The organism is Bacteroidota bacterium (assembly GCA_039111535.1).
Taxonomy (GTDB): Bacteria; Bacteroidota; Rhodothermia; order Rhodothermales; family JAHQVL01; genus JBCCIM01.
In genome coordinates this window covers 1-45205 of the sequence record JBCCIM010000023.1, presented here as the reverse complement: position 1 = coordinate 45205, position 45205 = coordinate 1, and the positions used below count along the sequence as shown (strand labels likewise).

Here is a 45205-nt window from a genome sequence, read left to right as displayed (position 1 = left end):
TCAAACAGTTTGTAGCTGACATCGGGCTTGACGCAACCATGCTTGTCTTTTTGGACGGCGCAGAAAATGTTGCTGAAGCTCCCAATGAGAATTATGCGCGCGAGTTATGCGAGCTATTTACGATAGGGCTGACAAATCAGAGTGGCCAGCCCAACTACACAGAACAGGATGTCAGTGAAATTGCACGTGCGCTGACCGGCTATTATTTGGACGAGGATGATTGGGAAGTTGCATTTGAAGCTGAAATGCACGACGCCGGCACTAAAACGATATTTGGCCAAACAGGCGCGTGGGGCTACAATGATGTGGTAAATCTGCTTTTCTCCCAGCGGTCTAATCAGATTGCCTTCCACATTTGTCAGAAGCTCTACCAGGAGTTTGTCTACGAGGCACCGCAGCCGGAAATCGTGCAAGGGTTGGCACAGGTCTTTGAAGCCAATAACTTTGACATTGGCGCAGTCCTGTCAACGTTGCTCAAAAGCAAGCATTTCTTTGACCCGGCGTTTAACATTGCGCGCATCAAAAGTCCCTTCGAGTGTTTTGCCGGCTTGATAATGGATACCGGGTTATCGGATAACGACTCGGAAGATCTTTACCAGGAAATGGCCGGCGCCTGTGAGTATGCAGGACAACTCTTGCTGCATCCACCAAACGTAGGCGGCTACCCCGGTTATCGAATCTGGCTTTCTACGTCATCGGTACCCGCCAGATGGGATAGTACCCGTTTTGTGATGCTCGATTTGATTGCAAGAGAGACACTGATGGCTTTTGTCAATGCGCTGCAAGACAATGACAATGTACTCGCGGTTTTCTCTCTTCCTGTAGCTATCGTTACGCATTTTATTGGCGCACCCGTTGAGGCACTGGCGATTCAGCCCATCAGTGCACCCTGGTCGGGGGGACAGCCTATCCCGGTGGAAATAGAGCAGGGGCCGCAATACGTGCATCACCTCACCAAACAGATGCTGGCGGGTATTCCCTGGTACGAATGGGACCTCAATACAGAAGAAGCAGAATACGCTTTACGCGAATTCATCGCTTTTGTCTGTGAACTCCCTGAATACCAGCTGGCCTGATACAGCCAACAACTGCTCATGGTCTGGCCTGCACGCTCATATTAGCAGCACTGCGCCGGCATCTCACATCCAAATTTTGATCTATCATGTATAAAGGATTTAACAAAAAAAACCGAAAGGGAGGCCGGCTTCAAGATGGTGCTGCGCATTCCCATGATCACGAAGCCTGGACACGTCGATCGTTCCTCAAAACCCTTGGCCTGGGCGCTACCGCCAGCAGTTTTATGATGGGTGGCACCCCGGTGAATGCGATCGCCAATTCAGCCTTGCTTGCCCCATTGCTCAACGCAGATACCGACCGGATTCTAGTGCTTATCCAATTGGATGGCGGCAATGATGGTCTGAATACGGTGGTCCCACTGACCAACGATGAGTATTACAACACACGCCCCAGTTTAGCCATTCCAGAACGTGAAACTTACCGCTTGTCAAGCGACCTTGGACTGACCCAAAACCTCACAGGTTGGGATGCCTATTTTGGAGAGGGGCAACTCGCTATCGTACAGGAAGTAGGGTATCCAAGTCCTAACCTGTCGCATTTCCGGTCGATGGACATCTGGCTGTCTGGTTCAGACCCAACCAGGCACGATCCCTCGGGCTGGACCGGTCGGTATCTGGAGCAAATGACGCCTAACTATCTAACACAGCCACCGGCGCACCCCCTGGCTGTACAGATGGGCGGGACAAGTTTTGTATTCAAAGGCACGCAAAACGACATGGGCATGACCATACAAAGCCCGGAAGTTTTTGAACAGCTTGCCAACGGAGGCGCCCTGTATGAAACCACGGGCTTACCGGGCACGCCGTCGGGTACAGAGATGAGTTTTGCGCGGACGGTGGTAAATAACTCGTACCGGTACGCAAGCGCGATTCAGGAGGCTACGCAGAACACCTCGAACGCAGTAACATATCCGGACAACGAGTTGGGAGAAAACCTGGCCAACGTAGCGCAACTGATCCGGGGTGGGTTGAATACACGGATCTACATGGTGAGCCTGGGCGGATTTGACACGCACGTAGCGCAGGCTGAAGAGCATGCATACTTGATGCAATCGCTGGCCGCTTCCGTTAAAGCTTTTCAAGACGACCTGCAGGCAGCTGGACTACAGGATCGCGTACTGACCATGACCTTCTCTGAATTTGGCCGTACATCATGGGAGAATGGCTCCGCCGGCACGGACCATGGTACAACCGCGCCGCTTTTCCTGATCGGCCCCAATGTGAATGGGGGGATCTATGGCACGCTACCTGACCTCGTGAATACGGATGAGTTCGGCGACCGCCGCTTTACCACAGATTTCAGAGCTGTGTATGCCTCGGTGCTGAGTGGGTGGTTTGGACTGGATAACACGGGCATTGAAGCGGTGCTCGGGGGATCGTTTACACCGTTGCCACTTGTGCGCGGTGGTGCCCCTGTCGCCAATGAGCCGGCGCAAACGCCAGTTTCGTTTGCACTCGACGGCAATTATCCAAACCCATTCCAGGGTACAACAACCATCGAATTTACACTTGGACGTTCGTCGCAAACCAAGCTGGAAGTATTTGATGTGGTTGGGCGCAAAATCAGTACGGTTGTGGATGGCCAGTTGCCTGCAGGCCGGCAGCAGGTTCGTTTCGATGGAGGCAATCTGCCTGCAGCCACATATTACTATCGCCTGCTAGTTGATGGGAAGGTCCAGTCAGGCACTATGGTTAAATTGTAGCTGAAAGCGAACAGGCGGGCACAGTGTTGTGTCCGCCTGTCATTCTTGTATTTCTTGCTTTAGATGGGAGGCTAGGCGACTGCGTCGGCGCGGTGCTGTGTAGTTTCCGGGCTATGCAAACTCACAACCGTGAGTACTGCCGCACCGTTCAGCCAGTAGTACCACGCATCGATGCCGCTGAAGCCGAGCACAAGCGGCGCAATCACAAAGACAACCCCCACAAGAAAATCAACGCGCAGGTGAAACGCGTACGATAACACGCGGATCACACCGAGCTTGTGGTCGGTCAGGATGGTGAGCAGAAACGCGGCAACGCCTGTGCCCACAGAGAGCCACAGCGCCAGCGGGTTTGAACTACCGAGGCCCAGTAGAAAAGGGAGGGCCATGAGGCTGATGGCAACCGGGTAATCGAGGTAGGCGTGGATGGTTTTGGTTACAAATCGAAGGTTCATGATAACTGTCCAGTATGTGTAAAACGGTAGTTGGTCGCTTGCTGGTGCTGATTGCAGCAATCCTGGATGCATTATTTTTTGGTGCCTCCCAATCACCCCGTAATATGCGTGATTGGGAGGCCGGCCTGGCTTGCAGTAAATTTTGCGAACCCTATCGGTCTAACCGATCGATCAGGTACGGTTGAAAAGATAGCGGCAGAATATCCTGCGAACCCTACACAAAACGGACACTTGCTTGCACTTTTTGAGGACGTCTTCTGGTTGGGGAGCGGTGAACGCGGAGCAGGAAAGTTGCGGCGCGCCGGTGTGTGGTTACCTGGTTTTGATGCGAAGAATCAAATTTAGCGCAACTTCCGTAGAGGATTTTTGTCCTCTTCAGGAAAAGCTATAACTGCGTCAGTAAGCTGCAAGTATCACATGTACGAAACACAAAGCCTTCTCTACGTAGCTGCCATTGCACTGTCTTTGTTTTCGATAGGGCTCTTGGCTGGGCATCAGCGTCGATTTTCTCGGTATATCATAGCGCTGCTGGCCGTTGAAGCTGCTTGTTTTTTGCTGGAATGGTTGATGATCCATCCCCATTCGCCAGCGAAGTCCCTGTGGTTAGGATCGCTCATGGTACTATCATTTCTGCCGGCTCCGCTGCTTTGGCTGGCATATCACGAGTTGTTTACGGGTGAGCGGATTCCCTTAAAGTCGCTTCAAAAAGGGCATTATGCAGTGCTTGTTGCAGGATTTGTCTTGTGTCTGCCATTGCTTGCTACAGCACATTGGGGTGTTGGTTATGCAAATCCTGCTATCGAGACAAGCACTGCACAGCGATTATTCATCCACGGAACAATGTTGGCCTGTATTGTGCTCTTCACGCTTCAGGTCCCGTACTATCTGTTGCGCATCTACAGACGATTTGTAAGCCACCTTGACGTACAACAAAAATTCCACCCTGAAAAGGGTAATGCGTCGCTTGGGACAATTCGTTTTTTCATTTTAATACTCTGCTCAGCCTGGCTACTTGGGATCTTGCGTACCGTACATTGTATCGTACCCGGCGCATCGTCTCTACTGCAATTGTTTTTTACCTGTATAGATGTCGGTATTACGATCGGTGTTTTGTATGTGATGGTGCGGCACACTTCAACTTCTTACAACAATCCAGACCCTGCCACTGTCGAGCCGGCGCAGTATGCGAAGTCGCCGCTCACCAAAGAAACCCGTGAACGCATTTTGCAGAAGCTCAGCCATGCAATGGAAGGTGAGCAATTGTATTGCAATAACCTGCTCAGTTTGCGTACGCTGAGCTCTCACATCAAAGAATCCTCGCACTACGTTTCCCAGGTTCTGAGCCAGGAGCTCGATACCAACTTCTACCAATTTATCAATAGGCACCGCATCGAGCATGCCAAACGAGCGTTGCTGGATAATCCGCAACGTAACGTGCTGGAAATTGCGCTGGCTGCGGGATTCAATTCCAAGTCTACATTTAATACTGCATTCAGAAAAATCACCCAAACTACACCGAGTCAATTCCGGACACAAACTACATAGCCATGATCAAATTTCTCCTGAAACTTGTTGGGTCCTGCCTGGTGGTGACGATGTTTACTGGATGTGGGACGTCCCCGAAGTCCGTAGATGAGTACACAGTTTTTGCCGGCACATGGCAAAGTGACCCGGTCCGGTTTGTACGGGGTGATATAGATGAAACGTACAGCTTTGAGCTTCGCACCGATGATAATGTCATGCAAGTGATATACGCCTCAACCGGCAGTGAGGCTGACAAACGGACCATAACGCAAACCCTCACCGTGTCCATCAATGACGAAAGTGGGAAGCTGGTGCTTGCCGGCGCTTCGCCTGAATTGATCAGTGGGCCTGCTTTTGTTGGGCGTTATGGCGCAGATGTGCTGTATTGCGATCTGCCGCAGGGTACAGCAGAGACGCTCGAATGCTTGTGGGGGAGTGATGCACATGGTGAATCCCCCGTTGTTATGCTGCGGCCTGTAGGGCAACCTTGATGCTAATGCTGTTCTCGGCAGGCGTTCCCTACTCTCACCTGCTATTCGATGCCTCGCTGGCCAATCCCACTCCTTATCCGGCATTCCCAACTTGATTGGGAATCGACCCGTCTGGCAGTCAGCCATCCGTGTGGACCTCGGAGCAAGTCCGAGATGACGATGTGTTGATGGTAGATGTTAATCCTTCATGCCACCCCAGCCGTACGCAAACAATAAACATCAATCCCGAGGCCGGCAGAACCCGGCCTCGGGATTGCAATTACTTAACCAGCAACATTTTACTCGTAAGGCTACGTTGCGGGGTGGTGAGCTTGTACAGATACGTACCAGATGGTAAGCCTGATGCATCAAAACGCACTTCGTGCTGGCCGGCGGTCATCGTCTCATCAATAAGCGTGCTGATTTCGCGGCCAAGCATGTCGTATACCACCAGCTTCACTGCATCCAGCTCCGGAATTCTGAAAGGAATTGTTGTGGTCGGGTTGAACGGGTTCGGGTAATTACTGCCCAGTTCGAAAGCATCCGGTATCACATTGGGATCATCCCGATTGGCAATTTCTTCTTCCGTTGTGCCGGCCTGGATTTGTACACTGGTTTTGTTGTTGATGCCAACTACCAAGAAGCTCACCGTCAGCGATTTGCCAGCAATGCTGCCTGTTGCATCTTGGATGTATGGTGTTGCAACCAGCGTGTTTTCACCCGTATCAAAGGTGCCCGGCAGAAAGTTGCCGCCAAGGTCGCCAAACAACGCATAAGGCGCGACGGATTCTCTGCGCTTGATTTCAATGGGCGCTAACTCTAGCCACACGTACTGCACAATATCTTCCTCAAATACGCCGACATCCGCGCGCACATTGACGTGTGGTGGGAGAGTACTCAGGTCAAGTGTCATGCCATTACGCAATACGCCCAACGCTTCGTTGGTATCTGCATCGATCAGCGTGAAGTTGATGACCGTTGTCGAGTCCAGCGGTACATTGTACGGGCCTACATATCCTGAGACAGGCACGCGATATACAGGATTTACAGGATCGTTGCTGTATACGTTCAACGTAGCAAGTACTGAGTCGCTCAGGGTGCTGTCGGGTGCCAGGGAAAGCGCTATTGACTGCAGCGCTCCAGGGTCTATGTCAAGAGCAGATAGCGGTGGCAGCGAGAAAAATGCAGCATGTACACCATCCAGACTGAGCGAGTCGATTACCAGCGGCGCCGTGCCGGCATTGCTGAAATCTACAGCGACACTGAACAACGAGTCCGGGGTTACCGCCCCAAAGTCAACGGGTTCAGGTGTTACTGCCAAAACTGGGTAGGTGACTTCGGCTCCTGTGTTGGTGAGCAACAGGGCCCAGTCGCTGGTAGGGTCTGCCGGCGGCTGGCCAAGGGAGGTCTGGCCGGGGCCGTATACGAAGGTTTGTTCTCCAGATAATAGCTCGCCGCCTGTTCGCGGATTGTACCACTGTGCCGCATATTCTCCTGCCGGTAATGTGATCCGTACAGAATCAGCAGACGGAAGGTACAGGGCGTAGACTTTCCCCGAGTCGGCAAATACATAAGCGGTATCCTTGCTCGTCAGGTTTGCTGTCGGCTGCATTGCGCTGAAAGGGAGATGCTGCTGGAAAAAGTCGAGCGCGTGTCGCGTGTAGTCCCACATGGTGCCGCGTGAACGCCAGTCTTCGTTGTTGAGGTCATGGCTGGCCGTTTCGTAACCAAAATACCACTCTACGCCGGCGCCACCAGCCATCAGATTTGGCCAGAGGCTGAGCTGGCGTACAGCATCATGGTTGCTATCCAAACCTTCTTCGGTTACCCCTACCTGAAAGGGACCAAATTCATCTACCGTTACCACCCAGGGGCGGCCCGATGCTGCGGATGCTTCATACCAGGTCAGCGTTTCGCTGTACGTATTTTCCATCCCATGTAATTGCAACGACGGTCCATCAAAATTCTTAAACCCAAGCAGTGGCTCGTATACGTCGTCATACTGGCCTGGGAAAGTGTGGATGGTGATGGGATGATTGTATACGTCGAGATTTCGGATGTAGTCTGCAAACGCCTTGCGCTGCGCGTCCGAATTTTCATCGTTCTCTTCGCCCAAATTCCAGGTCAGGGCATGGTGATGCCCAAAGCGTGCCACCAATTCACGGAAGTACAGTTTGCGTTGCGTACCGAGGTTGCCACCATCGAGCAGCAACTCGTTTTCTGTTTCCTGAAGAACGACATGGAGCATAAGACCTTTGCGGTCCATATGGTCAAAGACCACGTTCCATTGATCGAGTTTGGAAACGTCGAAGCGCGTACGCTCCGTATGGGCTGTCCACGGCCAGACGTCCTGCCCGTCGCCATTGACGTTCATGGTCAGGAAGTACACGGCGTTCATGCCGGCATCACTCAGGTAATTAAGCGCACCAATTATGCCTTTGCCTTTACCGTCTTGCCAGGTTGGATCATCAGCAGTCCAGTCACCCTCATGGGCCGCGTACTGCTTGATGGGGTGAATCTCTTTGACACTGTAGGTACTATCAAAGTCTGCATAGGCCAGAAAATTTTCCGGACTGTTGGCGCCACCTTTGAGGAAGTACTCGCCATTATCAAATTGCAGGTAGTGTTTATCTACATACCGCAGGATGCCTTTGCCGCGATGGTCGCGGCCGGTTTTGTCTGTGTCAGCAATCTCGAACGTGCCGGAATACCCATCGTGGATGGTAGGCGTGCCCGTTTCCAGTTGCTCAGCTACGGCGATATTTGCGCCAGCGACGAAAGCTATTTCATAGGCCCAGCTACCGGTACTGTCGGGCATGAAGTGGGCGCGCCATTTGTTGCCTGAATGGGCACTTGATTCAGCAGCGTCACCGTCTGCTGCAAAATATCCCGGGACGCGGAAGGAGCGGTCACCCTGCGTGAAAGTGACATCAAAACGGTAGTCGAGGAATGGATTGCCCTCATCCATTTCGCTGGCATCCGGACCGTCGAGTGTAAGGGTAACGGGATGCCATTTTTTGAGTGCACCCTCTATAGAGACCGTTATCTCAGGTGGTTCAACTGGCTCTTCTTCGGGTTCATCTTCTACAGCGAACTCGGATTCCGCCAACGCGAGGTTGAGCGGATTGCCGACGCCGTCTTTGTACATGTGGATCCGGTCAACCCGCGCGTTGCGCGAGCGCCCAGAAATGTAAAAGGTGTGGATGCCGGCAGAGAGCGTGTAACGCATCTGGCTGAACACGCCGCTGGAAGGCTCTGTGGGGGAGTTGAACGTAAAGCCATCGTCTTTGTAGTTCGCGGGGTGTAATACCTTAACCCAGGTCCCCGCGTTCATGCGTGCCCACACATCGTTTTCCTGGTCACCTTTGGGTGCGCCAAGGTGCGACATGCGGAAGCGTACGTTGTAATCGCCGGCATTCTTGATATGTACGCGGTACGCGAGAATACCAACGCCAGGGTTGCCAAAGAGGTCATTGCCGTTCCACCGAATATAGCCGGCGCCAGTATGGTTGGCTTCGGATGATTCGATGACCCAGTTGCTGGTTAAGTCAACAGACTCAGCCTGGATAACAATGAGGCCATCTTTTTCGATAAAAGCCGGCTCCTGGCTGTGTGCAACTTGCACGCTTGCCAGCATAAGCGCAGCAGCAGCCAACAGGCTGGTTGCCGCTTTAGTTCGGAAATGTCGGAGTGAAAAAGTTACGAGGGTTAAACAGAATAAGGAAATGGTGCTAAGCGGGATAAACATATATAAAAAGTACTGCCTACTTGTACGGTCTTACGAAAGTTGACGGCTGTTGTGAAGCATAAAATCACAGCAGAAAGCATCCGTTTATGGATGCTGGGAGGTTATTCTGGCAAATCAACTTTCTTTGCCGCGCGACGCACAAGAAGGAATGTGGGTAGGGGTAGAAGGCCGCAATATAGGGTGGTCTGCTTCTTGATAAAGCATTGCTAATCAAATGAAATGCTTATTCACGGATTCCTGTTTTTTAAGATGTTTTCGGGTGTTGCACAGATTGTCCCTTGTGGTTGAAGTGGCATGTATTAAACGGCATCTCGCAGGTCATTTGCAGAAAAAATAGAATTGGAGTCTCATTTGCTGAAGGACGGTCATAAAATTTCGCATTAAGCAGTAACCACCGTCTAGACCCAATTAATTACGTGAGATTGCTACTATTTCCGCTGTTCTGCTTCGGATTTTGCCTGTTGGGCGCTTCGCCGGGCCATGCGCAGCGTGTAATCCTGGAGGGCATTACTGTCCAGTTTACTAATCATACCGGCAAAATATCGTTGCCGGCCCAGGCGACCTTCATAAACAATACCCGGGTGCCGGCTCTTTTTCGCACGACATCGCTTGCACCGGGAAGTGCTGATGGCAATACAACGTCCACCGGCTTTGCCATCAATTTCGACTTAATACAGCCAGATCTACCGCGGCATGCTTTCAGTGCAGGGTTCAGTCAGTTTCGCCTCGAAACGGCGCTTTACCTTCAAACCGAAGAGGTGCCATTTATGCTGGAAAGTAGCAACGAATACTTTCTGGTCCGAGCTGGCTACAGATACCGTTTACGGTCGCAGCGGAGGCTTTCCATTTCTGCCGGACCGATGATCGAATATGGCTTTCCTGTTTCGGCCATGACCTCTGAAGGCCTCGGCGATGGGTTCGCAGCGGGGGGGACGGAATTCTTCGCACGAGAGGCCGGGCTTTGGATCATCAGCGTACCCTTTGTCCTCCGGCTTAAGCTGGCGCGTTCAGTGGCGCTCAAACTCGATACCCGCCCTTCGTTCTTGTTGACCAAACTGGATGGGACTGCCGTGCAGACTTTTATGCGTGGTGGCTCGTTGGCTTTTCAGTTCAGGCTACGTGGAGGTGCACGATGAAGACAGTCATACGATTTTACGCCGGCTTGGGCTTACTCTGGTGTTTGGGGATCACTTCCGTAGCTGCCCAAACACAGCAGCCAGCACCAACCTTTACCCTCAGCGGTTCGATCACTGACGCTGAAGATGGAGAAGTTTTGATTGGTGCAACAGTGCAGGTTGAAGGCACTACACTCGGGACAACCACAAACGCCTACGGGTTTTACTCCATTACACTGGCACAGCCGCTTGTTACCCTGCGGGTTTCGTACATCGGCTACGAAGCCATTACGCGGGAGATGGACCTTCGCGAAAGGGAGCGTGTCGACTTCCAGCTTGCGCCCGAAGTGCTCGCGTTTGAAGGCGTGGTTGTGACCGCCGACCGATACGAGTTGCAAGAAGAAGTACGCTCAACCAGAATGGGCGCGACGCGTCTTGAGCCCGGAGAAATTACCGCCATACCAACCATTGGTGGTGAGGCAGATTTAATCAAAGTGGCCACGATGCTGCCTGGCGTGACTACAGGCAACGAGGGGACCACCGGTATGTTTGTCAGGGGCGGTGCGGATGATCAAAACCTGGTAATTCTGGATGAAGCTGTGGTGTACAACGTCGGGCATCTGTTTGGCTTCTTTTCTGTATTCAACACCGATGCGATCAACGATGTTGAGGTAACCAAAGGGGCCTTTCCTGTGCAGCAAGGCGGACGTTTGTCGTCTATTCTCGATGTACGGATGAAAGAAGGCAGTTCTGAGCGGATTACTGCCCGCGGTGGCATTGGCCTGTTGACGTCGCGGCTTACGGTTGACGGTCCGATTGGCGACAAGGTGAGTTTCATGGTGGCCGGCCGGCGGACCTACATCGACCAGGTTTTCCGTTGGGCGGGCATACAGATCCCGTATTACTTTTACGATTTGAATGGGAAGCTGAACTACCGCATCTCGCCCAATGATCGCCTGTTTTTTAGTACGTATTTTGGGGATGATGTGCTCTCACTACCCGAGCTTAATGAAGAGGAAGAAGAAGAACTCGAAGGGGATCTGGACTTCGGATTTAACCTCGGCAACTTTACGTCCACGCTCCGCTGGAATCACGTTTATCCAAGTGGCAAGTTGTTTTCCAATCTGACCTTGCATCAAACGCGGTTCAAGTACGATATCTTCGGCGAATTTGTAGACAACTCGCTATTGATCAAATCGCAGATTCAAGACCTTGGCTTCAAAGGCGACTGGGAATATTTTAGTGACCCCGAGAATACGTACGTGTTTGGTGGGCAGACGGTTTATCATCAGTTCAGGCCCAATGTTATCCGAACTGCCGGCGACATCAACGACGTTGTAGCTTCACAGGAAGGAGAGCGACTAAACACCACAGAATGGGCAGTGTATGCCGGCAACGAGCGCGCTTTTGGAGAGGCATTAAAAGTAGACTACGGACTCCGGTATACGGGGGCCTTTGTATCCGGCAGAAGCTTCTCAGGCGCTGAGCCCAGGATTGCGTTGCGCTATTTGCTAAATGAAGACACGTCTGTAAAAGCGAGCTACAGCGTAATGCGACAGTACATGCATCGGGTTTCTTCTTCAAGTATCGCTTTACCAACCGATTTGTGGTATCCGGTAACCCGACGCGTGAAGCCCCAGGTGTCGAATCAAGTGTCGATGGGGGTAACGCAAGCGCTTAATAAGCTCGGTGCCAGTCTGACGCTTGAAGGATACTATAAGTCTTTGGACAACATCACCGAGTTTCGCGAAGGGGCCAGTTTGATTCTCAACGACAACTTTGAAAATGAGCTGCTGCAGGGGAGTGGCCGGTCATACGGGATGGAAGTGTTGTTGCGCCGGCGCACCGGGCGGTGGACTGGTTGGCTGGCATACACCCTGTCGAAAACCGACCGGCAGTTTGACGAACTCAACAACGCGAACCGCTATCCGGCCAAGTTCGACCGCCGGCATGCATTTACCCTTGTTTCTATGGCTGAGTTGACGCCCAAAGTCACGTTTTCAACGGTGTGGAGCTACATGTCTGGAGCGCGATTTACACCGCAAACGGGCCAGTTTCTCATGCCCGATCCGACGCTTACGTCCGTTGAACTAGTCCCTGTGTTTTCTGAACGAAACGGTGTTGCGCTTTCGCCCACGCACCGACTCGACATCAGCTTCATCATTCGCTCTGGAGCCACCCGCTGGTGGGGCGGGGAGTGGCAGATTGGTGCTTACAATTTCTACAACCGGGCCTCACCATTTCGCGTCGCCATCGAAAACAACGGCGTTACCTACCAATACGTCCAGCAAGGACTCTTTGGCTTCATTCCTTTTTTCTCTTATAACTTCAATATCAACCGATGAAACGCATACTCCTCTTCTTAAGCGTACTGGTAACGGGTTGTAGTATCGCTGATCTGCCCGTGGAGGTTGAGCCGGCAGCGTCTGAACTGGTGGTGTCTTCGATTCGTGTTGGAGATGTAGCCATGCTGGTAACCGTCAGCCGTAGTTTTTCTGCATTGTCAGCAACTTCGGTTGATAGCCTGGAGGCCGATTTGATCAACACATTGCTTGTTGCTGACGCCCTGGTGACGGTATCACACCCGATGGGGACAGATACCCTTTTTCAAGTACCGGATACGCCTGGTGTTTACACGCTTATAGCGCCCGATAATCTACAGCCGTACGATTTGCTAACGCTTTCTGTTGTTGATTTTTCATCAGGCCAATCCATTGAAGCGGTAACTGAATGGCTCCCCGTGGCAACCCTGGATACCGTTTCCCTGACTGAGGAAAGTGATGGCGACAGTACGGCGTTCAGCTTGTCTTATGCCTTTGAAGACTTACCCGGAGACAATTATTACGCGCTCTATGGATACAAAATTGCCGAAGGTGATTCTGTTGATATCGAAGATCCTGAAAACCCGCTTGCCAGCCTGAATACGAACGAACTCATTTTCTACCGTGCGCTACTCACCGATCAGGCGGTAGATGGGGCCATGTTAAGCGGATCTGAGTTGATCTTCGATGATGCGTTGGCTTCGGCTGACGTGTTTCTAACCCTGGCGCATATTTCAGAAGGCTATTTTCGCTTTCTGGATGCGAGGCAGCGCACTGGCGGGTTGATTTCCTCGCTGGTTAACGAACCGGTAAACCATCCGACAAATGTACGAGATGGTTTAGGGTATTTTTCAGCACACCTGCCCACGATATTTGAAGTTGAGTGAGAAACAGGAAGTCAGTCGTTGGAAATCTGTTGCACATCTCGCTGAAAATAGCTTTCATACAACTCGCGTAAGCCAAAAAAGCGGCTAAGGGTTAGACTGAAGCATGATCAAAAAACTGTTGCTCGGCGCATGCATCACCACGCCGCTTATCGTACTGAATGCAGCGCTGGCGTTGTATTTTCAGGGAGGGATGAGTGTTGAGGATACGTTTAGGTTTGGTGTAGTTATCAGCTTATATGTGTCCTCCATATGGTTTGTGAACATTGTACTGGTGTCGCGTGTGCGGTTACCCCAGCACTGGCAATTGTACCTGGTGAGCTTTGTACTGATTATTTTTTTAAGTTTTCCTGTTCGTTTGCTTGCTCGCAGTTTACTGGGCGAAGGTTTTGCTTTCGCTGGAGTCCCGGTCTATCCTTTTATTAATGCCCTGGTGGTGAACGGCATCATCTGGGTGATCATTGAACTTGTGCGCTCGGGCGAGCTCAGAAAGGAAGCGCAAACCACCATCGACAAGCTCAAAATCGAAAACCTGGAAGCGCAAAAACAGTCGCTGATCCGGCAAATTCAGCCGCACTTTTTGTTCAATGCGCTCAGTACACTCAAGTCGCTCATAGCTGAGAATGCCAAAGACGCTGAGGCGTATACCGTCAAACTCTCCAGCTTTCTGCGCTACGCATTCACCAACGAATCAGCGGATCTTACAAAGCTTGCGCAGGAATTGGAATACGTGCAGAACTACATCGAACTGCAGGTTATCCGGTTTGAAGATGCCTTTACGTATGAAATAAATATCCCTGAGGAGGCGTTAACTCATCAACTTCCTGTGTTTGCGTTGCAGACGCTCGTAGAGAATATCTTCAAACACAACTATTTCAGTGAAAAGAAGCCGTTGCATTTTACTATCTCGTACACGGCTGAGCAACTGACGGTATGGAATAAAAAGGTTGGATTGAAGCTTACTGAACGCAATGAAACGGGGTTGTTGAACCTGAGAAAACGGTATCAGCTAACCAATGGCTCAGATATTGAGATTGTAGATGGTGAAGATTCTTTTGCTGTAACCATTCCGTTGATTGTCAGCGTTTAGGATTATGAACATACTCATTATCGAAGACGAAAAGCGCACAGCAAACGACCTGAAACGGACCATTTTTGAGGTATTGCCTGCAGCCCAAATTGTAGCCGTGGTTGGATCTGTAGAAGACGGCATTGCTTTCTTGCAGGCCAGGCCGGCTGTTGATCTCATCTTCTCTGATATCCAGCTTTCAGATGGGCTGAGCTTCGATATTTTTCAGGCTGTTGAGAATACGATCCCCGTGGTCTTTTGCACAGCATTTGATCAATTTGCGCTGCAGGCTTTTCAAACCTATGGCATCGATTATATCCTGAAACCGTTTGACCAGGCAGTAGTGCAGCGGGCGATCGATAAATATACCAGCCTGAAAAGACAGACGAGTCCTGCGCCGGCTGTGGATTTTCAGGCCATTACAGAAGCGATTAAACAAGAGCTTTTCCCGGCACGCAAAACCACGTCAATTCTTATCCATCAGGGCGACAAACTTATCCCAATTGCTGTAGATGACGTGGCGGTCTTCTTTATCAAAGATGAAATGCTCTCTGCGCTTACCTTTGATAAGAAACGATATTTTGTAGATCAGAAGCTCGATCAGCTCGAGGCAGACCTTGCGCCGGCCTTCTTTCGCGTGAACCGCCAGCAGCTTGTACACCGGCGGGCTGTGCAAAGCGTTGCCAAAGACTACCACCGTAAATTGCAGGTCAAACTGACCATTCCGTTCGACGAGCGCGTGCTCGTCGGTAAGCTAAAAGTGACAGCGTTTAAAGAATGGCTGAGCACTTCTTGAGTTTAAAATAGGCCGGCTGTCCACTTCACCCGCTACCTTGTCCACTTCAGGTACTTTCGCATAACCCAACGGCTTTTATCTGCGTCTTCTCCCAGGTGTCAATCACCTTGAAAGCCTATTTCTATGAAGACGCTCTTACTGATCATACTTAGCATAACCCTTGCTGCTGGCAACGCCGCAGGGCAGGGCACCGAACATACTTTCCGCAGTCTCGACGAAGTTATCGCATACAGCGAAACAGCGAGCCTGGACCTGATCATCGATAACATCCGCTTCGCGCAAGCCAAAACGGCAAAGAAAGCCGCTGGCTTCGAGATGTTTGACCCGACTGTCAGCCTGCCCGGCACGTTTACCCATTTTAGCGAATTACCAGTGACGCTGCTGCCGGCCGAAATCTTTGGTGGACAACCCGGCTCAACCGTTGAACTGCGCGCCGGCTCGCCCTATACCACAGAGTTTTCCCAAACCCTGGAAGTCAAGCTGCTCAACCCGCTTGGATGGGCCGATTATAAACTCGCCAAAATCAACGAAGACCTGACGCGCTCAAGTGGGGAGCGTACACGTCAGATCTTGCAAGAGAACCTGGCAGACAGTTATTACGCCATTGTCAACCTGGACCGTCAGCGCGCAAGCACAGACGCCTTGTTGGCTTCAGCTGACTCTGTGCTTGAGATCACGCAACGCAAGTTTGAAGAAGGGCAGGTGAGTCAGCAAGACCTGAACAATGCGCAGGTCAGCAAACTGAACACCAAAAAAAGCCTGCGGCAAATCGATTATCTGCTGATCGATGCTTACCTGACGCTTAAAGCGCTGTGCAATATTCCCGAGACGGAAGAGGTGCGTGTTGTGCATGAGGAGCAAGCGGAAGCATTACATGCACAGCCCACGGTGGCGCAAAGCCGGCTGGACCTCAAATTACAGTTGCTGAATCAGGATTATGCGCGGCAGAATTACAAGAAAAGCAAGTCCTTGCTCTGGCCATCGCTTTCCTTTTTTGCCGGCAACACCTACCAGCTAAACAACCAGTCTTTTACGCCGCTTACTGGCGACTGGGTCAACAGCAACTACCTGGGCCTAACGCTCAGTTTCAGATTGCCAACCACAGGCACCGTATCCAGTATGCGGCAGGCGAAACTCGATTACGAGATCGCCTCGCGCGAAGTGGAGAAAGCTGAACTTGCGCTAAGTATCGAGGAGCAGCGGTTGGATAATACCTATAAAGAAGCACAGGACGAGTACACCACATCTGTAGAAATTCAGCGCCTGCAGGAGGATAGCTACAGTAAAAACTTGAACCTGTATGTGCAGGGATTGCTGCCGGTGGACAGGTTGCTGGATAGCTACGACGCCATGCTCAATGCCATTTATGCCGCCAATGCTTCAGCCATCTCACTCGAATTGGCTTACGAGAAAATTTTGATCAACAACAGATTCTAACCGCTATGAAAACCCAACTTTCCATACTCGCTTTATTTGTTTTGTTGACCGGATGTCAGCAAGAATTTGAAGATACGACGCCTATCCGCAAAGACGTAACGGAAACTGTCTTTGCAAGCGGCAAACTGGCTGCGCGGGGTACGTACAACCTGATCGCCAAATCTGATGGTTACCTGGTCGCAATGGATTTTGAAGCCGGCGATATCGTCCAGCAGGGTAAGGTATTGGCCGTCATCGACAACGAAGAAACCCGGGTAAACAACCAGGGCAGCGAAGAGCTTCTGGCCATCGCTGAGTCGAATGCAAGCAAAACGTCGCCGGCTTTACGCCAGGCACAGGTATCCATAGAAATAGCCGAGGCACAGTACGCACAGGATTCTTTGCAGGCGGCGCGTTACACTACCCTTTGGGAGCAGAATAGTGTTGCACGGGTCGACTACGAGCGCGCCCAATTGACGGCGCAAAACGCGAAGAAAAACCTGGAAGCGGCCATTGAAACCCGTAGCCAGCTCGAACGGGATACAGAGCAGCAGTTGATCAATTCACGGATGAGTTTTGAGCTTTCTTCTGAGTCGCTGAAGCAGGTTGCTATTCGCGCTGTTGTCCCCGGTAAAGTGTACCAGAAGTTCAAGGAAGTAGGGGACTACGTTGGGCGCGGTACGGTTATCGCCACCATTGGGCACCCTACTGATATCTATGCCGAGGTACAGATCGATGAGAGCGCCATTGTTGAGGTCAAAGTGGGGCAGCCTGCTATCGTTGAACTTAACACAAATCCCGGTCAGCCGCTGCAGGCTGTAGTGAGCGAAATTCTACCGACATTCAATGAAACCAGTCAGTCCTTTACGTCGCGGCTCACCTTCCTCGATCCGCTTGATTTTCAGATTGTAGGTACGCAGTTACAGAGCAATATCATTGTGGAGCAGGTGGATAACGCGTTACTCATCCCGCGCAAATTCCTGGACTTCAATGGCAATGTCCAGCTTAAAGCCACGGGTGAAAAGGTACCGGTGAAAACCAAAACCGTCAGCAATGAATGGGTACAGGTAATCGACGGTATCGATGAAGAAACGGCCCTGACGGTCGCCATCAATTAGCACGTGATTTCGGGTTTTTGTGCTTCCGTGTTTTCGATTTGAGCATGCTGGAATCACGATAGTCCGAAATCCCCAAAAAACCGAGAACAATGCGTTTACCCGTAAATCTAGAGATTGCCTTAACCCACATCATTACCCGAAAGAAGCAGACCCTTGTTACTGCGCTGGGAATCACGATAGCGGTAGCCATCTACCTGTTCATGAACTCGTTAAGCAGTGGGTTTTCCGACTTTAGCCGGGATAACATTTTCAAGAACAACGCGCACATCGTTATCGACAAAGATGACGAAATGAGTCTGCCGTTGTTTGGCAATGGGGAAGGGATGGTGCTGATCAAGAATCCGCAGATTACCAAAGGATCAAAGAAACTGAGCAACCCGGAAGCCTTGCTGCGCGACATCAAAGAGGAGCCTTACATCACCAATGCATTGTCGCTTGTCGAGTTTTCAGCTACCTATCGGCGCGGCAGTTCGCAAATGCAGGGGCAGGGTATTGGTGTTAATATGCGGGAGTATGCAGCGATGTTTGAAACCGAAGAGGTGATGATTGCAGGCTCGCTTGAGGCGCTGCAGGATAACCTGAATGGTATCATTGTAGGCGCCGGCATCGCCGAAAACCTCAGCCTCTCCATCGGAGATAACATTACGGTTTCTTCAACCGAAGGAGTCAATAAAGTCCTGCGAATTGTCGGGATTTTCGAAACGGGTGCCAGTTCGCTAGACAAAGCGCGGTCGTTTGTCAACACAACCACCGCGCAGCAATTTCTCAAGCAAGGACCGAGCTATGTGACTACCATCTATGCCAATACGGTTGATCCAGATGCGAGCCTCTCTTACGTGGAGCAACTGGCCGACGTGGTGCCCTACAACGTTGACGATTGGACGGTGATCAACAAAGATATCCTCACCCAGGAATCGACCCGCGAGATCATGATGACGGCGATATCGATAGCAATTTTGTTTATGGCCGGCTTTGGTATCTACAACATTCTGAGCACCACAATCTCTCAGAAAATAGACGACATCGCAATCTTGAAAGCAACCGGTTTTAATGGCAAAGACGTCATCCGCATTTTCATCATGGAGGCGCTGTTACTCGGAGTGATCGGGACGATGCTCGGGATTTTAGGAGGCCTGATGCTGATCAATATCATGAGCCACATCTACATCGGACAACCTGTTGGTTATTTCCCGATCAGCATGGAGGCGCCCCTCGTGTTACGGAGCACCTTGTTGGGCCTGGTACTGACCTTCTGTGCCGGCTATTTCCCGGCGCGCAAAGCCGCCGACGTGGACCCTGTAGAAATCTTTAGAAAATAGGTAAGAGCCATGCAAGATTTTGTATTGCAAACCCGCAATCTGAATAAATTTTTCCATACCCCTGTTGAGTTTCACGTGTTGAAAGACATCAACGTGAGCGTGCGCCGCGGCGAGTTTGCGTGTATGATCGGCAAAAGCGGATCTGGTAAATCGACGTTGCTCTACTGCCTCAGTACAATGGACAACGACTATACGGGCGAACTACATTTGCTTGATGAAAACGTCACCGGTCGGCACGATTCGGACATGGCTTCGATCCGCAATAAGAACATCGGATTTGTTTTCCAATTCCACTACCTGTTGCCTGAGTTTACCTGCCTAAAAAACGTCATGCTGCCGGCCCTCAAACTCGGTAAATACAGCTATGAGGAAATTGAGGCGCGGGCTTACCAGAAACTGGATATCCTGGGGTTGCGAGACCAGGCACTGAAGCAGTCAATTAAGTTGAGCGGCGGACAACAGCAACGCGTTTCAATTGCCCGCGCACTCATCAATGAACCCGACATCGTACTCTGCGACGAGCCTACTGGGAATCTCGACTCTAAAAATACCGATATCGTTTTTGATGTCTTCAGGCAACTGGTGGACGAGACCAATACCACCATCCTGGTTGTCACACACGATGTAGACTTTGCCGAGGCCAGTGATCGCACCATCGAAATGGAAGATGGCCGGATTGTGGCCCATTGATACTGGGCCGGCAAGAAGTAATACCAACCACACGCTACAGGGTAGTTTCCTAACAGGGGCCTGTAGTAATGCTATCATAAATAAATAAGGATACAAACCCATGAAGAACAATACACTCGTTAATAACATCAGAATGGCAGCATTCAGTATGCTGCTCCTTCTCTTTGTTTCGCCTGCGATGGCACAAACACTAACGCTTTCTGAAGCGCAAAAGCAACAGTTTGATGCGCAGATGATGGAGAACAAAGAACGGTTATCATTGACCGACGAACAGGCCGTAGCCGTTGGCGAGATTTTGCAAAATACGATGGTCGAACGCCTGATCATCATGGATAAATACGGCATTGATTTCAGCGACCCCAATTTTAAGCGCCCTGCACGTAGCACATTGCAGCAAATGGGCAATGAAATGGAGCGCATTGAGAAGGATACCAACAAGCAGTTGGACGCGCACCTGGACAAGAAGCAAATGAAAACCTGGAAGAAGATGGAGAAAGATCGGAAGAAGCAAATGCGCAAGCGTATGATGTCCGCCGGCTAATTGGAAGCTCTATTCACAGACAAAAAAGGAAGAAGTAGATGCACACGTTCTTTTCAAGTATGCTGACCCATAATAACATTAACCATGGCGATTTTTTGCCCCGGTGTACTGTATGGATGACTGTATGTCTTGTCTTTATGTCGGTTTCAGGATGCGCTAATGTATACTATGTCGGCGATGAATATGCACCAACAGCAGCAGTCGATTTTTACTACACAGAAGCTTCCGTAGATAAACCGTACGACTTAATTGGGCGCGGATTGGGCAGCGGCTTTTTGGCCCGGACCCGAAAGATTAAATCCAAACTGGAAGAGGAGGCAAAGGCGCGAGGTGCTGATGCTATTTTAATCACCGGGTTGGCCAAGACGAAGATAATAATTGGCGGCCAACTCAATGTTGACGAGCGGCATTGGAACGTGGCGTTTCTGCGGTATCGGTAGTATGAATGAGATACAGGAGCCCTCACCGATGAGGGCTCCTGTACAACGCACTTAAACAGAATCCCACTTAGACAGAGATGTCAAATGGGTTGCTTTCCATCAGCGACTTGAGGCGTTGTTTGTCGTCCTCAGACGTCTCGAGCGAGTCGAGCAGGCTGAAGAGATCGTTTTCCTGGCCAGCAGGTCCGCCTGCAGCGGTGAACTTCTGCTGCATCATACCCATCATACTTTTCAGCTTCTGAATATTGGGTTTCTCGCCGGGTTTGAATCCGCCAAACTCGGCCATTTTGGCTTCCATTTGCTGGATCAGTTCGTCCTGCCCGATCAGGCCATCTTCATTCTGGTCTGCGCCGGCAAGCCGTTCAGCGTGTTTGCCCAGCTCAGCTGTATTCAGCTGTCCATCACCGTCTTGATCCATTTTCTGGATCATACGGCTGCTTACTTCCTGTACGTCAGGAAGCTGTCCGGATGCGAGGATTTCCTGACGAAATCCCAATCCTGATATTTCCATGTGTATACCTCGTAAAGAGTTGATTTTTTATGGTATTGCTATGTTCGCGCAAACATGGTGATGGAAAATGCAACCTATATGCCGGCATTCTGCCCTGTTATTGTTGATATGTGGCAGGTCAACATGCGTCTCAGCGGACAAACAGGTGAAATTGGGTGCGTTTTCCATCCTTTCAAGCCAATGAAGTCATCGGTCGGTATGATGGGCTTATAAGCGAAAAAGGGCGATAAGGCTGTCGAATTTACGTTTGTTACATGCTGTTGACATCTGTAACCGCCTTGTTGTGGGAAACAGCGGCAAAAGATGCTAGGCGTAGAAATTTTTTCGCAGGTATAGCGCTGTCAGCCGTCGAACCGATACCCGATATTGTGGACGGTAAGCAGGTAGATGGGTTTGGTCGGATTGGGTTCTATTTTTTGCCGGAGCCTGGCAACGTGGACGTCCACCGTACGGGTATTAGGAACGGTTGGGTATCCCCACACTTCGTTGAGTATTTCAACGCGAGAACGTACTTCGCCCCGGTGTTCGACAAAATAGCGTAGTAGCTGAAACTCTTTGGCGGAGAGGGCAACCAGGGTGTCATCCAGGGATACCTCGGCGCGTTTAAAATCGACGGTCACCTTGCCAAAGACATAGCGGTGTTCGTTGATGGCTTCCTCTTTGGCGGTTGATCGGCGGAGCAGGGCTTTGATGCGGGCGATGAGCTCGGCCATCTGAAATGGCTTGGTGAGGTAGTCGTCTGCGCCAAGTCGGAAGCCGAGCACTTTGTCCATGGTCTGGCTTCGGGCAGTTAGCATCATAATCGGGATGAAGGCTTTGTGCCGGCGCACTTCGCTGCAGACTTCAAACCCATCGCGGCCGGGCATCATCACATCCAACAGCACCAGGTCCACCGATTCATTGATCGCCTGTTCGAGGCCGGCGTCCCCATTATCTGCAACCAACACGTCAAAGCCTTCGGACTCCAGGCGCTTCCGAAGCGTGAGTACGAGGCCTGGTTCATCTTCAATCAACAATATGCGCTTATTCATGCTGGGTTTGCTTGACGATCTGGTTTAGGCAGCAGGGGATACTTTGGGCGGTCTATGCAGGAGGGTTACATAAAAGGCGCTGCCGTTGTTGGGGGTACTGGTGACGGATATGTCACCACCATGCACGTGGAGTATTTGCCGCGCAATGCTGAGTCCGAGTCCATTACCGCGGATTTGCGTTTTGCGTACATCTGCTGTGCGATAAAAGGGTTCAAAAATGTTGGCCTGTTCTGCCAGGTCGATACCAATACCACGGTCCTGTATGACTACTTCTACAGCTTTCTCGTGCGTATCCGAGGGGTGTGAATGGATGGCAATCCATTTCTTGCCGTTGGCATATTTGATGGCATTTTGTACCAGATTTTGCAGTACGGTATGCAACGCTTCCTGGTCACCCTGAACAGGTGGAAGGTCTTCGTCTAGTTGTAGGTGTAGCTCAAAAGACCGCAGTGCTTCGCGGTTTTCATCCAGGATTTGGTGTATAAGGGTGTTTACGTAGACTTCTGTGTCAGGCGGTGGGCCGAGTCCGAAAGAAATGCCGGCATAGGCCAGTACTTGCTCGATGGTATTCAACAGGCTTCTGCTTTCATCAACAATGAGTTTACCATAGTCCCGCGTCTCAGCCATATCGGTAATGAGCCCATCTTGCAGGTTCTCGCCAGCGGCGTGCACAACAGCCAACGGCGTGCGTAATTCGTGTGAGACGCCAGCCACAAACGCCATTTGCTGATCTGCCAACTGCTGCATGCGCCGGGTGTAGATGATGATGATGGCAATGGACAGGCCAAGGATCAGCAGTACAGCAAAGCTTATCCAAAGATTGCGGTTTCTGGTTTGTGCTACGATTTGGTTAAGTGGCCCGGCTTTGTGTTTTATGTGCAACTGCCACGTTCGCACGGGCATGAAGCCGGCTGAACCACCTCCCATGCCGGCCGAAGGTCCACCAGCAGTGAGTCGTGAATACTGAAAGCCTTTGCGGAAGAAGGCCATCACCGTTTCTGGTGTGATCGGTGATTGTGCGCCCAGGAGTTTGGAGAAGGTATGCATGATCTGCGGCTGATCAGGCATGCCGATGTTCATCGAAAAATCCTCCGCTGCAAAAGACGCAGTTGTGAGGGTGGGGTCGGATTGGTATAAAATTGCATTGGGTGCACCGCGCTTTGTAATCAGAAGATCATACGCAGCATCTGCTGTTTCAAGGAAGTATTTGGCCGCGATAGCAGGTATCATCTGGTCAAAAATGTAGGGTGTATCAAAGCCGAGCAACAACTGGTTGAATGCTTCGTTAGCCATCATGCCCGTAGGCCACCCGATGGGAGGACGATTCCCTGGTTGTATTAGGCCTGTTGTCCCTGAGAAGGGAATCGGCGATATCCATTCGTTTGTTTGAGATTCTGCTTGCGGCCGGGGATGTGCCTGGTACACTGGCTGTTGCGCTATCCAGTTGACAACTGCTGCCGGCCAATTCGCCTGTGTCAGATGACCGGTAGCTTTGTCGAATCGATAAAGTGTTGGCGCTCCGCTATCCGATTTTTCGACGAGGTAAATAGATTTGACGATCGAGGCGTAAGGAGACAAGGCTTCCCAACGATTAAACCGCTCTACCAATTCGGTGGTCAACGCCTCGCGGGTCGTGGTGCGCGAACCCACAAACGCAACGTGTGCACCAATCAACTCCTGATCTACATCCTGACTAAATTGCTGGGCAACGCTTTCGATATTGGATTGCATGCGCACATAATCCGCCTGGCTAAGCTGTGAGAGCCAGTTGTACTGGAGGACGGCGAGCAACGGCAGCGAGCCGAGCAGCACAAGCGCCAGTACCAAGACTTTGGGGTATTTTTTGCGTTGCTTCATAAATGACCGTATCAGGAAAAAGCTACGGCTAGATCGGTTGTACGTTTCTGCTGCATATAAAGAATTAACACCGATGATACGCTTCGTTTACATCTGTTACATCCTTTTTAAAACGATGTAACAACATGCCTCCCGCTGCTCCGTTCATACCCTCGCCACCAGATTGCGCCGGCTTGTGCTGGTGCCCTTATGCACATGAGATAGACCCTGAAATACGCATAGGCCATCCAAGTTTAAGAAAAAGGAGACTTGATTTATGAGGGTTCATTTGATGTTTAAACGAAAAGTGTTGCCGGCAACGAACAGAGGTTTGTACCTGGCAGCCATGGTTATATTTTTGGGGTTAGGCCCTTGGGGGCTGGTATCTGAAGCTTACGGACAGAAGACCGTCTCCGGCATTGTACGTGATGCAAATACGGGAGAGACGCTACCCAATGCAAGCGTTCTTGTTGTTGGCACCGCTTTGGGTGCTGCCACCAATGTGGACGGCTTTTTTGTCTTGCTGGGCGTACCCGAAGACAGTGTTGTTATCGGATTCAGATACCTGGGATACAGCCCTGCCGAGTTCAAAATTGACGTGCGCACGCTGAATAGACCCCTTGATGTATTATTGGAGCCGGTGACGGCGTCCTTTGAAGAAGAGGTTGTAGTTACAGCAGAGCGGTACCAGATGATGAAAACCGCTGAAAATGTGAGCCAACTCACCGTTTCACCTAAAGACCTCGCTGTGTTGCCAACGGCCGGCGATGTAGATATCTTCCGCTCTTTGCAGCTCATGCCGGGGATCAGCGGTACGAACGAAGGTTCAGCCGGATTGTTCGTCCGCGGTGGGACACCGGATCAAAATCTGGTCTTACTGGATGGCATGACGGTCTACCACGTGGATCACTTTTATGGTTTCTTCAGTGCCTTTAACGCTGATGCGATCAAAGACGTGCAGGTCTTCAAAGGGGGGTATCCGGCAAAATACGGCGGTCGCACGTCCAGCGTGGTTGATCTTACGGGGCGTACCGGGGCCAATGTGTTTGCCGGCCACGCCAGTGTAAACCTCTTGAGTGCCAATGCTACCATCGAGGCCCCGATTGGGGCAAAAAGTAGCTTGCTGTTGTCAGCGCGCAGGTCGTATACCGATATCCTGGAATCAGGAGTCTACAGCAGTATCTATGAGACCGTAACTGGTGAGGACCTGAATGTCGATCAGACGGGCGGCAACGGACCTTTCGGGCAACAGTCAGCCGCGGTAGAACCCAATTTCTATTTCTACGATGTAAACGCGCGCCTCACGTACCGACCGAGCCGGAAAGATGTATTGGCGCTAAGTTTTTATAACGGAAAAGACCATCTCGATAAGTCACGTGAACTGATTCCGGGAGCCGGCAATTTCGGTGCGGAAGCCAACGTCAGTATCGATAGTGAACTGGCTGATTTCACAGACTGGGGCAACATTGGCGTAAGCACCAAGTGGTCCCGGCAATGGACGCCGCGCTTTTACACCAACGCGCTGGTTGCTTACTCCAACTACTTCAGTGATTATGACCGGAACGGGTTTGTCGAACGGCGTGATGCAGATGCTGATACAGTACTCTTTGCTAACACGTTTAGCACAGTCGAAAACAACGACGTGCAAGACCTGACCTTGAAGCTCGAAAACGAGTGGCGCCTTTCGCAAAACCACAACGTTGAATTTGGCGCGCAGTACACTGCTTCAGATGTGACCTACAACTTCGTCCGGGATGACACGCTCGGCGTATTATCACGCGACCAGCTGGGACGTCAGTTCAGTGCCTATGTGCAAGATACCTGGCGCGTATTCCCCGGTCTCACGGTAACGCCCGGTTTGCGCATGGCCCACTACGATCAGGTAGATCAAACATACCTGGAGCCGCGTCTTGCGATGAAGTTCAATTTGACACCCCGGCTGCATCTCAAAGCAGCGTATGGTGATTATAACCAGTTTGTGGCGCGTGTAGTAAATGAGAACGTGACGGAGGGTGCCCGTGATTTTTGGCTACTCGCTGATGGAGAGGACGTAGGTGTGCAGGGCGCAACCCACTATGTCGCCGGCCTGAGCTACGATGCAGCAAACTGGCTGTTTGATGTCGAAGCCTACTACAAAGACCTATCCGGACTCACCGAGTTTTCCTTGCGATTCCGACCCAGCATACGCGAGATTAGCGCTGATGAGTTGTTCTTTACCGGGGACGGCATTGCGCGCGGGATGGAATTTCTCATTCAAAAGAAAACCGGAAGGTTTACCGGCTGGTTAAGCTATACGCTTGCTGAAGTGGAGCACACCTTTGCTGACCTGAACAACGGCGCGCCTTTTCCCGCCTTGCAAGACCAGGAGCACGAACTCAAACTGGTGAACAGTTTTGAGATTAACGAACAATGGCTTGGTTCGATGACCTGGACCTATGCTTCCGGTAAACCTTACACCGCGCCCGAGTCATTTTATGACATCGAATTGGTAGATGGCTCGGTGCAGAGTTACATCCATGTGAGTGGGAAAAACGATCGCCGGCTGCCGGCCTACCATCGGCTGGACCTGGCTGTGCACTACCTGTTTCCGGTAGGCGAAGCAGCCAAAGGCAAGCTTGGGTTTTCGATTTTCAACCTGTACAACCAGAGCAATACCTGGTACAAAGAATTTGATTTGTCGCAGACTCCTGTAACAGTCACCGATGTCGGATTCCTCGGGTTTACACCCAACCTCTCTTTTCGTGTCGATTTTTGATGGCTTACAATCGTGCAAACCGTTCATCCAAAATTTCTATACCGATGAAAACACTTCGTGTCTTGTGTATTAGCCTGTTTGTATTGGTGGCAATTGGGTGCGACAGTACCGCGCCTGATACAGCGGAAGATTTGCTTGTTGTAGAAGCCTTCCTTTTTGCCGGCGAACCAGTCAACGATGTACGTCTGAAACGCGCCATTCCTTTTGGTAGTGCAGATTCAAGCAGTGTACCGGTAAATGACGCATCGGTTACGCTGATGAAAGCCGGCACAAGCTACCCGCTCACGGCATCCGGTGCAGATGGATTTTATGCCTACGATGGGGAGGATCTGACAATCGAAACAGGGGATACGTTTCTTTTGTCCATCGACTACAATGGCACAACCATCACGGCTACAACGACGGTACCTGGACCACCGCAAAACGTCCAGTTACCCAGTAGTGAAATGCCCGTACCGAATTTTGCCGGCATAGGGTTTGGCGGTGGTGGCGGCAATTTTGATAGCCTGAGTGAGTTCTTCACTGTGACCTGGGATAACCCGGCAGCGAACTATCATTTTGTGGTTGTCACCAGCGACGACCCGGAGGACCCGGACTTTATCCTACCTGATTTTGTGCGCGATTTTATTGGAGATTTTGAAATCATTTCAGAACCTACTACGGCAGATTTCCACGACATCATTCCGGTTACGTTGAGTTGGTTAGGGCCCCATTACGTGACGGTATACCAGATCAACCAGGAGTACGTTGACCTGTATGAAAACCGCGAACAGGACTCACGCGATCTTACTGAGCCTCCATCGAATATTGAAGGCGGCCTGGGTGTATTTACTGCGTTTAATGGGGTAGTTAGCATCTTCGATGTGGTGCGCGAAAGTTTGTAAGCAGATCAGTTATCGGAAGGGGCTTTGATCACGTACCAGCTCATGCCCTGTGCAGGTACAGTCACTTCTAGTTCAATCGAATAGTCGCGCGCCAGGGGTAATACCGATGGACTTGTACCTGCGTGCCCAACAACAGCGCTGTCTGTTAAGCCTGTATAATACAGCGGGACCCTTAGCGTGCGGCTGACTTCTTCTTTGAGTGGGTTAAATACAACGAGCATCCCTTTTTCTTCGAGAAAGGGATTTACGTGCAGCATCCAATCGATATCCCGCCCATCTGCGCGGCGGCCGTGGATGAGATCACTTTCGAGGATGTCACGGTACTGTTTGTACCAGTTCACCCATTTCATTACCATCGCTTTGGTACGCGGGGTGTCGTACAGGCGCGGGCCGCGGTAGGCGGCCTGGACGCCGGCGCCCATGTTGTTGGCTAACATTTGCTCATAATGGGACAGGTGCGTGTCCAGCGGCTCAATCGTAGCAGCCTCGCCGCCGCCGTGGTACTCTGTGAGCGGGACAAACATCCAGCCCATCGAAGGAGTTTTGTCCCATGTCCCATCGTAGATATTCTGTCGCGCGTGAATCACCTGCTGGATGCGGGGGAGGGACCAGTTTGTTTCCCGATAGCCCATTGCCACTTTGGTTGAGCCGACGAGGAAGTACCAGTCGGGCACATTCAGGTAAATACCCTGCGCCCGGCACCACTTGTAGAAATCAGCAATGATCTGCCACTGCACCCAACGCGAGTCGTGTACGCCCTTTTGCAGGGGAGGGCGGGCGGCTGCATCGAGGTCACCCGGGTAAGAGCCGTCGTGTTCGAGGAGGGTGAAGCCGGAGGTGCTGTAAAAGTCATACAGGTTGTCGAAGTATGCTTGTCCCCAGGGGCTCGCGAGCGCCGGGCTGAAGCCATGGGTTTGGCCGCCGGGTTCGCCGGTATCCGGATTGACCGTGTTATCTGAATCTGGTTCAATACGCCGGCTCGATAACAGCGAATACCCACCCAGTTCCACGCCTTTGGATTGGGCATAGCTCGCGTAACGTTTCATTTCTGCCCGATAGGCCGGGTCCTGGTTTTCGATGTCGAACCCGCTGCCAAACGTCAGAATCACCATTTCGAATCCAACTTCAGCTGCCTGGTCAATGGCCTTCTTTACGCTTTCCCAATCTGCAAAACGTACATGCATCATAATCGGGTTTTCGGTAACCCACGGGGCAATGGTCCTGTAGAATTTGCGCTTTGCCAGGCCTTTGCGTTCTCTTTCTGTAGTATCATAAACGAGTATATATGCCCTGAAAGAGGTGAAGGTACTCCCTGCGTTAATGGTTTGATTGGGGCCGTATGTCGGCCGCACTTCTAACAGGGCAGGAGTGGTACGGAGGTAGTTTACCTGGGTGTCGTAGTCTGGATCTTTAACCCAATGCACAGACAGCCGGTTGGCATTCTCCGGACGCATGCCACCAAAGGCGTAATCGGTTTCTACGTGCAGGTTGGGCGTCGGCATGGGCACGCCGCGCGTTTCAACCCAAGATGCCGGCTCCACAGCGGCCAGTATTTCGCTCGTAAACGCGTCGAGGTTGATTGTCGCATCTGCGTTGTTCTGAACCGTGATCCACTTACTGTAGGCCGGGATGCCGTCATATAGCGCGTAGTGCACAGAAACAGTGACCCCTTCCAGCCAAGTTGCGTGCGCTGGCGGTTGATAGTCCATACGCAGCGCCACACCTTTGGGCGGCCACGCAAGATCTTCGTCATGATGCCTGACCCTCTTCCAGCCAAATGGCGCTTCGATGGACCATGTCTCATAGCCTACAAATTGAAATGCAGTGGAATCTGATACCATCGTGTCAATCCAACCAGGCTGAAGGTAAGCATAGTTGGGTTGTCCGGTAAGTCCGCCAATGGCATACCGCACGCTGTCGATCAGGACTACCGCTTCGGGTTTTACGCCCCGCAGGATGGATTCACTGGTAATCAGGTTATCAAACCCAATCGTCGCACCGTTTGGTGCGAGTTTAAAGGTGCGGGCAATGAGTCCGTTTGAGAGGACCACTTTGTCAGCAGATTCATCTGTAGTTATACGTGCCGGGTAAGCGGAATTATCGATGAGCCAATCAGCCGCTGATTGTGCCACTGCTGATTGGTTGATGCACAGGAGCAGGGAAAAACAGCACATCCAGCAATAGCCTGTTAGGATAAGTCTGGATGCGCTGAGTGCTATGGTGTTGGGAGGCAGGTGCGGCAAATTCACGAGCTAAGCTTGCATTTGGGCTAGGTTGTGAGAGGGCAACTTAACCAAATTGCTGCAAAGATCCGATTAGGCCTGATCCCGCTGTGTCGGCATTATCGCCGGTTCCGCAACAGGTAGTCGCGGCCCGACATCACTTTCCGACCAACCCCCAATTGGGTGCGCGTGGTGCGGGGCAAGTCAACACCGTGTTCTCTGAATACGCGTTGCACGAGCCCCGAGCAGTCGAATCGATTGGGGCCAACGGCGCCGTACTTGTAGGCTGCAGGGTCGTATTGCCTGAAGGCGCGCTTCAATGCATCCAGGGATACGTCATGATTTACACGGCGGACGGAGATGAGGCGATAGCGCCAGTAATCAGCATCGAGCCGGCTGATCGTCACGCCTTCTGAAGTAGAGGCGTGAAAGAATTTGCCGTCTTCAAGGTAAATGCCCACGTGCCGGCCTTTGTCGCTGATCCAGAAGAACAGCAAGTCACCCGGCTGGATGTCGTCATCCGGCATTGGAGCTGCAATTAGCGGTTGTGTAAAAAAGAGGAGGGCAAGGGTAAGCGTCGCTTTTATAGTAGCATTCTGCATGGCAGTGTCACGGTTGGCGAGGGGATGAACAAGAAGTGCGCCCTTGTTATGGAAAGGAGAAAGCAGAAATTGCGCCACACCTTAAATACAGTCAAAACAGCCCGTATTGCGATGCTGTGGGCCCCTTTGCTGGACTAATCTTGAGACAGCCTGTATATCGGAGACGCCGGTTTGTGGGATCTGGCTGTTGATTGGCGGCGAAAGCGCCAAAATAAACCAAGCGGCATTTGGCGCTCGAGAATCGACATTCATAAAAAAGGCCAGGCTGACGCATCGTCAGCCTGGCCTTTCGTGTTCCGTTATTACCTGTATTTAGCGCACCAGCGTCATGCGGCGCGTTTGCGCAAACGAGGTGCCAGCGGTTAGGCGGTAGATGTACATGCCTGTTGGCAGGTTGGTGGCATCAAAAGAAACGGTGTGCTGTCCGGACTGCAGCTGTGCCCCGTCGATCAACGTAGCAACACGCTGGCCCAGGAGGTTGAACACGGAGAGATTCACCGTTTCCGCCTGTGGCATATTAAACGTGATGGCAGTTGATGGATTGAAGGGGTTGGGGTAGTTCTGCATGAGCGCGAAGTCCGTTGGGATGCCGGCTTCTTCGATGTCCGTTGACAGCGCACCCTGGGTAAACACCCAGTAATCTGTCAGGAAGTTGGCATCCGTACCGGTGCCAATAATTGCGATCACAACGTTGACCAGTTGCCCGTTGCCGCCCGCAGAGGTTGGCGTTGGATCGAAGGCCGCGTTGCCCCCGGTATGAAACGAATTGTCATCAAACAACTCCGAAAACGGGATTTCAACCAACTGCCAGCCACCACCACTCACAGCACAAGGGCCGTTAGGGCCAACGACGCAGTTGAACTGGTATTCATCGTCATCGGCAGACGGGTTGGGGATGTCGTCATCGCCGTTGTCATCATCCTGGAAGTTGATTTCGAGCGTATAGCTTTGGTCGGCTGCCGGGTTGATCCAGAAATTGAAATGGTCCACATTGCTAAGGTCCACCGGGTTGGTACGTCCAAACCCGCCAATGAAGCCGGCTGCACCGCCAAAGCCAACGCTAAGCGCAGCTGCGCCACCGTTGTCAGCAGGGAGGTCCATGTCTTCGATGGCATACCCGCCACCGCCAATGTCACTGCCAAAGGCAAACCAGCCATTGTTGTCTGGATCTGCATGCTCCATGTCATCAAAGACTACATCCTGTGCGGTGGCTAATTGAGAAACCAGCCCCGGCATCAAAAGCAGTGAAAGTGCAAAACATAGTAGCTTGTTCAAACGCATAATGTTTAATCGTTTTTAGGAGGGAGATTAAATGTCAGCAGGCATGGATGAGGTGGTGTAGCCATTCCTTTTTTTGAAAACCTTTTCAGGAATTTATGAAACCGTTTTCAAAAATCAAAAAATCAGTTGCCCAAATTGCTTGCAGTAGGGGCAGGAGCGAATGCGATCTGCACGGAGACCGGTATTAAAACCCACTTTGTTGAGGTTTTTTCTTCTGTTGCTGATAGGTCGATTTTGGTGAGTTATCCCCTCAATTTGTAGTATTTCTGTTTATATTGGCGTGCCTGGCACAATCAGCCACATACCACAACTTGATGTCCACCGCATTTGGGAAATTTTGATTGAGGAATCATTATGCACAGCAACAAAAATGTGTCGCGTAGGGAATTTTTGGCAACAAGTAGCGCAGCTGTTGCAGGAACTGCTGTAGGGCCGGGGATTGCTTTTGGGGCAAAAAAGGCAAAGATGAAAGTAGCCCTGGTAGGCACGGGCATCCGCGGCACTACCATGTGGGGACGTTCTGTGGCGCGTGAATACGCTGACGAAGTGGAATTTGTAGGGCTGTGCGACAACAACCCGGGCCGGCTGGCCTATGGCAAGGCGTATATCGGCGTGGACTGTAAAACGTATACAGATTTTGATCTGATGCTGCGTGAAGGCAAACCCGACATGGTGATTGTAACCACCGTCGATTCCACCCATCACGAGTTCATCGTTAAAGCGATGGACTTTGGCTGTGACGTGATTTCGGAAAAGCCGATGACCACAGACGAGCAGAAATGCCAGGCGATTATCGATAAACAAGCGGAGACGGGTAAAAATCTCACCGTTACGTTCAACTATCGCTACTCGCCGCACCGTCAAAAAATGAAAGAGTTGCTCATGCAAGGTGAAATCGGGCGAGTAACTTCGGTCGATTTTCACTGGTATTTGGATGTATACCACGGGGCGGATTACTTCCGCCGGTGGCATGGCAAAGAAAAGTTTGGCGGCTCGCTATGGGTGCACAAAGCAGCCCATCATTTTGACCTGCTAAACTGGTGGCTCGATTCAGAACCTACGCAAGTGTTTGCGCACGGTGGCCTGGAGTTTTACGGCAGCAACAATGATTTCCGGCATACAAACTGCCGTAGCTGTCCCCACAAGCAATCTTGTGATTTTCATTGGGATATCACCAAAAATGAGACCCTGAAGAAGCTCTACGTAGACCACGAACATCACGACGGATACCTGCGCGATGGATGCGTGTGGTCGGATGAAATTGACATCTACGACAAAATGGGTGCGCAAATTAAGTACGCGAACGATGTGCAGGTCTCTTATTCCTGTACCACCTACTCGCCTTATGAAGGGTACCGCATTGCGTTTAATGGCACCAAGGGCCGGCTTGAAGCCTGGGTTCAGGAACGCCAACCCTGGCCGAGAGAGGCTTACGACGAGCTCCGTCTAACAGATAATTTTGGCTACACCCAATTGATCCAGGTACCGCATGGGGGCGGCGGACACGGTGGAGGAGATACGCGTTTGAAAGACAAAATCTTTGTAAACCCGGATGCGCCCGACCCATACCGCCAGTCAGCCGGCTTTCGCGACGGCGCAATGTCTAGTCTAGTAGGTATCGCTGCCCGTAAAAGCATCAAGGAAAACCGATTGGTTAAAATTTCTGAGCTGACCACGCTCGAGCCTGTAGCTGTGCGTTCGTCAATCGGCTAAATATCCCGGAGCCTTGCCCATGACCTTTAAGCCTTTTACGCTGGAGCAATTTCTGTCAGAAAACGAGCAGTTTGTTGACTACAACTACTCGGAAAGCGGCGTACATCCGGTGAAACTGGCTGAGTTGCTTGAAATGGCAGGGCTCGGATTTGGTGATCTTGCGGATGTACCAATTAACTATCCCGAGGTAAATGGCGCCGAGGCATTGCGAGAAAAAATTGCTGCGCTTTATCCTGATGCAACAGCTGAAAATGTACTGGTAACTGTTGGTGCTTCCGAGGCAAATTTGCTGGCGGCTACAACGTTGCTTGCACCCGGCGATGACGTGCTGGCGTTGCGACCCACCTATTTGCAGTTTGGCGGCATGGCAGCCAATATCGGCGTACACGTGCATCACCTTGCATTGGACGAAGCAGAAGGATGGCGTCTGGATGTTGGAGAACTGGAGGATCGGGTCAGCGACAACACGCGGGTGATTTCCATTGTGAATCCGAATAATCCAACGGGATCAATGCTAACGGCTTCTGAAATTGAGGCGCTCATTCGGGTTGCTGACCGGGTGGGAGCCTGGATTTTGGCAGATGAAGTCTACGCCGGCACCGAACACGATGGCGCACCCGAAACGGAAACGCTTTACGGTAAATATGACCGCGTCATTGCTGTCAACAGTATGAGCAAGGCTTACGGGTTACCCGGGCTGCGTGTCGGGTGGATGGTTGGACCCAGCGATACTATTGAAGCGTTGTGGCGCCGGCACGAGTACGCCGTGGTGAGCACCACGATGCTTTCAAACATACTGGCCAGCGCTGCCCTTGATGTCCGATCTGCACTGATCAACCGAACGCGTGCGCTCATCCAAACCGGATTTGCGACCCTCAACAGGTACTTGCGTGTCCATCCCGGTGTCTTTGAGATGGCGCCGCCACGGGCATCAGCGCTTTCTTTTGTGCGTTATAATCTTCCGGTCAATTCAACCCGGTTTGCCGCGCGGTTGCGGCAGGAAAAGAGTGTGCTGATGGTACCGGGTGATTGTTTTGGCATGGATCATCACTTGCGGATCAGCTCAGCATTACCACTGCCATACCTGGAGGCCGGCCTGTCGCGGTTCAATGAATTGGTGGCATCTTACCTCGATGCGCCGTAGCAGCTACGCCGCGTCTGCCGGGCGGTTGTGCTAGAGGAGTTGTAACACGAGGTTGTTGTCCGAAACAGCCTGAGACAGCGACGATGCGCCTGTGTTTTGCAGTATTTCCAGTTTGGCCAGTTCGATTTGTTCTTTGGCAAAGTCAGCATCCATGATTCTACTTTTTGCCTGAGAAGCGTTGATTCGCTTCGTGCTCAGAAATTCGCTTTTGAGTGTCAACATTTGCTGGTATTCGCCAATGGCCTGTATTTCTGTATTCAGGGTTTCGAGCGCTGATTCAACACTGCCCATGAGAGATCGTGCAGCGGCGGCTGTTGATACAGTGAGTTGGGCAGCAGAAAATGTCAGCTCATCAGCCAGCGTTGGCGGGGGGATAACAACCGATGTGCCCTGCACATGGAAGTCCTCGGGAGAGCCGGCGGGCGGGGTCCCGAATTGGTTGGGTGTGATGACAAGGTCACCGCTTTCATAGCCGGCGCTGATGCCCTCTATGGTGGTTTCCGTGCCCTCAAGGTTTACCACCGTATCGCTGTCAAAATCTACTTCAGCCAGCAATTGATCCGAGTTTTCCGGCGTAAATGCGGTCAGGCCTCCCCAACTGCTCCAGTACCATTGTCCACCCTGGTTTACTACGGCAACCAGATTTTCTGCTGTATTAAATCCGGGGTTAGCGCCAAAGCGCGTGAAAATATCTGTCTCGGTATACATGATATACCCGGTGCCCGAAAGTGCGTCCCATGACGCAATGCCGTCATTCAACGTACCCAGGCTCAATGTTTCTGCCTGTTCGTCGCTGTTCTCCACAACAAATGACTCGCTTGCTTCTTCACCTACTTGAAAGGTAAACGCTGATGAAGTATTGAGCGATACATCACCATAAGAAGCCGTGGTGAGCGTCGTGGTAATCTCCGCTGCAAGCGACTGCAGCTGCCGGGTAACGAGATCTCGGGCTTGGGAGTCGAGGGTATCGTTTGCCGCCTGGGTTGCCTTCTCCTGCATGGTAATCAGGATTTCCTGGACGCTGGTAAGGTTTTGCTCTTTAATGTTAAGCAGACTTTTGGCATCCTCAATATTTGCGAGCGCCTGGGCCTGGCCCCTGATGCGAGATTCCAGTCGTGCAGCAATGCTGATGCCGGCAGCGTCTTCTTCAGCCCGGTTAATAGCATTACCTGTCGACAGGCGTTGTTGTCGGGTGCTTATCTGATGATTGTTTGAGGAGAATGCGTACAGCATTTCCAGGCTCCGGGAGTAGCCGCCAACCTCAATCATGGTCTGTAGAGAGTTTATTCTAAAAATACAGGCTGCGGACAAGCCATGGGGCCGGCTGGCAGATGGAATGCCGTTGTGTGTAAGAGGGACCGGCGACGCTTGACAGGAGCGCAGTTATAGAGCTTTTCAGAGTCATCGGCCACGCATCCGAAAAAATTAGTCGCGTGGATTTTTTTTGCCACGACACATCCAGCTACCAGCGCAAGGATAGATTTTATGCTTATCCAGGCAGGTTTCAGGGCGATACACCTACCAAACGTGCAAACGATGATTTGCCCGCCACCACAGTACCCTCCACACCTCAACCTGTAACACGCGGCATCCAGGTACGCGCCATCTCGTACCTGCTATCACCGAATAATTCAGCGCGATATGTCGCGCTTTTATTACCACACGTATGCGAGTATCCACTGTACTAGCCGGCACGCTCTGTCTGGCCCTGTTGGGCATCCTGTATCTGGCTCTTCCCGAACATCCACCCGCCGTTCCGGAAGCGCCCACCAATACCCCGGAATCACGCTCCCGCTGGGAGTTTGAACGCACAAAAGATCCTGCGACCGGCGCTTTGCCTCCAAACATCAAACAAAAGGAGCTCGTTTTTTCGCGCGCAATGGCCCGGCAGACACAATCATTGGCCAAACGTGCGCCGGCCGTCTGGACGCAGGCCGGACCGGATACACTGGGGGGCCGTACCCGCGCCCTTGCCGTTGACGCCACAGATGCCAACACACTTATAGCTGGGGCTGTATCAGGCGGTATCTGGAAGTCTACCAATGGCGGTACAAGCTGGACACAAACCCTGACGCCAACGCAACTACTGAGCGTGACCTCAATTGTGCAGGATACGCGTGTCGGCAATACAGATACCTGGTATGCTGGCACCGGCGAACTCTCGGGCAACAGTGCTTCCGCAAGCGGGGCCTATTTTTATGGAGACGGGATTTACAAATCGACGGATGGGGGAGACTCGTGGACGCTGCTTGCCAGTACCTCGACAGGCCGGCCGGAGTCTTTTGACCAGGAAATGGACTTCATCTGGCGTGTCGTCACAGATGCCTCCAACCTTGCGCAAGATGAAGTATATGCCGCTACGTATGGCGGGATTTACCGCAGCGTGGACGGCGGTACTTCGTGGACCGAGGTGTTATCCAGTTCGGGTGCGTTGTATGCGGATGTTGTGATTTCTTCTACGGGTGTACTTTACGCAGCACTAACCGGTACAAACGCCGGCATCTGGCGATCAACGGATGGGATAACCTGGAGCAACATCAAGCCGGTGGGCTGGGCCGTTGGCTCGTCGCGTACAGCGCTTGCGCTTGCGCCTTCCAATGAAGATGTGCTCTACACAATTACCAATACTCCCGGTGCGGGCACCTACGACCACTCCCTCTGGAAGTATACCCATTCGACAACTACATGGGTGAACCGTTCTGCCAATATTCCGGGTTTCGGCTCGTTTTCCAATGGCGTCTTTGATTCTCAGAGTGGTTATGATCTGCTTATTGCTGTCAAACCCGATGACGAACACACGGTTTTTATTGGCGGCACCTCGCTCTATCGTTCCCGGGATGGTTTTCAAACCACAAGTACCGATTGGATTGGGGGCTACTCGGGGGCAACTGACGACTGGTCTGGACCACATCATGCTGATCAGCATATCCTTGTTTTCTCGCCAACAGACCCTGATATCATGTACTCAGGCAGTGATGGCGGTATCCATCGTACAGCCAACAATCTGGCTGCGGAAGTATCCTGGACCTCGCTAAATCGGGGTTACCTGAGCGGCCAGTTTTACTCCGTTGCAGTGGACCACACGTCTGAAGCCAATATGGCATTGCTGGGCGGGACGCAGGACAACGGGACCTGGTTTGTGGACGACCCGGATGCCTCAACGCTTGGAGAGCAAATTTGGAGTGGAGATGGGGCCTTTGTGTCTTTGCTGGATGATGGTGACCTCCGGTATGCCTCGTTTCAGAACGGGCAGATTTATCGCCTTACGTACAACACTTCCAATCAGTTGACATCGTGGGCACTCGTCTCCACAAGCTTGATTTCTAGTTACCTGTTTATCCATCCGTTTGTGCTGGATCCGAATGATAGCGAGATTATGTATTTGCCGGGAACGCAGCGCATCTACCGGAACACGAGCCTGTCTAGCATCCCCAATTATCAAGGCTCAACACACACCATCGGGTGGCAAACGCTGTCCAATTCAACAACGAGTGGGGGCGGGGTGATCAGCGCAGTGGTTGCATCGGAGTCCAACCCCGATCACCGGGTGTATTACGGCACGTCGGTTGGCAAGGTGTATCGACTTGACAATGCGGACACAGGTGATCCTGCTGCCGTAGATATTACGTCGGGTCTTTTTCCGGGCAGTGCCTATGTAAATAGCATTGCGGTGCATCCAGAAAACGCGGATGAAGTGGTTGTAGTATTCTCCAACTACTCGGTAAAAAGTGTTTTTCATTCTGATGACGCCGGCGCATCCTGGACCGACATCAGTGGTTCGCTGGAGGAGAATGTAGACGGCAGCGGGAGTGGCCCTTCTGTACGGTGGATCAAAATTGGGAAAATCTCTGATGCTGAGTCACAGTATTTTGCAGGCACCAGCACCGGGTTGTATGCAACAACTACCCTCAATGGCATCTCTACCGTGTGGACGCAGGAAGGGCCCACGGATATAGGCAATGTGATTGTCGATATGATCGACATCCGCAATAGCGATGGATATGTGGCGATTGGCACACACGGAAACGGCTACTACACCTCGACGCTGGATAGACCGGAGCCGCTGGTTGCGCCCGGTGGTGTGGATACTGACCTGCAATTATGGCTAAAGGCAGATGCCGGCACTACAACGAGCGGCAGCAGTGTGACTGACTGGGCTGATCAGAGCAGTAACAGCAACGATGCTTCCCAGGGTACAACTGCGCAACAGCCGACATTAACGAGTGGTACGCTCAATTACCATCCGGGTATCACGTTTGATAAAACCCAGCCGCAGTACTTTTCGCTGGATCCCGCCCTTTTGCCCGGGACAACCAATCCACGTAGCTACCTGTTTGTAGCCATACCCGATAATGAAAGCGAACTGTCGATTATGAATCACGGGACAGATGCTGTGGGCAGGCGAATTGGCTTTACGTTTAATGAGTCGACGATGAAGATTGGGGTGAACAATCACACGTACGGGACAAATACATCACCACTTTCAGATGGACAGCCCACGCTGGCCAGTTTCACATTGCCGGATGCAGCCCAATCCAATGAGTGGCAGATGTATCTCAACGGCACCGAAATCACTGGCCTGAGCACGCTAGGAGGAAGTCCGCGTGTGATGAATACTACGGCTTCGTTTGCCTATGTGGGACAAAGCAGTTCCGGAGCCGGCTTTGATGGGGACATACTTGAGGTTGTTGCTTACGAGCAGGAATTGTCCACCGTTAGCCTGAACAAGGTGGAAAGCTATCTTGCACTCAAATACGGCCTGATGCTGGGGCACGACTACCTGGCCAGCGATGGGTCTACGATATGGGATGCTACAGCAAACGCGTCGTATCACAACGACGTGGCTGGTATAGGTCGCGACGACGGATCTGCGCTCGACCAAAAACAGGCAACCAGCGCAAGTGGGGGAATTGTTGAAATAGGACTTGGGACGCTGGCAGCCGAAAATGCATCCAATGCAAATACCTTCGATGCAGATTTGACGTTTATGGCCTGGGGCCACGACAATGCCGGCACGGGAGTGTCTACTGCATTTGCCGGCACAGCCACCAACACACGGATGACGCGTGTCTGGAATGTCGCCGAGACAGGCACCGTAGGGACCGTTGAAATCCAAATCCCTGACACCTACGGGGTAACCCATCTTATTGTCAGCAGCAGCAGCGCGTTTACTTCACCAACAGAAACAGCCCTGACTGATAACGGAGACGGTACGCTGAGCACAACGGTAGATTTTGCCAATGGTGCGTTTTTTAGCTTTAGCGCTGATCTGGTAATGCCGGGTGGCGTGAATGCCAATCTGGAATTATGGCTTAAAGCAGATGCCGGCGTGTCGCTGGCATCTGGCAACGTGGCTACATGGGCTGACCAGAGTAGCAAAAGCAATGACGCTTCTGCTGGTGCCGGCACAATTACACAGAACAGCGCCGGGGTGAACTACAACCCTTCGCTGGAATGGAATGCATCAACAGAGTATCTGCAAGGTACGCAGGGCCTGAACATGGATGACGACAACACAATCACCATCTTTGCAGTGCTTGTTGATGAAGGGTCAGCCGATTTCGAATCTGTTTTCAATTTATCGGGGCAGGGGGCAGAGCATCGGATTGAGCGTGGCAATGCCAGCGCTGCGTGGGGTGCTTTCGACAACAGCTTTGCCAGTAACTTGCTTGCTTACTCACCAGGAACGGCGGCGGATGCAGCCAATTGGTCACTGGTTACGGCCAATTACACGGGCACACAGTATACCACATACCTGAATGCGGTTGCGGGAACGCCTGTTGTGACATCGCAAGGCATAGACACAGATGGTGGTGGGGCGTATTCCATCGGGGAGGCCTATGTAGCCAACCATGCCGGCGGGAGCTTTGAACTCAGCGAATTGCTGGTTTACAGCGACGATGTTTCTGCCAATTTGGGGCCGATCGAATCCTATCTGGCGATTAAGTACGGGCTCACCATCAATCGGAATTATGTTGCCTCCGACGCTACGGTCCTTTGGAATGCCTCAACAAATGCGGCGTATCACAACGATGTTTTTGGTATCGCCCGGGATGATGCCTCCGATCTTAACCAGAAGCAGTCGGGAGCGGATATCCTTGCGGTAGCGCTGGGGGCCATGGCTGCGGACAATGCCGCCAATGGCAATGCATTCAGTGCCGACGTGACAGCGCTGGTGCTCGGACACGACGGGGGTAGCCTGACGGAAACACCGGTCACCATCAGTTCAACAGCCGGCCAACAGTTGGGGCGTACCTGGCTGGCTACAGAAACAGGCGCAACGGGTACACTCGAATTACAATTTGATCTGACGGGCGTGTCTGTAACCGGCACAAGTGCACAGGACTTTTATCTCGTGCTGGATACAGACACCGATCCCTCAAATGGGTCGCGGCAGTTGATTCGGGCGTCAAGTTTTGCGTCGGATGTTGCCACATTTACCAGTGTTGATGTTGAAGATGGCGACTACCTGATGTTGCTTACCGACTACGTAGCCGGCACCACGGATGCACCGCTTGCTGATGGGCAAGCAGCCGCCGGCGTGCTCGGACAGCCCGGTTTGGGGTCTGGTGGTGCGAATAACGGCGGTGTGTCAGCTTCTACAACCGATGGTCCTTCTTTTCTTGCTATAGGACCAACCGGGAAATTGTTTGTATCCGATACCGACAACAACCGTATTCTGCGTTGGTCCTCCGCCAGCGCTGCTTCTAATGGGAGCGCAGCTGAAGCTGTACTCGGTCAGGCAAACTTTACGGCTTCATCTTCAAACAGGGGCGGTACCGTAGCAGCCAATACCCTCTACGAGCCCCACGGTCTCTTTGTGTCCACTACTGGTGCCTTGTATGTTGCAGATTCTCGCAACAACCGTATCCTCCGGTTTGATAATGCAGAGAATGCGGGCAACGGGGTGGCAGCAGATGCCGTGTTGGGACAGGCTGATTTTGTATCGAATGATGCAAACCGCTCTGGGAGTCCGGCTGCCAACACTTTGCGCTGGCCAATGGATCTTTATGTAGATGGCAGTGGCGCTTTGTGGGCATCAGACTGGCTCAATCACCGGGTGCTGCGGTATGATAATGTGGCCGCGAAGGCAAACGGAGCAGCCGCAGATGGTGTGTTGGGGCAAGCAGGGTTTACAAGCAACAGCAGGATGTGGAAAGACAATACGGATGGCGATTCGTTTGTATACCCGTCGGGTGTTTGTGTAGATCAGAATGGTGTACTCTGGGTTGCTGATTCTGGCAACAGTCGCGTGCTGCGTTTTGATGCAGCGGCCGGCAAAGCCAATGGTGCTGCCGCTGACGGTGTGCTTGGGCAGCCCGACTTCACGTCCTGGCGCACTATCCGGGGTACGGGTACGGCTGCCAATACATTGCAGTGGCCTGATGCCGGCCTCGATGTAGACAACAATGGTCGGCTTTGGGTAGCTGATCGCTGGGGTGACCGCGTTGTCTGGTTTCACAATGCGGCCAGTAAAGCCAATGGTGCAGATGCAGACGGGATCATTGGGCAACCCGGATTTACCACCCGCGACGGCGTTGTTGATAACAACTCTTTTAATGGGGCCAACGATGTACTCGTCGATGAAAGCAATGATTACGTATGGGTTGCCGACAATAACCACAACCGGGTATTGCGGTTTGATGGTACTGATCTGGCACTGGGTAAAATTAACACCCTTGCCGTATCACACATGCTCGACTTCTGGTTGATGGCTTCGGCGGATGTATATGCTGATCCTGAGGTGTCCACGACCGCCCATGCAGCAGATCCTGTGCACGTATGGCTGGACCAGAGCCGGCATGGGTTTACCGCACTTGCTGACACACCGCCGGTGTTTGTTGAGAATGCCGTTAATGGATACCCCGCGATTCAATTTGATAGCGACGATGCCCGGATGCGTATTGAAGGCGGGATTTTTGGTGAGCAGGATCTGAGCAGCGCTACGGTTTGGGCCGTTATCGCTGGAGACGAAGGCCGAGCAGATGACACCTTCGCACTTGAGGTTATGTCGAGTGCTGGGAGCAGCATCAATACCGATGGCCCCCCAGATGCCGGTGAGTCCACCGCTGCATCTGCTGGTGGCGAGACCCTGTTGCTTGGTGACATTGCGTTGACAACAGGGATGGTAGCAGAATTAATGGCTACTTATCAAACGCCTTCAGAAGCGGAGTCTGGTATGGTTGCAACGTACCTTGCTTTGAAATACAGCCTTCCTTTTACAAAGTCTTATGTCAGTACAACGGGCGACACGCTTTGGGACCGGGCGCTGCATCCCGATTTTGCTACAGGTATTGCTGGAATCGGACGTGATGATGCATTTGGTTTGCTACAGACCCGTGCAAAAGCAGCCGGCGTTGAGCAGGTGTTGACGGTCACCAGGCCGGTGGCTGAAGAAGCTATGGCGTTTGAGGATAACAACAGCTATACGCTCTGGGGGCACAACGATGAATCGCTGGCGATCAACCTGCCAACGGACGTGTTCAAAGCGCCGTATCAAATGAACCGTGTCTGGTTCATCCAAGAAACAGGCAACGTCGATTCGTTAAACGTTATACTGCCTGCTGGCACACGCGCTGAGTATCTTCTGATTGATCATACGCCTGCCTTCGCTGATCCAGAACTGGTTGCGCTATCGTATGGCAAGGACGCTGCCTACCTGGAAGCATTCCTCGATGTTGATGAAGCGGCATACATAACCTTTGGTGCGCGCACGGCTTATGAAGGATTCAATGCACTACCCAATGAACTCACCCTCTATCAGAACTACCCTAATCCGTTTAACCCGGTTACGAACATACAATTTGATTTACCGGTTGCAGCACCGGCAACGCTGGTACTCTACGATGTGTTGGGCCGGCAAGTAGACGTACTGGTCGACGAAGAAATGCAGGCCGGAACGCACAGTATTACTTTTGATGCGGCAGGACTGGCATCGGGTGTGTACTTCTATCGCTTGCACGTGCAAGGGGAGGTAAGGACAAAGAAAATGCTGCTTGCCAAGTAACTGGAATCAGATCTCGGCTTCGAGTTCGTCGAGGATTTCGTCCAACTTGAACCTCGGGACCGGCAGTTTGCGTTGCTTGCGGAAGTTTTGCAACCACCGCATGCGCTTGATGACGTCTTGCGGTGTTCTGATGGTGTTATCGTTGATAACCTCGCCAAAGAATTTTGCACAGGCGTTGGCGGTGAAGGTGTGATCGATTGGCCGGTTGTATTTTTTTGCAAAGAGCACGTTGGTCTGGCTCATTGCGCGCTGCAGCTTGTTCCTCAGGTCGTCGAGTGTATCCCGGTAGGTTCGGGGCCTTGGGCCGGCAGTGATCTGCTGCATGTTGTGGAAATTGAAAATCGGTTTGGCCGGCTCTGGTGGTTGCTCCACTTCAGGGAAGAGGCTCATCGTTTCGCCCGGCTTGATGCTAACGTTTTCAATTTTATAAAGCTCAGGCGTAAATGTAGCTTCTTTTACAGTGACCTCTTCCAGTTCTTTTTCTTCCCTTTCACCGATGCCGCGGTCGCTACATTCTTTCATGTAGATGAGGAAGTTGCGCATGCGTACGTCGCTCGGCGCAATAACCTCTGCCAGTTGCTTTTTTAGTGGAATAGTAGAAGCCGGCAGGGTGCGAATAATACGCCCGGAGGTCTGCTCCAAATCCAGAAAGGCCCGGTAGTGCGAAGCGCATACCCAGTACATGAGCCACTTGTAGCTATACCCTACATAGGCCATCTTCACCGTGACCAGAATATCGTAGCCACCCTGCTTGAAGTCTTCCAGGTTGTTCTTGGCTTTTGCACCGTCGTCTGATACCGCAATCAGCGACTTCAGGCGTGGGTACTTCTCCAGGAGATATCTGTGTATTTTGCGTGCATGAGCCTGGTCCACAGCGGTAATCAGTTCGCACAAACGCTGATCGATGTTTTGTTTGCCTTCAAGCAAACGCTCAACGCCTTTATCGACCAGTGCCTGCCAGACTTCCGGGTGTTTGACGGCCTTTTTAATCGAGCCGTCTTCATATTCAATGTTGACCTGCTCAGTGCGGTCTGAAAACACTTTGGAGTAACTTACGTCAACCAGGTTGTACCAGAACTTGCGCAAGTAACCATCTCGTACGCCATCTGTGTAGCGCGCTAAAACATCGGGGACGAGGTACAGTTTTTTCTCACCGTTATCGCCGGTGCGTTCTTCATAGGTGATGTATTTGGGCAGGATTTTCTTGCGATCTGTTCGCACCTCTGTGCCTGTCATGATAATGACAAACTCGGCATATTCAACCAACTGCTCGATGAGTTTTGCTGATTGGGTGCCCTGACCGCCTTCCGTTTCCTGTCCAAGTTGGTGGGCTTCATCCAGTATCAGGGCGAAGCGTCCACATTTGAATTGATTAAAATGGATCTGCGGGTTTTTACACAGACTGCTGTAGGTTGTCACCGCGCCAAATTGTGTCCGAATACGCGGTGAAATCAACGGAAACTCGTTTTCAACTTCTAGGAAGTCAACTACGAGATGGTCCGTGAACGCACCATTGATGCAGGGGAATTTAATGTCG

Annotated in this window: 30 protein-coding genes; 20 read left to right on the top strand and 10 right to left on the bottom strand. The window is 51.8% G+C overall.

What is annotated here, in order from left to right; translation table 11 throughout:
* Both AAF564_06010 and AAF564_06005 read left to right on the top strand, forming a co-directional pair.
* Positions 1 to 1076 (top strand): DUF1800 family protein (locus AAF564_06010; protein ID MEM8485082.1); only part of this gene is annotated, 1076 nt, incomplete at its 5' end.
* 86 nt (positions 1077 to 1162) lie between these two features.
* Complete coding sequence (locus AAF564_06005; GenBank protein ID MEM8485081.1) at positions 1163 to 2779, top strand: DUF1501 domain-containing protein; 1617 nt, start codon at positions 1163 to 1165, stop codon at positions 2777 to 2779.
* A 71-nt stretch (positions 2780 to 2850) separates the two neighbouring features.
* Here AAF564_06005 and AAF564_06000 read toward each other — a convergent pair whose 3' ends face one another.
* On the bottom strand, positions 2851 to 3231 hold the full coding sequence (locus AAF564_06000; GenBank protein MEM8485080.1) for a hypothetical protein: 381 nt from the start codon (positions 3229 to 3231) through the stop codon (positions 2851 to 2853).
* 417 nt (positions 3232 to 3648) lie between these two features.
* On the opposite strand from AAF564_06000, the gene AAF564_05995 reads away from it, so the two are divergent.
* Together AAF564_05995 and AAF564_05990 are read left to right on the top strand one after the other, a co-directional pair.
* Positions 3649 to 4776 (top strand): helix-turn-helix domain-containing protein, encoded by a 1128-nt coding sequence (locus tag AAF564_05995; protein ID MEM8485079.1) that lies wholly within the window; start codon positions 3649 to 3651, stop codon positions 4774 to 4776.
* A 2-nt stretch (positions 4777 to 4778) separates the two neighbouring features.
* Positions 4779 to 5246 carry a hypothetical protein gene (locus AAF564_05990; protein ID MEM8485078.1) on the top strand — a complete coding sequence of 156 codons (468 nt, stop codon included), beginning with the start codon at positions 4779 to 4781 and terminating at the stop codon, positions 5244 to 5246.
* A gap of 259 nt (positions 5247 to 5505) precedes the next feature.
* Here the strand turns inward: AAF564_05990 and AAF564_05985 are convergent, their stop codons facing one another.
* Positions 5506 to 8973 (bottom strand): DUF5060 domain-containing protein, encoded by a 3468-nt coding sequence (locus AAF564_05985; GenBank protein MEM8485077.1) that lies wholly within the window; start codon positions 8971 to 8973, stop codon positions 5506 to 5508.
* Between the two features lie 416 nt (positions 8974 to 9389).
* On the opposite strand from AAF564_05985, the gene AAF564_05980 reads away from it, so the two are divergent.
* The 11 genes from AAF564_05980 (at position 9390) to AAF564_05930 (ending at position 20682) form a co-directional block, all read left to right on the top strand.
* Positions 9390 to 10109 (top strand): hypothetical protein, encoded by a 720-nt coding sequence (locus tag AAF564_05980; GenBank protein MEM8485076.1) that lies wholly within the window; start codon positions 9390 to 9392, stop codon positions 10107 to 10109.
* A complete protein-coding gene (locus tag AAF564_05975; protein MEM8485075.1) occupies positions 10106 to 12433 on the top strand; it encodes a TonB-dependent receptor in 2328 nt (775 codons plus the stop codon). Before AAF564_05980 ends, AAF564_05975 begins: the two co-directional genes overlap by 4 nt.
* Entirely contained in the window at positions 12430 to 13296 is an 867-nt protein-coding gene (locus AAF564_05970; protein ID MEM8485074.1) for a DUF4249 family protein, read from the top strand. Before AAF564_05975 ends, AAF564_05970 begins: the two co-directional genes overlap by 4 nt.
* A gap of 103 nt (positions 13297 to 13399) precedes the next feature.
* Positions 13400 to 14383, top strand: coding sequence for a histidine kinase (locus AAF564_05965; GenBank protein MEM8485073.1), 984 nt, complete (start codon positions 13400 to 13402; stop codon positions 14381 to 14383).
* A 4-nt stretch (positions 14384 to 14387) separates the two neighbouring features.
* Positions 14388 to 15158 carry a LytTR family DNA-binding domain-containing protein gene (locus AAF564_05960; GenBank protein MEM8485072.1) on the top strand — a complete coding sequence of 257 codons (771 nt, stop codon included), beginning with the start codon at positions 14388 to 14390 and terminating at the stop codon, positions 15156 to 15158.
* Between the two features lie 123 nt (positions 15159 to 15281).
* The gene (locus tag AAF564_05955; GenBank protein ID MEM8485071.1) at positions 15282 to 16595 is read left to right on the top strand and encodes a TolC family protein; all 1314 of its coding nucleotides are present in this window, start codon (positions 15282 to 15284) and stop codon (positions 16593 to 16595) included.
* Between the two features lie 5 nt (positions 16596 to 16600).
* Positions 16601 to 17692, top strand: a complete 1092-nt coding sequence (locus tag AAF564_05950) for an HlyD family efflux transporter periplasmic adaptor subunit (protein ID MEM8485070.1) — start codon at positions 16601 to 16603, stop codon at positions 17690 to 17692.
* An 89-nt stretch (positions 17693 to 17781) separates the two neighbouring features.
* Positions 17782 to 19011, top strand: coding sequence for an FtsX-like permease family protein (locus AAF564_05945; protein ID MEM8485069.1), 1230 nt, complete (start codon positions 17782 to 17784; stop codon positions 19009 to 19011).
* Between the two features lie 9 nt (positions 19012 to 19020).
* Complete coding sequence (locus AAF564_05940; GenBank protein ID MEM8485068.1) at positions 19021 to 19701, top strand: ABC transporter ATP-binding protein; 681 nt, start codon at positions 19021 to 19023, stop codon at positions 19699 to 19701.
* Between the two features lie 100 nt (positions 19702 to 19801).
* A complete protein-coding gene (locus tag AAF564_05935; protein MEM8485067.1) occupies positions 19802 to 20242 on the top strand; it encodes a hypothetical protein in 441 nt (146 codons plus the stop codon).
* Between the two features lie 116 nt (positions 20243 to 20358).
* Positions 20359 to 20682, top strand: a complete 324-nt coding sequence (locus AAF564_05930) for a hypothetical protein (GenBank protein MEM8485066.1) — start codon at positions 20359 to 20361, stop codon at positions 20680 to 20682.
* Between the two features lie 67 nt (positions 20683 to 20749).
* Here the strand turns inward: AAF564_05930 and AAF564_05925 are convergent, their stop codons facing one another.
* From AAF564_05925 to AAF564_05915, 3 genes are all read right to left on the bottom strand, one after another.
* Positions 20750 to 21193: a hypothetical protein gene (locus AAF564_05925; GenBank protein ID MEM8485065.1), complete on the bottom strand. Its 444-nt coding sequence runs from the start codon at positions 21191 to 21193 to the stop codon at positions 20750 to 20752.
* 341 nt (positions 21194 to 21534) lie between these two features.
* Entirely contained in the window at positions 21535 to 22224 is a 690-nt protein-coding gene (locus AAF564_05920; protein MEM8485064.1) for a response regulator transcription factor, read from the bottom strand.
* A 24-nt stretch (positions 22225 to 22248) separates the two neighbouring features.
* Positions 22249 to 24081 carry a HAMP domain-containing sensor histidine kinase gene (locus AAF564_05915; protein ID MEM8485063.1) on the bottom strand — a complete coding sequence of 611 codons (1833 nt, stop codon included), beginning with the start codon at positions 24079 to 24081 and terminating at the stop codon, positions 22249 to 22251.
* A gap of 271 nt (positions 24082 to 24352) precedes the next feature.
* On the opposite strand from AAF564_05915, the gene AAF564_05910 reads away from it, so the two are divergent.
* Positions 24353 to 26815 (top strand): TonB-dependent receptor, encoded by a 2463-nt coding sequence (locus AAF564_05910; GenBank protein ID MEM8485062.1) that lies wholly within the window; start codon positions 24353 to 24355, stop codon positions 26813 to 26815.
* A 44-nt stretch (positions 26816 to 26859) separates the two neighbouring features.
* Positions 26860 to 27699: a DUF4249 family protein gene (locus tag AAF564_05905; GenBank protein MEM8485061.1), complete on the top strand. Its 840-nt coding sequence runs from the start codon at positions 26860 to 26862 to the stop codon at positions 27697 to 27699.
* A gap of 5 nt (positions 27700 to 27704) precedes the next feature.
* Here AAF564_05905 and AAF564_05900 read toward each other — a convergent pair whose 3' ends face one another.
* The 3 genes from AAF564_05900 to AAF564_05890 all read right to left on the bottom strand — a co-directional run bounded on the left by AAF564_05900 (position 27705) and on the right by AAF564_05890 (position 31804).
* On the bottom strand, positions 27705 to 29831 hold the full coding sequence (locus tag AAF564_05900; GenBank protein ID MEM8485060.1) for an alpha-galactosidase: 2127 nt from the start codon (positions 29829 to 29831) through the stop codon (positions 27705 to 27707).
* Positions 29832 to 30040: 209 nt separating this feature from the next.
* Positions 30041 to 30523, bottom strand: a complete 483-nt coding sequence (locus AAF564_05895) for an NlpC/P60 family protein (protein MEM8485059.1) — start codon at positions 30521 to 30523, stop codon at positions 30041 to 30043.
* A gap of 312 nt (positions 30524 to 30835) precedes the next feature.
* Positions 30836 to 31804: a T9SS type A sorting domain-containing protein gene (locus AAF564_05890; protein MEM8485058.1), complete on the bottom strand. Its 969-nt coding sequence runs from the start codon at positions 31802 to 31804 to the stop codon at positions 30836 to 30838.
* Between the two features lie 354 nt (positions 31805 to 32158).
* Between AAF564_05890 and AAF564_05885 the strand changes: the two genes are divergently transcribed.
* Together AAF564_05885 and AAF564_05880 are read left to right on the top strand one after the other, a co-directional pair.
* Complete coding sequence (locus tag AAF564_05885) at positions 32159 to 33517, top strand: Gfo/Idh/MocA family oxidoreductase (protein MEM8485057.1); 1359 nt, start codon at positions 32159 to 32161, stop codon at positions 33515 to 33517.
* A 19-nt stretch (positions 33518 to 33536) separates the two neighbouring features.
* The gene (locus tag AAF564_05880) at positions 33537 to 34661 is read left to right on the top strand and encodes an aminotransferase class I/II-fold pyridoxal phosphate-dependent enzyme (protein MEM8485056.1); all 1125 of its coding nucleotides are present in this window, start codon (positions 33537 to 33539) and stop codon (positions 34659 to 34661) included.
* Between the two features lie 30 nt (positions 34662 to 34691).
* Here AAF564_05880 and AAF564_05875 read toward each other — a convergent pair whose 3' ends face one another.
* Positions 34692 to 35930: a flagellin gene (locus AAF564_05875; protein ID MEM8485055.1), complete on the bottom strand. Its 1239-nt coding sequence runs from the start codon at positions 35928 to 35930 to the stop codon at positions 34692 to 34694.
* 397 nt (positions 35931 to 36327) lie between these two features.
* On the opposite strand from AAF564_05875, the gene AAF564_05870 reads away from it, so the two are divergent.
* A complete protein-coding gene (locus AAF564_05870) occupies positions 36328 to 43668 on the top strand; it encodes a T9SS type A sorting domain-containing protein (GenBank protein MEM8485054.1) in 7341 nt (2446 codons plus the stop codon).
* A gap of 6 nt (positions 43669 to 43674) precedes the next feature.
* Here the strand turns inward: AAF564_05870 and AAF564_05865 are convergent.
* Positions 43675 to 45205 (bottom strand): hypothetical protein (locus AAF564_05865; protein ID MEM8485053.1); only part of this gene is annotated, 1531 nt, incomplete at its 5' end.

Excerpts from the sequence above, each read along its gene's own strand:
- AAF564_06005 (MEM8485081.1), top strand. The coding sequence starts at position 1,163 with ATGTATAAAGGATTTAACAAAAAAAACCGAAAGGGAGGCCGGCTTCAA.
- AAF564_06000 (MEM8485080.1), bottom strand. The coding sequence starts at position 3,231 with ATGAACCTTCGATTTGTAACCAAAACCATCCACGCCTACCTCGATTAC.
- AAF564_05995 (MEM8485079.1), top strand. The coding sequence starts at position 3,649 with ATGTACGAAACACAAAGCCTTCTCTACGTAGCTGCCATTGCACTGTCT.
- AAF564_05990 (MEM8485078.1), top strand. The coding sequence starts at position 4,779 with ATGATCAAATTTCTCCTGAAACTTGTTGGGTCCTGCCTGGTGGTGACG.
- AAF564_05985 (MEM8485077.1), bottom strand. The coding sequence starts at position 8,973 with ATGTTTATCCCGCTTAGCACCATTTCCTTATTCTGTTTAACCCTCGTA.
- AAF564_05975 (MEM8485075.1), top strand. The coding sequence starts at position 10,106 with ATGAAGACAGTCATACGATTTTACGCCGGCTTGGGCTTACTCTGGTGT.
- AAF564_05970 (MEM8485074.1), top strand. The coding sequence starts at position 12,430 with ATGAAACGCATACTCCTCTTCTTAAGCGTACTGGTAACGGGTTGTAGT.
- AAF564_05965 (MEM8485073.1), top strand. The coding sequence starts at position 13,400 with ATGATCAAAAAACTGTTGCTCGGCGCATGCATCACCACGCCGCTTATC.
- AAF564_05960 (MEM8485072.1), top strand. The coding sequence starts at position 14,388 with ATGAACATACTCATTATCGAAGACGAAAAGCGCACAGCAAACGACCTG.
- AAF564_05955 (MEM8485071.1), top strand. The coding sequence starts at position 15,282 with ATGAAGACGCTCTTACTGATCATACTTAGCATAACCCTTGCTGCTGGC.
- AAF564_05950 (MEM8485070.1), top strand. The coding sequence starts at position 16,601 with ATGAAAACCCAACTTTCCATACTCGCTTTATTTGTTTTGTTGACCGGA.
- AAF564_05945 (MEM8485069.1), top strand. The coding sequence starts at position 17,782 with ATGCGTTTACCCGTAAATCTAGAGATTGCCTTAACCCACATCATTACC.
- AAF564_05940 (MEM8485068.1), top strand. The coding sequence starts at position 19,021 with ATGCAAGATTTTGTATTGCAAACCCGCAATCTGAATAAATTTTTCCAT.
- AAF564_05935 (MEM8485067.1), top strand. The coding sequence starts at position 19,802 with ATGAAGAACAATACACTCGTTAATAACATCAGAATGGCAGCATTCAGT.
- AAF564_05930 (MEM8485066.1), top strand. The coding sequence starts at position 20,359 with ATGACTGTATGTCTTGTCTTTATGTCGGTTTCAGGATGCGCTAATGTA.
- AAF564_05925 (MEM8485065.1), bottom strand. The coding sequence starts at position 21,193 with ATGGAAATATCAGGATTGGGATTTCGTCAGGAAATCCTCGCATCCGGA.
- AAF564_05920 (MEM8485064.1), bottom strand. The coding sequence starts at position 22,224 with ATGAATAAGCGCATATTGTTGATTGAAGATGAACCAGGCCTCGTACTC.
- AAF564_05915 (MEM8485063.1), bottom strand. The coding sequence starts at position 24,081 with ATGAAGCAACGCAAAAAATACCCCAAAGTCTTGGTACTGGCGCTTGTG.
- AAF564_05910 (MEM8485062.1), top strand. The coding sequence starts at position 24,353 with ATGTTTAAACGAAAAGTGTTGCCGGCAACGAACAGAGGTTTGTACCTG.
- AAF564_05905 (MEM8485061.1), top strand. The coding sequence starts at position 26,860 with ATGAAAACACTTCGTGTCTTGTGTATTAGCCTGTTTGTATTGGTGGCA.
- AAF564_05895 (MEM8485059.1), bottom strand. The coding sequence starts at position 30,523 with ATGCAGAATGCTACTATAAAAGCGACGCTTACCCTTGCCCTCCTCTTT.
- AAF564_05890 (MEM8485058.1), bottom strand. The coding sequence starts at position 31,804 with ATGCGTTTGAACAAGCTACTATGTTTTGCACTTTCACTGCTTTTGATG.
- AAF564_05885 (MEM8485057.1), top strand. The coding sequence starts at position 32,159 with ATGCACAGCAACAAAAATGTGTCGCGTAGGGAATTTTTGGCAACAAGT.
- AAF564_05880 (MEM8485056.1), top strand. The coding sequence starts at position 33,537 with ATGACCTTTAAGCCTTTTACGCTGGAGCAATTTCTGTCAGAAAACGAG.
- AAF564_05875 (MEM8485055.1), bottom strand. The coding sequence starts at position 35,930 with ATGATTGAGGTTGGCGGCTACTCCCGGAGCCTGGAAATGCTGTACGCA.
- AAF564_05870 (MEM8485054.1), top strand. The coding sequence starts at position 36,328 with ATGCGAGTATCCACTGTACTAGCCGGCACGCTCTGTCTGGCCCTGTTG.